At 65.9% G+C, this 57,671-nt stretch carries 46 protein-coding genes, 3 tRNA genes and 1 pseudogene (1 of these 50 only partly in view); 39 read left to right on the forward strand and 11 right to left on the reverse strand.

The features are described from left to right. Positions 1–112 precede the first annotated feature (112 nt). Positions 113–334 carry a hypothetical protein gene (locus ASE96_RS04190; RefSeq protein ID WP_200912978.1) on the reverse strand — a complete coding sequence of 74 codons (222 nt, stop codon included), beginning with the start codon at positions 332–334 and terminating at the stop codon, positions 113–115. Next, positions 315–833, reverse strand: a complete 519-nt coding sequence (locus ASE96_RS19065) for a hypothetical protein (protein ID WP_156367485.1) — start codon at positions 831–833, stop codon at positions 315–317. Before ASE96_RS19065 ends, ASE96_RS04190 begins: the two co-directional genes overlap by 20 nt. 476 nt (positions 834–1,309) lie before the next feature. On the opposite strand from ASE96_RS19065, the gene ASE96_RS04195 reads away from it, so the two are divergent. Further along, on the forward strand, positions 1,310–1,909 hold the full coding sequence (locus tag ASE96_RS04195; protein WP_156367486.1) for a hypothetical protein: 600 nt from the start codon (positions 1,310–1,312) through the stop codon (positions 1,907–1,909). 231 nt (positions 1,910–2,140) lie between these two features. Here the strand turns inward: ASE96_RS04195 and ASE96_RS04200 are convergent. The 3 genes from ASE96_RS04200 to ASE96_RS04210 form a co-directional block, all read right to left on the reverse strand. Next, positions 2,141–2,216, reverse strand: a tRNA-Lys gene (locus ASE96_RS04200). A 117-nt stretch (positions 2,217–2,333) separates the two neighbouring features. Continuing rightward, positions 2,334–3,428 (reverse strand): PQQ-dependent sugar dehydrogenase, encoded by a 1,095-nt coding sequence (locus ASE96_RS04205; RefSeq protein WP_156367505.1) that lies wholly within the window; start codon positions 3,426–3,428, stop codon positions 2,334–2,336. Positions 3,429–3,608: 180 nt separating this feature from the next. Beyond that, the gene (locus ASE96_RS04210) at positions 3,609–4,730 is read right to left on the reverse strand and encodes a sunset domain-containing protein (RefSeq protein WP_056426324.1); all 1,122 of its coding nucleotides are present in this window, start codon (positions 4,728–4,730) and stop codon (positions 3,609–3,611) included. A gap of 105 nt (positions 4,731–4,835) precedes the next feature. Here ASE96_RS04210 and ASE96_RS04215 point away from each other — a divergent pair, with 105 nt between their 5' ends. The 17 genes from ASE96_RS04215 (at position 4,836) to ASE96_RS04295 (ending at position 25,875) form a co-directional block, all read left to right on the forward strand. Further along, entirely contained in the window at positions 4,836–5,774 is a 939-nt protein-coding gene (locus tag ASE96_RS04215) for a LysR family transcriptional regulator (RefSeq protein WP_056426327.1), read from the forward strand. 160 nt (positions 5,775–5,934) lie between these two features. Further along, on the forward strand, positions 5,935–7,656 hold the full coding sequence (ilvD, locus tag ASE96_RS04220; protein WP_056426330.1) for a dihydroxy-acid dehydratase: 1,722 nt from the start codon (positions 5,935–5,937) through the stop codon (positions 7,654–7,656). A gap of 400 nt (positions 7,657–8,056) precedes the next feature. After that, positions 8,057–9,955, forward strand: coding sequence for an acetolactate synthase large subunit (locus ASE96_RS04225; protein ID WP_056426334.1), 1,899 nt, complete (start codon positions 8,057–8,059; stop codon positions 9,953–9,955). 2 nt (positions 9,956–9,957) lie between these two features. After that, positions 9,958–10,470: an acetolactate synthase small subunit gene (ilvN, locus tag ASE96_RS04230; protein ID WP_056426337.1), complete on the forward strand. Its 513-nt coding sequence runs from the start codon at positions 9,958–9,960 to the stop codon at positions 10,468–10,470. A 100-nt stretch (positions 10,471–10,570) separates the two neighbouring features. After that, entirely contained in the window at positions 10,571–11,596 is a 1,026-nt protein-coding gene (ilvC, locus tag ASE96_RS04235) for a ketol-acid reductoisomerase (RefSeq protein WP_082492560.1), read from the forward strand. A gap of 126 nt (positions 11,597–11,722) precedes the next feature. Beyond that, positions 11,723–13,318, forward strand: a complete 1,596-nt coding sequence (gene serA / locus ASE96_RS04240; RefSeq protein ID WP_056426343.1) for a phosphoglycerate dehydrogenase — start codon at positions 11,723–11,725, stop codon at positions 13,316–13,318. 205 nt (positions 13,319–13,523) lie between these two features. Next, positions 13,524–16,313 (forward strand): ABC transporter permease, encoded by a 2,790-nt coding sequence (locus ASE96_RS04245; protein ID WP_056426346.1) that lies wholly within the window; start codon positions 13,524–13,526, stop codon positions 16,311–16,313. Next, positions 16,310–17,077 (forward strand): ABC transporter ATP-binding protein, encoded by a 768-nt coding sequence (locus ASE96_RS04250; RefSeq protein WP_442853878.1) that lies wholly within the window; start codon positions 16,310–16,312, stop codon positions 17,075–17,077. The genes ASE96_RS04245 and ASE96_RS04250 overlap by 4 nt, the downstream gene beginning before the upstream one ends. Before the next feature lie 9 nt (positions 17,078–17,086). Beyond that, positions 17,087–18,646 carry a methionine--tRNA ligase gene (gene metG / locus ASE96_RS04255; RefSeq protein WP_056426349.1) on the forward strand — a complete coding sequence of 520 codons (1,560 nt, stop codon included), beginning with the start codon at positions 17,087–17,089 and terminating at the stop codon, positions 18,644–18,646. 176 nt (positions 18,647–18,822) lie between these two features. After that, on the forward strand, positions 18,823–19,890 hold the full coding sequence (locus ASE96_RS04260; protein ID WP_056426352.1) for a 3-isopropylmalate dehydrogenase: 1,068 nt from the start codon (positions 18,823–18,825) through the stop codon (positions 19,888–19,890). 125 nt (positions 19,891–20,015) lie between these two features. Next, positions 20,016–21,128 carry a branched-chain amino acid aminotransferase gene (locus ASE96_RS04265; protein WP_056426355.1) on the forward strand — a complete coding sequence of 371 codons (1,113 nt, stop codon included), beginning with the start codon at positions 20,016–20,018 and terminating at the stop codon, positions 21,126–21,128. A gap of 152 nt (positions 21,129–21,280) precedes the next feature. Beyond that, positions 21,281–21,655, forward strand: coding sequence for a DUF1304 family protein (locus ASE96_RS04270; RefSeq protein ID WP_056426357.1), 375 nt, complete (start codon positions 21,281–21,283; stop codon positions 21,653–21,655). A 40-nt stretch (positions 21,656–21,695) separates the two neighbouring features. Continuing rightward, on the forward strand, positions 21,696–22,496 hold the full coding sequence (locus ASE96_RS04275) for an MBL fold metallo-hydrolase (protein WP_056426360.1): 801 nt from the start codon (positions 21,696–21,698) through the stop codon (positions 22,494–22,496). A 27-nt stretch (positions 22,497–22,523) separates the two neighbouring features. Continuing rightward, a complete protein-coding gene (locus ASE96_RS04280; protein WP_056426363.1) occupies positions 22,524–23,300 on the forward strand; it encodes a fumarylacetoacetate hydrolase family protein in 777 nt (258 codons plus the stop codon). Positions 23,301–23,324: 24 nt separating this feature from the next. After that, positions 23,325–23,558 (forward strand): hypothetical protein, encoded by a 234-nt coding sequence (locus ASE96_RS04285; protein ID WP_056426367.1) that lies wholly within the window; start codon positions 23,325–23,327, stop codon positions 23,556–23,558. 35 nt (positions 23,559–23,593) lie between these two features. Next, complete coding sequence (gltX, locus tag ASE96_RS04290; RefSeq protein WP_056426370.1) at positions 23,594–25,126, forward strand: glutamate--tRNA ligase; 1,533 nt, start codon at positions 23,594–23,596, stop codon at positions 25,124–25,126. A 2-nt stretch (positions 25,127–25,128) separates the two neighbouring features. After that, positions 25,129–25,875: an HAD family hydrolase gene (locus ASE96_RS04295; RefSeq protein ID WP_056426373.1), complete on the forward strand. Its 747-nt coding sequence runs from the start codon at positions 25,129–25,131 to the stop codon at positions 25,873–25,875. Here the strand turns inward: ASE96_RS04295 and ASE96_RS04300 are convergent. Then, positions 25,872–27,275: a hypothetical protein gene (locus ASE96_RS04300; RefSeq protein WP_056426376.1), complete on the reverse strand. Its 1,404-nt coding sequence runs from the start codon at positions 27,273–27,275 to the stop codon at positions 25,872–25,874. The genes ASE96_RS04295 and ASE96_RS04300 overlap by 4 nt on opposite strands. A 330-nt stretch (positions 27,276–27,605) precedes the next feature. Here ASE96_RS04300 and ASE96_RS04305 point away from each other — a divergent pair. The 5 genes from ASE96_RS04305 (at position 27,606) to ASE96_RS04325 (ending at position 34,599) form a co-directional block, all read left to right on the forward strand. Then, a tRNA-Gln gene (locus tag ASE96_RS04305) sits at positions 27,606–27,677 on the forward strand. A 130-nt stretch (positions 27,678–27,807) separates the two neighbouring features. After that, positions 27,808–27,880, forward strand: a tRNA-Glu gene (locus tag ASE96_RS04310). Positions 27,881–28,377: 497 nt separating this feature from the next. Continuing rightward, entirely contained in the window at positions 28,378–31,110 is a 2,733-nt protein-coding gene (locus tag ASE96_RS04315) for a discoidin domain-containing protein (protein ID WP_200912979.1), read from the forward strand. Positions 31,111–31,219: 109 nt separating this feature from the next. Next, on the forward strand, positions 31,220–32,986 hold the full coding sequence (locus tag ASE96_RS04320; protein WP_056426379.1) for a dynamin family protein: 1,767 nt from the start codon (positions 31,220–31,222) through the stop codon (positions 32,984–32,986). Beyond that, positions 32,983–34,599 carry a GTPase gene (locus ASE96_RS04325; protein ID WP_056426381.1) on the forward strand — a complete coding sequence of 539 codons (1,617 nt, stop codon included), beginning with the start codon at positions 32,983–32,985 and terminating at the stop codon, positions 34,597–34,599. Before ASE96_RS04320 ends, ASE96_RS04325 begins: the two co-directional genes overlap by 4 nt. Before the next feature lie 60 nt (positions 34,600–34,659). Here ASE96_RS04325 and ASE96_RS04330 read toward each other — a convergent pair whose 3' ends face one another. Next, positions 34,660–35,196, reverse strand: a complete 537-nt coding sequence (locus tag ASE96_RS04330) for a DUF1697 domain-containing protein (RefSeq protein ID WP_056426384.1) — start codon at positions 35,194–35,196, stop codon at positions 34,660–34,662. Positions 35,197–35,213: 17 nt separating this feature from the next. Beyond that, positions 35,214–35,933 carry an IclR family transcriptional regulator gene (locus ASE96_RS04335; RefSeq protein WP_056426387.1) on the reverse strand — a complete coding sequence of 240 codons (720 nt, stop codon included), beginning with the start codon at positions 35,931–35,933 and terminating at the stop codon, positions 35,214–35,216. A gap of 124 nt (positions 35,934–36,057) precedes the next feature. Here ASE96_RS04335 and leuC point away from each other — a divergent pair, with 124 nt between their 5' ends. Further along, entirely contained in the window at positions 36,058–37,512 is a 1,455-nt protein-coding gene (gene leuC, locus ASE96_RS04340; RefSeq protein ID WP_056426390.1) for a 3-isopropylmalate dehydratase large subunit, read from the forward strand. Between the two features lie 58 nt (positions 37,513–37,570). After that, complete coding sequence (leuD, locus tag ASE96_RS04345; RefSeq protein ID WP_056426394.1) at positions 37,571–38,173, forward strand: 3-isopropylmalate dehydratase small subunit; 603 nt, start codon at positions 37,571–37,573, stop codon at positions 38,171–38,173. Between the two features lie 98 nt (positions 38,174–38,271). Here leuD and ASE96_RS04350 read toward each other — a convergent pair whose 3' ends face one another. Beyond that, positions 38,272–39,840, reverse strand: a complete 1,569-nt coding sequence (locus ASE96_RS04350) for a hypothetical protein (protein WP_056426398.1) — start codon at positions 39,838–39,840, stop codon at positions 38,272–38,274. A gap of 369 nt (positions 39,841–40,209) precedes the next feature. Here ASE96_RS04350 and murA point away from each other — a divergent pair, with 369 nt between their 5' ends. From murA to ASE96_RS04370, 4 genes are read left to right on the forward strand one after another with little or no spacing between them, the layout of a single operon-like run. Then, on the forward strand, positions 40,210–41,535 hold the full coding sequence (murA, locus tag ASE96_RS04355; protein ID WP_056426400.1) for a UDP-N-acetylglucosamine 1-carboxyvinyltransferase: 1,326 nt from the start codon (positions 40,210–40,212) through the stop codon (positions 41,533–41,535). Positions 41,536–41,545: 10 nt separating this feature from the next. Continuing rightward, complete coding sequence (locus ASE96_RS04360) at positions 41,546–42,370, forward strand: lysophospholipid acyltransferase family protein (RefSeq protein WP_082492562.1); 825 nt, start codon at positions 41,546–41,548, stop codon at positions 42,368–42,370. Then, positions 42,367–43,419: an NAD(P)H-dependent glycerol-3-phosphate dehydrogenase gene (locus ASE96_RS04365; RefSeq protein WP_056426404.1), complete on the forward strand. Its 1,053-nt coding sequence runs from the start codon at positions 42,367–42,369 to the stop codon at positions 43,417–43,419. Before ASE96_RS04360 ends, ASE96_RS04365 begins: the two co-directional genes overlap by 4 nt. Next, entirely contained in the window at positions 43,416–44,561 is a 1,146-nt protein-coding gene (locus ASE96_RS04370) for a D-alanine--D-alanine ligase family protein (RefSeq protein ID WP_200912991.1), read from the forward strand. The genes ASE96_RS04365 and ASE96_RS04370 overlap by 4 nt, the downstream gene beginning before the upstream one ends. Positions 44,562–44,564: 3 nt before the next feature. On the opposite strand, the gene ASE96_RS04375 is transcribed toward ASE96_RS04370, so the two are convergent. Beyond that, entirely contained in the window at positions 44,565–45,068 is a 504-nt protein-coding gene (locus ASE96_RS04375) for a DUF3515 family protein (protein ID WP_056426411.1), read from the reverse strand. A 734-nt stretch (positions 45,069–45,802) separates the two neighbouring features. On the opposite strand from ASE96_RS04375, the gene ASE96_RS19070 reads away from it, so the two are divergent. From ASE96_RS19070 to ASE96_RS04405, 9 genes are all read left to right on the forward strand, one after another. Beyond that, positions 45,803–45,964: a hypothetical protein gene (locus ASE96_RS19070; RefSeq protein ID WP_156367487.1), complete on the forward strand. Its 162-nt coding sequence runs from the start codon at positions 45,803–45,805 to the stop codon at positions 45,962–45,964. Between the two features lie 83 nt (positions 45,965–46,047). Next, positions 46,048–47,790, forward strand: coding sequence for a glycosyltransferase family 4 protein (locus tag ASE96_RS04380; RefSeq protein ID WP_056426413.1), 1,743 nt, complete (start codon positions 46,048–46,050; stop codon positions 47,788–47,790). 89 nt (positions 47,791–47,879) lie between these two features. Further along, complete coding sequence (locus tag ASE96_RS04385; RefSeq protein ID WP_235500099.1) at positions 47,880–48,668, forward strand: ABC transporter permease; 789 nt, start codon at positions 47,880–47,882, stop codon at positions 48,666–48,668. After that, complete coding sequence (locus ASE96_RS04390; protein WP_235500100.1) at positions 48,661–49,536, forward strand: ABC transporter ATP-binding protein; 876 nt, start codon at positions 48,661–48,663, stop codon at positions 49,534–49,536. The genes ASE96_RS04385 and ASE96_RS04390 overlap by 8 nt, the downstream gene beginning before the upstream one ends. A gap of 77 nt (positions 49,537–49,613) precedes the next feature. Continuing rightward, on the forward strand, positions 49,614–51,443 hold the full coding sequence (locus ASE96_RS04395; RefSeq protein WP_082492578.1) for a glycosyltransferase family protein: 1,830 nt from the start codon (positions 49,614–49,616) through the stop codon (positions 51,441–51,443). A gap of 69 nt (positions 51,444–51,512) precedes the next feature. Continuing rightward, positions 51,513–52,802: a UDP-N-acetyl-D-mannosamine dehydrogenase gene (gene wecC, locus ASE96_RS04400; protein ID WP_056426425.1), complete on the forward strand. Its 1,290-nt coding sequence runs from the start codon at positions 51,513–51,515 to the stop codon at positions 52,800–52,802. Position 52,803: 1 nt separating this feature from the next. Next, positions 52,804–53,544, forward strand: a complete 741-nt coding sequence (locus tag ASE96_RS19075) for a DUF6270 domain-containing protein (protein WP_235500101.1) — start codon at positions 52,804–52,806, stop codon at positions 53,542–53,544. Between the two features lie 293 nt (positions 53,545–53,837). Further along, the gene (locus tag ASE96_RS19080) at positions 53,838–54,482 is read left to right on the forward strand and encodes a hypothetical protein (RefSeq protein WP_156367489.1); all 645 of its coding nucleotides are present in this window, start codon (positions 53,838–53,840) and stop codon (positions 54,480–54,482) included. A 545-nt stretch (positions 54,483–55,027) separates the two neighbouring features. Further along, positions 55,028–56,362, forward strand: coding sequence for a DUF6395 domain-containing protein (locus ASE96_RS04405; RefSeq protein WP_056426428.1), 1,335 nt, complete (start codon positions 55,028–55,030; stop codon positions 56,360–56,362). A 65-nt stretch (positions 56,363–56,427) separates the two neighbouring features. Here the strand turns inward: ASE96_RS04405 and ASE96_RS04410 are convergent. Beyond that, a pseudogene (locus ASE96_RS04410) lies at positions 56,428–56,880 on the reverse strand (IS30 family transposase); the annotation flags it as partial. A gap of 237 nt (positions 56,881–57,117) precedes the next feature. Here ASE96_RS04410 and ASE96_RS04415 point away from each other — a divergent pair. Beyond that, positions 57,118–57,671: the 5' portion of an IS110 family transposase gene (locus tag ASE96_RS04415; protein WP_056426431.1), read on the forward strand. The gene runs 649 nt beyond the window's last position; 554 of the gene's 1,203 nt are visible here — the first part of the coding sequence; the start codon lies at positions 57,118–57,120; its stop codon lies beyond the right edge, outside the window.

The raw sequence follows: 57,671 nt of genomic DNA on the forward strand, positions 1-57,671 counted from the left end.
CTCGTGGGTAGTAAGCGGCCGCACCGCGCGCTCGAACAGCTCCACACCGGCGCCCCAGCTATCACAGCTGATGACCCGAAAACCGGTTCTAACCTGCGCAAAACCCCACCCCCTAAGAGTCGATGACCACGGCCGGATGCAGCCCGCCGCCGGGCAGGAACTGGAACCCCGGACAGAAAGTCCCGTCTCCGACTAAGACGCGCACCAGGCGGCGCATTACCGGTTCGGGATCCGCCGTGAGCAGCTCAATTCTGGCGCGGACCTGCTCCAGGGACGGCAGGGTGAACTCAGCCTCCAGTCCGGCCCAGAACTCCTCAGGAATCTCTTCGTACACCGGATGACCGTGCCCCGGGCATGAGAAAGGGCCAATTGCGCAACAGGCCGTTGCACAATTGGCCCTTTCCGGACGGGTCAGCGGATGAAGACCCCCGGCCGGGCATCTCCGTCGGCCAGGAAGAGCCGGGGACCTTCACCTTCGCGACGGCCATGATCACCGACCCCTTGTCTGCGGCCGTCAGCTTGTAGGTCGCCGCGGTCGCTCCCCTGATGGGCATGTAATTGCGGAACCAGGTGTACGTTGCCGCCTTGGGGGCCGCCTTCCAGGTCGCGGTCAGAACTGACCCGACCACGGCGTTGCCGGTGACGACCGGCATGGAGGCTGCGGGCCGGGTGGGCAGAACGGCCGCGCCTGAGGTTTGGGCCTCCATGATGGTGTCGGCGTAGCCCTTCAGTGAACCGGTGAGAATTACCGTCACCCGGGAGCCGAGGTCTGCCGGCGTGAGCGTGTAGATCCCAGTAAGCCAGTCCGGTGAAGGCGTCCACGTGTTCGTCAAGGCTCCCGAAGGGCCTGGCCGAAAGATCCGCGACGGCGAGCGTTGCATTGAGTTCTATTCGTCCGGCCGCTACATCTCGGTGACGGGAAACAACGTGAACCTTTAGGAGCTTCATGCACTGCTTGCCTGGCAGTGCTTTTGACCGTCAAAGCATTTTCCGTCGCCATCGTGGCTGGTTGGGTCCCCATTTAGGAGTCCAGTGCTGCTTGCGAGAGTTTCGTGTCCGAGAAAGCTCTTGACGACGCTCTTGGCGCGGACAGTTAATCAATAACCTTTACAACGGTCTCAGTCTTGCAGTAGCAGGAGGCTGGACCGTGTTCATCATTCGACGCATCATCGTGGGTATGTTGGCGGTTGTTCTCACGCTCGCGCCCATGGTCACCGCATCAGCGGCTGGCAATTCAACCTACGGGCCCATGACCGCACCAAACCGCGTGGGTCAGCCCGCGTGGTACACATCCTCGCAGTGGAACGGAATGAGGCCCGCGCAGTACGGGACGACCGACTGGTGGATCACCGGCGCACCCGCTGACGCGACGCCTGACCTCAAGCGCCGCAGTGAGATCAAGGTCGGAGCGTCGCAGGCGGCTGCGACGCTGTCTGCGCCCGGGAAGAAGACGCAGTGGAAGGGCTGGCTCAAGCCGGTCCTTGGCCCTGCGAAGAACGACGGGAGGTCATGGCACTCCCTGGTCCAGCTGCACGGTCCCGACAAGGATGGTGGTTGGCGCTACGCCCAGGTCGCGCTCCGCGTGGAGAACGGATACTGGCGCCTGTGGGGCGACGACGGCTCCAATGTCAAAGCATGGAGCATTCCGCTCATGCCGTACGTGGACGGCTACGCAACGTACGCGATGGTGACGTACCGTGCTGGCCCAGTGCAGTCCCTTGCGTGCGTCAGCCTCGACCCTGCGGGCGTTGAGGTCGGCAAGCAGACGTGGTGTCACGACGCCGAAGCGTGGGACTCCCAGTGGGTCGTCTGGCACAGCGGGCTCTACCGCGGATCGGGTAGCAGCACGCTCCAGCCGACGTACGAGCAGCGCGTCTATATCAAGGAACCGGTGGTTACCATCTACTGACCTCAGTCCGAGGCGGCCAGGGCATCGTCCGCCGGCGTAGGTCTCGGCTTCGTCCCGGGTGACGGTATCGGCTGCATCGGCCAGTTGAACCAGCGCGTCATCCTGGTCCAATAATGCCCACGTTGGGCAATCGTTCATACGGCGACTAAACGACGAGTAGGCCTGTTCTTAGGCAAACAAAAAACCGCTCCAACACCCGACTTTCGCCGGTGGTGGAGCGGTTTTTCTTGGTGGTGCACCCCCCGGGACTCGAACCCGGAACCCATTGATTAAGAGTCAATTGCTCTGCCAGTTGAGCTAGAGGTGCATCTGTTGTTTTCGTTCTTCGCGGTCTTTTTGTTCCCGCGTTGTTCTCCGCAACGACATGAAACTCTACACGAGTTTGGGCGGAGTGTGAAATCGGGCCGGGCGCCCGCCCTGGGGGCTACTCCGGCAGCTCCAAAACCAGCACGAAATCAGGGTTTTTGTTGTTGCTGAGCACCCAGAGGCGGCCGTCCGGGGCCAGTGAAACGTTCCTAATCCTCCCGTACTCCCGTGTGAAATAGCTCACGGGATCCCCGGCGAATTCGCCGTTCAAGCGAATCGCCCACACTCTCTGGCCGCGCAGCGCCCCCAGGTAGGCCGTGTCGCCGACAATTTCCAGCCCGCTGGGGGAAGACTCCGCCGTCGACGGCCACACCACCTTCGCGTCCCGGAAGCCTTCACGGCGCGGGGCGCCCGTGACCGCCGGCCAGCCGTAGTTGCCGCCGGGGACGATGAGGTTCAGCTCGTCGTCGACGTCGGGCCCGAATTCACTTGCCCACAGCCGGCCGGCGCTGTCCCACGCGAGGCCCTGCACGTTGCGGTGGCCCAAGCTGTACACCGGGTTGTCTCCGAAGGGGTTGCCCGGCGCGGGGCGCCCCTCCGGCGTGATGCGCAGGATCTTGCCGCCGAGGGTGTTTACGTCCTGCGGCTGCTCCGTGCGCCGGGAATCGCCGGTGCCGACATAAAGGAGTCCGTCCGGTCCGAACCGGATCCGCCCGCCGTTGTGCGTGGCGGCCTTGGGAATTCCGGAGAAGATGACCTCCGAGGGGCCCAGCACCAGCGTCCCGCCCCGCTCCTCCAGTCGCATCCGCGCGATCCGGTTGTCACGCGCAGCGGTGAAGTAGGCGTACAGGTAGCGGTCGTTCGCGAAATCCGGGGACAGTGCCAGCCCCAGCAGTCCGCCTTCTCCGCCGGGTACGACGTCGGGCACCGTGCCGATCGTGCCGGCCCGTCCGTTGCGCGCTCCCGGCGCGATGGTCCGGAGCCGCGTGCTGTCGCGTTCGGAGATCACGGCGGTGCCGTCGGGCAGGAAGACCGTGGACCAGGGCAGCTGCAACTCGGCGTCGATCTTTTCGGCAAGCGTGGGCCGGTCCACGCCCGTCCGGGTCACTGCCGGCGTCGGCCCTTCCAGGCCCGGGGTGGCGGTGCCGCCGCTGGGCGGGGGAGCGGTGCCGGCGGGCACATCGGTGCCGCCCGCCGTGCAGCCGCTGAGCATGATCGCGACGGCGGCCGCCAGGCCCACCCAGACTTGTGCGCCCGCGGGCCGGCCGGCCGCGGACTGTCCGGCCGGCGGCGCGGGGTGCCGCGGATCAGCTGATTCCCGGCGCCCTGCCGGTGTCCCGGTCATCGCTGGTCCGGTGCCGGCCGGTGATTTTTCGGTTTCCCGCGCCACGGATTACTGCCGCGTCCGGCGCGGGGGCCGGAAGCCCGCGGCCTCGGCGTGTGCCGCGGACAGGAACCAGACCTCGGCGCGGGTTTCCTCGTAGGCGGGGCTGGTCTCCTCGTGGTAGATCATCGAGGAGGCGTTGCCCTTGACGGTGAAGCCCTCGGGGCCGCTGCCGTCGGCTGACGCTGCCGCCGACCCCTCGCCGTACGGCTGGTCGGCTGCGAGATGGCCGGCGGGCTCGGCCTCATGGCTGGCAGCGGTTTCGGACGCGGCGGACGACACTGCGGTTTGCCGGGCCTCAGCCTCTGCCAAAGGGGACTCGGCCGCCGTTTGCGGCGCCTGGGTTGCCTGTCCGGCATTCCCTTGGTCTCTTGCTTCCGCCATGAATCCGGCGTCCGTGGTGGAGGCGGGCTCCGAGTCGAGGACTGCCTCCGCCGCGGCCGATTCGGCACCGGGGAGGGTCGGTGCATGAGGCTCCGTGTATTCAGGGTGATGCACGGGGGCGCTTGCCGGTGCTGCTGCGGCACCGGTCGCGGCAGCAGCACCGGCGGCACCCGCAGCGGCGCCCGCGACGTGCGCACCGGCGCCGTGGACAGACTCTGGGTGAACGGCCGTATGCGGTTCGGCCGGCGGGGTCTCGGACCACTGGGTTTCCCATTCCGGGTTTTCGGCCGGCGCCTCTTCGGCAGCGGGTGTGGACGCAACGTCAGCGCCCGATGCAGTCGCACCCGACGCCTCGGTGCCCGACACCTCCGCTGCCGCTGCCGCCGCCCGGGCCTTCAAGTGGGCCTCGACGGCCGCCCGGTCCTCAGCCTCGGCAACGGGGTCGGGGGCCGGTTCGGGTTCGGCGCCGGGTTCCGCGTGGTTAAAGCCCGCGGACGCAGGCATCCAGGCGAGTCCGGCTGCCGCCGCTGACGGGGAGGAGCCGCCGCCGGACAGGGCGCCGCGGTGACTGGGGCCGTGGTCGGCGTCGTGCAGGTGGGGAGGTGTGGAATCGTCGGTGGCGGCGGCCCCGGCCCCGGTCTTTGGACCGGCGGAGCCGGAACGGGCGCGGGAGCTGTTGCGGTTCAGCAACCACCAGACGACGGCGACAATCACCGCGATAACGACGAGCCAGATGATCCAATCCATAGCAGAGCCCTTCTGTCCATAAGGCAAGGTTGCCATTGCTTGACGGTACGTCCGCCTCAAGGGGGCTGTCCACCCTTCAAGCCGCCCGCCCTGTAGCCTCTGTTCATGGATTTCAAGAGACTGCGGATTCTCCGGGAACTGGCCGACCGCGGCACGGTCGGGGCCACGGCCGAGGCCATGAGGGTGACGCCCTCGGCGGTCTCGCAGCAGCTCAAGACCCTGCAGGACGAACTGGGGGTGGTCCTGGTGGAGAAGTCGGGCCGGGGCGTGCGCCTCACCGAGGCCGGACTCGCGATGGCGGGGGCAGCCGCCGAGGTGTCCACGGCCATGGCCCGTGCGGAGGCCACCATCGATACCTACCGGCGCGGCTGGCAGACCCACGTCAAGGCCGCATTCTTCCCGAGCGCCGCCGAGATGTTCCTACCCGGCCTCCTGCACCGCGTGAAGGCCATCGACGGCCTGCGCTTCCAAGCGCACTTCGAGGATCCCAACGTGGCCGGCTTCGCGGGCTTGACGGCCGACTACGACATTGTGCTGGCCCACAGTGTCGACGGACCCGATGTCTTTGCCCGGCTGGGGCTGACGGTGGTGCCGCTCCTGGACGAACCCCTCGACGTCGCCATCCCCGAAGGCCACGTGCTGGCCGGCAAGGAGACGCTGCGGGCGGAAGACGTGACCGGGTACCCCTGGATGGGGGTGCCCGAGGGGTTCCCGTTCGACACGGTGCTCCGTCAGATCGAAGTGCAGGCCGATTCCCCGGCCCTCCGCGCCCAGCTGTTCCCGGACCTGCGGGTCCTCGAGGCGCTCGTCAGCGCCGGGCACGGGCTCAGCCTGCTGCCGCGGTACACGGCCCTGAAGAACCAGGGGAGGGGCTTCGTGCTGCGCCCGCTGGCCGGGGTCAAGGCCAGCCGCAGCATCGTTGCCCTCGCGCGCCCGGACGTCGCGGCCCGGACCACCATCCAGCAGGTCCTCACCCTGCTCAAGGCCGAGGCGCAGTCCGTCGCCGAGGCGCCGGAACTGCGTGACGCCGCTCACCTCAACTGAGACATGAGCAGGCCTCACCCGGGCTCAGTCGGAGATTTGAGCCGCAGGAGTCCATCAGGTGAGACGCAAGTCCACTATTTGGTCGCAACATTCCCGGTTTTCCGCTTAATGCGCGAATCCGGGTCGTTGCGCCCTGCGGCGGAGCCCTAGACTTTGACCCATGAGTGAGGACACCCAAACAGCGACAGTCACCCAACCGGACATCAAGCCCCGCAGCCGGGTCGTCACCGATGGAATTCACGCCGCGCCCGCGCGCGGGATGTTCCGGGCGGTCGGCATGGGCGACGACGACTTCGCCAAGCCGCAGATCGGCGTCGCGAGCTCCTGGAATGAAATCACTCCCTGCAACCTCTCCCTGAACCGGCTCGCCCAGGGCGCCAAGGAAGGCGTGCACGCCGGCGGCGGATTCCCTATGCAGTTCGGCACCATCTCCGTCTCGGACGGCATCTCCATGGGCCACGAGGGCATGCACTTTTCCCTGGTGTCCCGCGAAGTCATCGCCGACTCCGTTGAAACCGTGATGCAGGCAGAGCGCATCGACGGCTCCGTGCTCCTGGCCGGCTGCGACAAGTCGCTGCCGGGCATGCTGATGGCCGCCGCCCGCCTCGACCTGGCGAGCGTCTTCCTCTACGCCGGCTCCATCATGCCCGGCTGGGTCAAGCTGGAGGACGGCTCCGAAAAGGAAGTCACCCTCATCGACGCCTTCGAGGCGGTGGGTGCCTGCGCCGCCGGCAAGATGAGCATGGAGGACCTGACCCGCATCGAAAAGGCGATCTGCCCGGGCGAAGGCGCCTGCGGCGGCATGTACACCGCCAACACGATGGCCTGCATCGGCGAGGCGCTGGGCATGTCCCTGCCCGGCTCGGCCGCGCCGCCCTCGGCCGACCGCCGCCGCGACGACTTCGCCCGCAAGTCCGGCGAGGCCGTGGTCAACCTCCTGCGTAAGGGCATCACCGCCCGCGACATCATGACCAAGAAAGCGTTCGAAAACGCGATCGCCGTGACCATGGCCTTCGGCGGCTCGACGAACGCCGTGCTGCACCTGCTCGCCATCGCCCGCGAGGCGGAGGTGGAGCTCACCCTGGACGACTTCAACCGCATCGGCGACAAGATCCCGCACCTGGGTGACCTCAAGCCGTTCGGCCGCTACGTCATGACCGACGTCGACAAGATCGGCGGCGTTCCGGTCATCATGCGGGCACTGCTCGACGCCGGCCTGCTGCACGGCGACTGCCTCACCGTCACCGGCAAGACCGTCGCGGAGAACCTCGCAGCGATCAACCCGCCGGACCTGGACGGCAAGATCCTCCGCGCCATGGACAACCCGATCCACAAGACCGGCGGCATCACCATCCTGCACGGCACCATGGCTCCCGAGGGGGCCGTCGTGAAGAGCGCCGGCTTCGACGCCGACGTTTTCGAGGGCACCGCCCGCGTCTTCGAGCGCGAGCAGGGAGCCCTGGACGCCCTCGACAACGGCCGGATCAAGGCCGGTGACGTCGTCGTCATCCGTTACGAAGGCCCCAAGGGCGGACCGGGCATGCGCGAAATGCTCGCCATCACCGGCGCCATCAAGGGTGCGGGACTGGGCAAGGACGTGCTGCTGCTGACCGACGGCCGCTTCTCCGGCGGAACCACCGGCCTCTGCATCGGCCACGTCGCCCCGGAAGCCGTCGACGGCGGCCCCATCGCTTTCGTCAAGGACGGCGACCGGATCCGCGTGGACATCGCCGCCCGCACCTTCGACCTCCTGGTCGACGAGGCGGAGCTCGAAGCCCGCAAGGTCGGCTGGGAGCCGCTGCCGGCCAAGTTCACCAAGGGTGTCCTCGCAAAATACGCCAAGCTCGTCCACAGCGCCTCCACGGGCGCTTATTGCGGGTGATGCGCGCTGAACCCAACTAGCTAGCAGCTAAGGCCGTTTTGAGCGGTCAAGACGGCCTTAGCTGCGAGCCGGTTGGGAAGGCGTTCAACCAGTGGACAACGAAGTCCATATAGTGAGACAGGGCGGAGGCTCGTTGACACGTGTCTTACTAAGAGGGAAAACTGAACGCATGATCGCATTCGTTACCGCTGGCGTCACTGCAGGCGTCTCCGTCGTACTTACCAAGCGCGTGGCTCCATAGCCGCAACCGGTAACGAACCGTCACGCGGAAACCCCTCGAAGAGCCGTCAGGCTGAGGGGTTTTTTTATTTCCGCACCACCGGTAACACCAGCATCATGCAGCACCAGCAGTTCCACGATCACCGAAGATCCAACCGTAGATCCACAAAGGAAGAGTCCGATGAGCAAAGGATCGCCGATCAGCCCCTCGCTGATGGCCACTAAGTCCGCTGGAGCCCACAAGGCTTCTGAACGCGTCGAACGCCCGGCCGACGCCGGCGTCGACACTGCTGCCGTCTCTCCTGTCCTTGGACCGAACAACGTCGTACCCCCGACGGTGATGACCGGTTCACAAGCAATTGTCCGCTCGCTCGAAGAACTCGGCGTGGACGATATTTTTGGTTTGCCCGGTGGCGCGATCCTGCCCACCTATGACCCCTTGATGGCTTCCCGAATGAACCACATTCTGGTCCGTCACGAACAGGGAGCCGGCCACGCCGCGCAAGGCTACGCCATGGTCACCGGACGGGTGGGCGTCTGCATCGCCACATCCGGCCCGGGTGCCACCAACCTCGTTACAGCCATCATGGATGCCCACATGGACTCCGTGCCGATGGTCGCCATCACCGGCCAGGTCTCCAGCGGAGTCATCGGCACCGATGCCTTCCAGGAAGCGGACATCGTCGGCATCACCATGCCGATCACCAAGCACTCCTTCCTGGTGACCGACCCCAACGACATCCCGCACGTGATGGCCGAGGCATTCCACCTGGCCTCGACCGGGCGCCCGGGTCCGGTCCTGGTGGACGTCGCCAAGGACGCCCAGCAGGGTCAGATGACCTTCTCCTGGCCGCCCAAGATCGACCTGCCCGGCTACCACCCGGTGCTCCGCGGCCACAACAAGCAGGTCCGCGAAGCGGCCCGGCTCATCGCGGCGGCCAGCAAGCCCGTGCTCTACGTGGGCGGCGGCGTGGTCAAGGCGCACGCCTCCGCGGAACTGCTGGAGCTCGCGGAACTCTCCGGCGCCCCCGTGGTCACCACCCTGATGGCCCGCGGCGTCTTCCCGGACTCGCACCCGCAGCACGTCGGCATGCCGGGCATGCACGGCACCGTCTCCGCCGTGACCGCCCTGCAGCAGTCCGACCTGCTCATCACGCTGGGCGCCCGCTTCGATGACCGGGTGACCGGCGTTCTGAAGACCTTCGCGCCGAACGCCAAGGTCATCCACGCGGACATCGACCCGGCCGAAATCTCCAAGAACCGCACCGCCGACGTCCCGATCGTGGGCTCGGTCAAGGAGATCATTCCGGAACTCAGCGAGGCCCTGCGCACCCTGTTCGCCGTCTCCGGCACCCCGGACTACACCAACTGGTGGGCCTTCCTGAACAACCTCAAGGAAACCTACCCGCTGGGCTGGACCGAACCGGACGATGGGCTCAGCGCCCCGCAGCGTGTGATCGAACGCATCGGCGCCCTCACCGGCCCCGAAGGCGTGTACGTCGCCGGCGTGGGACAGCACCAGATGTGGGCCTCACAGTTCATCAAGTACGAACGCCCGCACGCCTGGCTGAACTCCGGCGGCGCCGGCACCATGGGCTACGCCGTGCCGGCCGCGATGGGCGCCAAGGTGGGCAACCCGGACCGCGTGGTGTGGGCCATCGACGGCGACGGCTGCTTCCAGATGACCAACCAGGAACTGGCCACCTGCGCCATCAACAACATCCCGATCAAGGTCGCCATCATCAACAACTCCTCGCTGGGCATGGTGCGGCAGTGGCAGACCCTCTTCTACGAGGGCCGCTACTCAAACACCGACCTCAACACCGGCCACGACACCGTCCGGATCCCGGACTTCGTGAAGCTGGCGGACGCCTACGGCTGCGCGTCCTTCCGCTGCGACCGCGACGAGGACATCGACGCCACCATCCAGAAGGCCCTGGAAATCAACGACCGCCCCGTGGTCATTGACTTCGTCGTGAGCCCCAACTCCATGGTGTGGCCGATGGTCCCCGCCGGAGTGAGCAACGACCAGATCCAGGTTGCCCGCAACATGACCCCGGAATGGGAAGAGGAGGACTGAACATGACCCGCCACACACTGTCCGTTCTGGTCGAAGACAAGCCCGGTGTGCTGACCCGCGTCGCCAGCCTCTTCGCCCGCCGGGCCTTCAACATCAACTCCCTGGCCGTCGGCCCCACCGAGGTCCCGGGCATGTCCCGGATGACCGTCGTCGTCGACGCCGACGGTGAGCTCATCGAACAGATCACCAAGCAGCTGAACAAGCTGGTCAACGTGATCAAGATCGTTGAACTTACCTCCGAATCTTCCGTACAGCGCGACCACATCCTGGTCAAGGTACGTGCGGATGCCGCTACACGGCTGCAGGTTACCCAGGCTGCAGACCTGTTCCGCGCAGCAGTGGTCGACGTCTCCACAGAGTCGGTGGTCATTGAGGCAACGGGCCACCCGGAAAAGCTCACGGCACTGCTCTCAGTGCTGGAGCCTTTCGGCATCCGCGAAATCGTGCAGTCCGGCACCTTGGCCGTTGGGCGGGGATCCCGCTCCATGAGCGACAGGGCTCTGCGCAGCGCTTAGGCATAGTCCCTGAGCATCAAGCAGCTCCTGCCGCAGCACCACACCACAAAGTTTCACAGACAAGCACCACCCAAGAATCCACTCAAAAGGAGACACCCCAGTGACTGAAATGTTCTACGACGACGACGCCGACCTGTCGATCATCCAGGGCCGCACTGTCGCCGTCATCGGTTACGGCTCCCAGGGCCACGCCCACGCCCTCAGCCTGCGCGATTCCGGTGTTGACGTCCGCGTCGGCCTGAAGGCCGACTCGAAGTCCCGCGCCAAGGCCGAAGCCGAGGGCCTGCGCGTCGTCGACGTCGCCGCCGCAGTCGCCGAAGCCGACCTGATCATGGTCCTCACCCCGGACCAGGTCCAGCGCCACGTGTACGCCGAGGACATCGCCCCGAACCTGCAGGCCGGCGACGCCCTGTTCTTCGGCCACGGCTTCAACATCCGCTATGGCTACATCCAGCCGCCGGCAGATGTTGACGTCGCCCTCGTTGCCCCGAAGGGCCCGGGCCACATCGTCCGCCGCGAGTTCGAGGCCGGCCGCGGTGTGCCGGACCTGATCGCCGTCGAGCAGAACCCGTCCGGCAAGGCCCGGGAACTGGCACTGTCCTACGCCAAGGCGATCGGCGGCACCCGTGCGGGCGTCATCGAGACCACCTTCACCGAAGAGACCGAAACGGACCTCTTCGGCGAGCAGGCTGTCCTCTGCGGCGGCGCCTCCCAGCTGATCCAGTACGGCTTCGAGGTCCTCACCGAAGCCGGCTACAAGCCCGAGGTGGCCTACTTCGAGGTGCTGCACGAGCTCAAGCTCATCGTGGACCTGATGGTTGAAGGCGGCATCGCCAAGCAGCGCTGGAGCGTCTCTGACACCGCGGAATACGGCGACTACGTCTCCGGCCCGCGCGTGATCACCCCGGACGTGAAGGAAAACATGAAGGCCGTCCTGGCGGACATCCAGGACGGTACCTTCGCCAAGCGCTTCATCGACGACCAGGACGCCGGCGCCCCCGAGTTCAAGGCGCTGCGCAAGAAGGGTGAAGACCACCCGATCGAGGCCACCGGCCGCGAACTGCGCAAGCTGTTCTCCTGGATCAAGAACGAAGACGACTACACCGAAGGCTCAGTGGCCCGCTAGGCACTGACCGGCAGGGGAGCCGGACACCAACTCTGGGGTCCGGCTTCCCTGCTGTGAAGCACCACCCGCACCACCCGTTTCACCAAAATCCCCACCTGATATACAAGAGAGCTAAAGAGGTCACCGGTGACAAGCACCAAACCTGTAGTACTCCTCGCTGAGGAACTTTCGCCCGCCACGATCGACGCCCTTGGCCCGGACTTTGAAGTCCGGCAGACCGACGGCGCGGACCGTTCCCAGCTGCTCTCTGCGATCGCCGACGTCGACGCGATCCTGGTCCGTTCCGCCACCCAGGTGGACGCCGAAGCCATCGCCGCCGCCAAGAAGCTCAAGGTGATCGCCCGCGCAGGCGTCGGCCTCGACAACGTCGACATCAAGGCCGCCACGCAGGCCGGTGTCATGGTGGTGAACGCCCCGACGTCGAACATCGTCTCCGCCGCCGAACTCACCGTCGGCCACATCCTCAGCCTCGCCCGCCACATCCCGCAGGCATCCGCCGCGCTCAAGGACGGCGAGTGGAAGCGCTCCAAGTACACCGGCATCGAACTCTTCGAGAAGAAGATCGGCATCATCGGCCTGGGCCGGATCGGCGCCCTCGTCGCCGCCCGCCTGAAGGGCTTCGACACCAAGATCCTCGCCTACGATCCCTACATCACCTCGGCCCGCGCCGCCCAGCTCGGTGTGCAGCTGGTGACCTTTGACGAGCTGCTGGCGCAGTCGGACTTCATCAGCATCCACATGCCCAAAACGCCGGAGACCGTCGGCATGCTGGGCGCCGAGTCCTTCAAGAAGATGAAGAGCACCGCGTACGTCGTGAACGTCGCCCGCGGCGGCCTGGTCGACGAGGAGGCCCTCTACGCGGCGCTCGAGGCCGGCGAAATCGCCGGAGCCGGCGTGGACGTCTTCGTCAAGGAACCCAGCACCGACCTGCCGTTCTTCAAGATGGACAACGTGGTGGTCACCCCGCACCTGGGCGCGTCCACGGACGAAGCGCAGGAAAAGGCCGGTGTCTCCGTGGCCAGGTCCGTCCGCCTCGCCCTCGCCGGGGAACTGGTTCCCGACGCCGTCAACGTGGCCGGCGGCGTGATCGCCCCGGACGTCCGGCCCGGCATCGCGCTCGTGGAAAAGCTGGGCCGCATCTTCACCGCGATGACGCACGCCTCGCTCACCCAGTTCGACGTCGAGGTCGCCGGCGAAATCTCCTCGCTGGACGTCAAGGTGCTCGAACTCGCGGCCCTCAAGGGGATCTTCGCCGACGTCGTGACCGAGCAGGTCTCCTACGTCAACGCGCCCGTGATCGCCGAGCAGCGCGGCATCAACGTCCGCCTGATCACGACGCCGGACACCGAGTCGTACCGCAACGTCCTGACCCTGCGCGGCGCCCTCAGTGACGGTTCGCAGATCTCCGTGGCCGGAACCCTGACCGGACCCAAGCAGGTCCAGAAGCTCGTCGGGATCAACGGCTTCGAGGTGGAGATCCCCATCAGCGAACACCTCGTGGTGGTCGCCTACGCGGACCGCCCCGGCGTGATCGGCACCATCGGCCACATCCTGGGCATGAACAACATCAACATCGCCGGCATGCAGGTTGCGCGGCAGGACGAGGGCGGCCAGGTGCTCGCCCTGCTGACCATCGACAGCTCCGTTCCGCAGCAGGTCCTGGAGGCCATCAAGGCCGGAATCGGCGCTGACATGGTGCGCGAGGTGGATCTCGAGGACTGATGTCTTCACCGTGGATGCCGGCGGCGGCTCGGGCCGCCGCCGGTGTCCGCGAACACATGGCTGGTCTGCGTACAATGGCTACGTCCGATTTTCGGATCCGGCCGGCAGCCCGGCCTTTACTTTTGCACACCCGGCAGGGGACGCCTTCACTTCCGCTTTGGAATGAACAGCGGTGTGCGCACGCAATCCAGCTTTCAGGAGCCCAATGAACGCCGTCCAGAGGTTCATCAGAAGCCGAGTGCTTTTGCTGACCGCGTCCATTTTGATCGTGGCCATGTGCCTTTCGGTCCTCGTTCAGGGTCAGTCACAGGCCGCCCTGAACCGGACCGTTGACCAGAATTCGCGGGGGCTCTACGACGTCCTTGTCCAGGCCAAGACCGACGACAACGGCGGGCTCATGCAGCCGGAAATCGCCGCCGGCCAGGGCGGCATCAGCTTCGAGCAGCTGGACGCCCTCCGGAAACTCTCCGGAACCTCCGTGGCGGCGCCCATCAGCCTCGTCTCCCGCGTCACCCAGGACCTCGAGTCCCCCCGCCTGGAGGCCACCGACTACCTCGGCTACCAGGCCGGACTCGCCGGCACCGCCGGGGACCCCACCGCCACGGACCCGAGCAAATGGCCTGCCGCCGAGTCGGTCCTGTCCGACACACCGAAGACCTACCGGCTGACCGCCAGCGCCGTCAGCTCCGACGGACACTCCGAGCAGACCCTGTTCAAGACCACGGCCGAAGGATCACTCGGCAAGGCCCGCATCATCGAAGAGGAGGTGGCCGGCGGCAAGAACGTCCGCATCGCGGGCCCCGAGGGGGAGACCGGCATCAAGTTCCCGGCCCCCGCCGGCGGCTCCGAGCACAACCTCTTCAACCTCTCCGTCTCCCTGCCCCTCGCCCCGCAGGTGACGGAATCCGTCGTCGCCGTCGACCCCGTCTCCGAGCGCGCCCTCCTCGGCAGCGCCGGCGACTTCCTCGCCCCGCTCGAAAAAGCGCCGCCCGCCGACGCCCGCAACGCCGGAGCGATCGGCCGCCACTTCGAAAGCCTCTTCACCACCGGCATCAGCATGGACGAACTGAAGGAAGGCCCCGATTTCCTCGGCGTCAAGCTCAAGTACTGGGCGCCGCTGATGAGCCAGTACCAGCAGGCCAAGCGCAACGGCCAGCTGACCGAGGACTCCCAGGCGATTCCGCTGATTGTCCGCTCCGGCACATCCCTTGACCTCAAGTACTCGGTCAAGATCGAGGAAATCGACGCCTCCGGCAACGTCACCAAGGAAGTCGGCACCGCAACGCGGTCGCTGGACAAGGACTATCTCCCGTTCGTCTCCAAGTCCCCGTTCTCCCTGGCCTGGCCCGGGTCCAAGGACCTCACGCCGCTGCTGGGCGACACCGCCAGCTTCGGCCAGGGCCTCTACAACCCCGCGACGTGGAGCACCGACTTCGCGTCCGCCCCGAAGTACACCGACGGCGAGACCGCAGGCAACGGCGCCGTGGACAAGAGCGCCACCCCCGGCGACTGGGTCACCGTGAACCGCCTCCCGGAGAAATCCGCCAGCGGCGACCCCGTGGACCAGACCCAGCGCAAGCCCGTCGACGAGCGCTCCTACCGCACTGACCTCGAGACCGGCAAGAAGCTCGCCACGCCGCTCGCCATGGTCTACGGCACGTTCGACGCCGAGAAGGTCAAGGAAGCGGCCGGCGACGTCAACCGCCTGCCCCTGGGCGGCTACGACCCCACCCCGTTCACGCTCACCAAGGACGCCTCCGGCAAGGACGTCGAGAACACCGAGCTCAAGCCCTCGCTCAGCGCCACGGGCCTGGCCAGCCAGTCCGCCGGCGCCATCACCGACTTCTACGGCCTCGCCGCAGCCCGCGGCTACGAGGACAACGCCGCCGTGATCGACGCCGTGCGCATCCGTGCCAAGGCGCCCGGCAGCTGGAAAGAAGCCCAGCCCGAGGTGGAGAAGCTAGCCAACGAGATCCGCGACATGGGCCTGGAAGCGACCATTGTTGCCGGCTCCGCCCGTGAGGACGCCAGCATCTTCGTCCCCGGCTATTCCAAGGACGACGCCGGCAAGGAAACCCCGCTCGGCACCGTCCAGCAGTCGTGGGTCCGCCAGGACGCCGCTGACGCCGTTTCCGGCTCCCTCACCTCCACCAACCTGACCCTGCTCTTCCTCACCCTCATCGGTGCGGCCCTGCTGACCGGCGCCTCGACCGTGAGCTACGTCCGGAAACGCCGCACCGAGGCCGGTACCCTGCGCGCCATGGGTTGGACCCAGCGCCGCATCCGGTCCTGGGTGCTCGCCGAATTCGGCGTCGGCGCCGCCCTGCTGGCCGTCGCCGGAATTGTCCTGAGCCTTGTCAGTTGGAACCCGGCGACGGCGATCGTGTCCGCCTCCGTGCTGGTGCTCTACGCCGCGGCGGCCTTCTTCGCCGCCCAGCAGCTGCGCCACCGCGAGGTAGTGGACCAGGAACCTCAGCACGATGAGCGCCTCATCGCGGTGGACTCCCCGCTGACCTTCGCCAACCGGCAGTTGAGCACCAACAAGTTCAACACCATCTCCCTGGCGGTCGCCGTCGGCGTCTTCGCCGCAGCGGTCGGCGGCATGGTCGCACTCCTGATCGACATTCCCCGGGCCGCCGGCGCCAGCGCGCTCAGCGGGCTGGCAGCGAGCAGCATCGCGCTGCCGAGCATCATCCTCGGACTGTCCGGCGTCGCCGTCGGCCTCCTGCTGACCATGGTCACCGGCCGCTTCGAGCTGCAGGCCAAGCGCCAGTACCTCGGCACGCTGCAGGCCATGGGCTGGAACCCGGACATGCTGGGCCAGGTCCGCCTCTTCGAAAATGCCATGGTGGGGACGGTCGCGCTGCCGCTGGGTATCCTCGGCGCCCTCGGCGTTGGCCTCCTCCTCGCCCCCTATGCCGCGCTCTGGGCCGCTATCGCCGGGCTCGTGGCTGTACTTTGCTGGATTCCGATTGCAACGAAAGTGGTCCGATGAACAACGACCTGAACCTTGACCGTGAGGCTCACGAGGGGATGACGGCAAGCACCCGCCGCGGTGCCCACCAGACCCGCGCCAACACGATCGTGAAGGCCGCCGACCACGCCACGCCGCTGGAGCTCAGCAACATCACCATCCACTACGGCGGCGGAAAGGGCGGCGCAGAAGCCGTCAACGTCGTCGACGACTTCAACATGACCCTGCACGCCGGCGAGATGCACTGCGTCGCCGGCCGCTCCGGCTCGGGCAAGACCAGCATCCTGACGGTCGGCGCGGGCCTGACCCTGCCGACGTCGGGCCGGGTGTTCTGGGAGGGCGATTCCCTCGAGACCATGGGCGACGACGAAATCGCCGACCGCCGCCGGGCCCTGATCGGCTACGTTGACCAGGGCGGCGCCCTGATCGACGGGATGAGCGCTCTGGAGAACGTGCTGCTTCCCGCCGTGCCCGACGGCGAGGTGGACAAGCGCCGCGACATGGCCAAGGACCTCCTGGACCTCGTGGGCCTGGGCCGGCGCATGCGCCACCGCCCGGCCCAGCTCTCCGGCGGTGAACGCCAGCGCGTGGCCATCGCCCGGGCCCTGATCCTGGGCACCCGCGTGCTGGTGGTGGACGAGCCCACCGCCAGCCTGGACCGGTCCTCGGCCAACCGCATCATCAGCATCCTCAAGGACACCACCTCGGACGGAATCGCCGTCCTGGTGGCGTCACATGACCACGAACTGGTCCGCCAGAGCGATACCCTCACCGAACTGATCTAGGTTAAAACTGTGACCGCTTCCGAAAAAACCCCGTTCTACATCACCACGGCCATCAGCTACCCCAACGGCGTGCCGCACATCGGCCACGCCTACGAGGTCATCGCCACGGACGCGATGGCGCGCTTCAAGCGCCTGGACGGCTACGACGTGTTCTTTATGACCGGCACGGACGAGCACGGCCTGAAGATGCAGCAGACAGCGGAAAAGGAAGGCATCCCGGTCAAGGAACTCGCCGACCGTAACTCGGCCGCCTTCCGGCAGATGAGCGATGACCTCGGCATCTCCCTGAGCCGCTTCATCCGCACGACGGACCCGGACCACTACGAGGCCGCCAAGGCTCTCTGGCAGCGGATGGAAGCCAACGGGGACATCTACCTTTCCAAGTACGCCGGCTGGTACTCGGTCCGCGACGAGCGCTATTTCGTCGAGGACGAGACCGAGGTGCAGGCCGACGGCCTCCGCTACGCGTCGGAGACCGGCACCGAGGTGACCTGGACCGAGGAGGAGAGCTACTTCTTCAAGCTTTCTTCCTACCAGGACCGGCTGCTGGCCCTCTACGCGGACCACCCGTCCTTCGGCGCCCCGCACAACCGCTTCAACGAGGTGGTCAGCTTCGTCAAGGGCGGCCTCGAGGACCTGTCGATCAGCCGCACCTCCTTCGACTGGGGCGTTCCCGTCCCGGGCAACCCGGAGCACGTCATGTACGTCTGGGTGGATGCGTTGACCAACTACCTGACCGGCGTCGGCTTCCCCCACACCGACTCCGAGCTGTTCCGGAAGTATTGGCCCGCGGACGTCCACGTGATCGGCAAGGACATCTCCCGCTTCCACGCCGTCTACTGGCCCGCGTTCCTGATGTCCGCCGGGCTGGAACTGCCCAAGCGCGTCATGATCCACGGCTTCCTGCACAACCAGGGCGTCAAGATGTCCAAATCGTTGGGCAACGTGGTGGCCCCGGCCGACTGGGTGGCCCAGTACGGCCTGGACCAGGTGCGTTTCTTCCTGCTCCGCGAAGTCCCGTTCGGCGCGGATGGCTCCTACAGCCACGACGCCGTCGTGGGCCGGATGAACGCCGACCTCGCCAACAACTTCGGCAACCTGGCCCAGCGTTCGCTGTCCATGGTGGCGAAGAACTGCGACGGCGCCGTACCCGTCCCCGGAGGTTTCACCGCCGAGGACGCCGCGCTGCTGGGTCAGGCCAACGGATTGCTGGACATTTCCCGGGCCGCGTTCGAAAAGCAGGAGTTCAGCCGTGCCCTCGAGGCCATCTGGAATGTCCTGGGCGACACCAACGCCTACTTCGCCGAGCAGGCCCCGTGGGTGCTGCGGAAGACCGACGTCGAACGCATGAACACCGTTCTCTACGTGACCCTCGAGGTGCTCCGCATCGTCGCCATCCTCGCCCAGCCGGTCATGCCGGCGGCGACGGCGGCCATCCTGGACACGCTGGGCCAGCCGGAGGGGGAGGCCCGCGAGTTCGCCGCCCTGGGCACGCCGATCGTGGCCGGAACCCCGCTGCCCGCCCCGTCCCCGGTCTTCCCGAAGTACGAGGAGCCTGCCGAGGCCTGACCGCCGCCAGACGCTCCCGCAGATCCCGCGGCCTTTCGAGTGACGCTCCCGCACCTCCGACTTGAAGGAGCGGGAGCGTTTCGCTTTTGCCCGTCTGAAGTGCGGCAGCGTCGGAGTGGTGTTCGAATAGTGAGACAACTTGACCAGCATGTGGATCACTTGGCTACGCTGAAAACATGAGCGCATCCACCATTGATCTGGCCGTCATTCCCGGCGACGGCATCGGCCCCGAGGTCACCGCCGAGGCTGTGAAGGTCCTCGAGAAGGCCGCCGCCGCCGAGGGCATTGTGCTGCAGCAGACCCACTACAAGCTGGGCGCGCAGCACTGGCTCGAAACGGGGGAGACCCTGCCGGAGGAGACCCTCGCCGATCTCCGCACCCGCGACGCCATCCTGTTCGGCGCCGTCGGCGCGGCCCCGGGCGACACCCGCATCCCCTCCGGCATCATCGAGCGTGAGCTGCTGCTCAAGCTGCGCTTCAGCCTGGACCACTTCGTCAACCTGCGCCCGTCCCGGCTGTACCCGGGCGTCGCCAGCCCGCTCGCCAACCCCGGCGACATCGATTTCATCGTGGTCCGCGAGGGCACCGAGGGCCCCTACGTCGGCAACGGCGGGACGCTGCGCCCCGGCACCCCGCACGAGGTCGCCACCGAAGTCTCGCTCAACACCGCCCACGGCGTGGAGCGCGTGGTCCGCGACGCCTTCCGCCGGGCCAACGACCGCCCGCGCAAGAAGCTGACCCTCGTCCACAAACACAACGTCCTGGTCTTCGCCGGCCACCTCTGGAAGCGGACCGTGGAGGCCGTGGCCCAGGAGTTCCCGGACGTCACCCATGACTACCTGCACATCGACGCCGCCACGATCTTTATGGTCACGGACCCGGCGCGCTTCGACGTGATCGTCACGGACAACCTCTTCGGCGACATCATCACCGACCTCGCCGCGGCCGTCACCGGCGGCATCGGCCTGGCCGCCTCGGGAAACATCAACATGGAACGCACCGCGCCGTCCATGTTCGAACCCGTCCACGGTTCGGCTCCGGACATTGCCGGTCAGCAAAAGGCTGACCCGACGGCGGCCATCCTCTCCGCAGCCCTGCTGCTGGACCACTTGGGCTACGGCGCCGCCGCACGCAAGATTGAGGCGGCCGTCGTCGCCGACATCGCGGCCCGCGGCACGGCAGCTCCGGACGCCGCAGCCCGCAGCACCAGCGCGATCGGTGACGCCATCGCCGCCGCCCTGTAAGCGCCACGAGGCACCGGGCCGGCGGCCCCGCCAACGGGCGTAAGCTTGTTTCGAATCACCAATATGCTGCCGTGGTCCGACGATGAACCACGTTCACACACCAGGCAGCCGACCGTGGAGGAACCATGACTCAGACTGCCCATGGCGTCGAATTCACCCAGCAGCCCTCGGCAACCCCGAAGTCCGCTGAAGAACGTGCTGCCATCCTGGCGAACCCGGGTTTCGGCAACTATTTCACCGACCACACCGCGATCGTCGACTACAGCGTCAACGCCGAGGGCAAGGGCGGCTGGCACGATGCACGGGTGGAGGCCTACGGCCCCATCTCCCTGGACCCCTCCGCCGCCGTGCTGCACTACGGCCAGGAAATCTTCGAGGGGCTCAAGGCCTACCGCCACGCCGACGGCTCCATCTGGACCTTCAGGCCGGAGGCCAACGCCGCCCGCCTGAACAAGTCGGCCCGCCGCCTGGCCCTCCCCGAACTCCCCGAAGAGTACTTCCTGGGCGCCATCCGCGAGCTCGTTTCCGCGGACAAGGAATGGGTCCCCTCCGGCGACGGCGAAGCCCTCTACCTGCGGCCGTTCATGATCGCTACCGAGGCCTTCCTCGGCGTCCGCGCCGCCCGTGAAGTGTCCTTCCGCGTCATCGCCTCCCCGGCCGGCAACTACTTCGGCGGCGAGCTCAAGCCCGTCTCCATCTGGATCTCGCGCGAATACGCCCGCGCCGGCCGCGGCGGCACCGGCGCCGCGAAGTGCGGCGGCAACTACGCCGCGTCCCTGATCGCGCAGCAGGAAGCCGAGGCCCACGGCTGCAAGCAGGTCCTCTTCCTGGACCAGTTCAATGACAACGCCGTGGAAGAGCTCGGCGGCATGAACGTGTTCTTCGTGATGAAGGACGGCTCCCTGGTCACCCCCGCGCTGAGCGGCACCATCCTGGAGGGCATCACCCGGATGTCCGTCATCCAGGTGGCCAAGGACATGGGCCGCGAGGTCACCGAACGCAAGATCACGCTGGATGAATGGCGCGACGGTGTGGCCTCCGGCGAGATCGCCGAGGTCTTCGCCTGCGGCACCGCCGCCGTGATCACCCCCATCGGTGTGCTCAAGGACGACACCGAATTCATCGGCTCCGAGGACGCAAAAGCGGGGGAGACCACCATGGCCATACGCGAACAGCTCCTGGGCATCCAGACCGGCGCCGTCGAGGACACCCACGGCTGGCTGACCCGCCTCGCCTGAGCGGTAGCGCCTCACCTGTAGGCAGCGTTCGACGGCGGCCCCCACCTTCCGGTGCGGGGCCGCCGTCGTCGTTAACCGACAGGCCACTGGCCCGGCGGCGCCCGGCCGGAAGCCCCTAGCCACGTCCCGGACGCGGGGGCACAATATGGCGCATGACTGGACTTATTCAGGTTCTGGGTGTCATTTTCGGAATCTTGCTGATCCTCGTGGGGATCCTTGAGTCCTTCTTCTTTCGGGACCAGCGCTTCCACCGGCTGTTCCTCATTAAGCCGGAGGACACGGAAACCGTTCGGATGTGGGTCTTCAACCTGGGGTTCTACAACATGACCTGGGGCGTGGGCGCGATCGTGGGTGCCGTCATGCTGACGGGCGATCAACCCGCAGCCGGCGAGGCGCTGCTGCTGTTCACGTGTCTGGGCCACGTCCTGCTGGGCATCATCTTGGTCCTGTCCGAGCGGCGGCTGTGGGCGAGCGCCATCGCAGAGGCGCTGCTGCCGGCCGTCATTGCTGTGATGCTGCTTGTATGACGCGGGCACTGCATCCCGTCCGGTTCGGTGGGAAGATGGAATGGTGATCCCGGATGACCCCCGCGCCATGGTGCGCAGCACAGAGCTGACCCGCTTCAGGCTGGCCCCCAACCCGGGGCCGATGAGCCTGCATGGGACCAACTCCTACGTCATCGCCGCCCCCGGCGCGGCCGGCACCGTCGTGGTCGATCCCGGACCGCTGGACGAGCCGCACCTGCAGGAGCTGGCCGGGGCCGGGACTGTTGAACTCATCCTGATCACGCACCGGCACGCGGACCACACGGCCGCCGCCGCCAGGTTCGCTGAGCTCACCGGCGCACCCGTGCGCGCCAAGGACCCGGCCCATTGCCACGGCGGAGCACCCCTCGCCGACGGCGAAGTCATCCACGCCGCCGGCACGGAAATCAGGGTCGTGGCCACCCCGGGCCACACCTCGGACTCGGTCTGCTTCCACCTGCCCGACGACGGCGCCCGCGGCTCGGTCCTCACCGGCGACACCATCCTGGGGCTCGGCACCACGGTCCTGGACTACCCCGACGGCACGCTGGGGGACTACCTCGCCTCACTGGACCGGCTGGAACAGCTGGGCGCCGCCACCGTCCTCCCGGCCCACGGGCCCATGCTGCCCGCTCTGGACACGATCGTCCGCGCCTACCGGGACCACCGCGAGGACCGCCTCGCGCAGATCCGCGCCGCCCTCGACGGCCTGGGTGCCGGCGCCGAGGTGACCGAAGTGGCCGACGCCGTGTACGCCGCCGTCGACCCCGCCGTCCGGCCCGCGGCGGAACTGTCCGTCGCCGCCCAGCTGCACTACCTGCGCACGGACAGCGGCACCGCCTAACCGTTCGGAGACGGTACGCTTGGAGCCATGCGTATCGCCCGGTTTGTAGTCGATTCTGATCCCCTCTACGGCATTGTTGAAGGTGAGCCCGGCAGTGAGATAGTCACTGTCATCAACGGCGACCCCTTCTTCCAAGGCGTGGAACGAACCGCCGTGCGGCACAAGCTCGAGGACGTGCGCCTGCTCGCCCCGATCATCCCGCGCAGCAAGGTCATCGGCGTCGGCCGCAACTTCGTGGAACACGCCAAGGAACTCGGCAACGACGTCCCGGCCCAGCCGCTGCTGTTCCTGAAGCCCAACACGTCCGTGATTGGGCCCAATGATCCGATCATCCTGCCGGAGTTCTCCGAGGAAGTGTCCTTCGAGGCCGAGCTCTGCGTCGTGATCGGCCGGATCTGCAAGGACGTCCCGGAGGAGCGCGTCGACGACGTCGTCTTCGGCTACACCTGCGGCAACGACCTCACCGCCCGCGACGTCCAGAAGACCGACCTGCAGTGGGCCCGGGCCAAGGGCTTCGACACCTCCGCGCCGCTGGGGCCGTGGATCGAGACCGAGCTGAACACCGAGGACCTGCAGATCCGGGGCCGCCTCAACGGCGAACTGCGCCAGGACGGCAGCACCAGCCAGATGATCCGCGGCGTCCGGGAACTCGTCTCGATCGTCTCGCAGGCCTTCACCCTCCTGCCCGGCGACGTCATCATGACCGGCACCCCGGCCGGCGTCGGACTCGTTGAGGCCGGCGACCGCTTCGAGGTGGAGATCGAGGGCATCGGCCGGCTCTCCAACCCGGTGGTCCGCCGCTAGCGGGGCCGGGCGGGGGAGCGGGACATGAGCGGTGGCGGATGGCGCGGCGCCCTGCGCGGTTCACGCCGGCGCCGTTCCTTCCTGCTCTTTGCCCTGGGGTCCATCGGCACGTTCACCATGGCGGCACGCGCCGTCGGCTGGCTGGACGGGCCGTCCTGGCTGGCGCTGGCCTTCCTCGCCGCGGGCCTCGTGCTGGCCGGATACTACCTGGTGAAGGCGCTGTCCCGCCCGCAAACCGCGCGGAGCCGCAAGCGCTAAAGCGCGTGGCAGCACGCGGTAAAGTTGGAGTCACTATGACTACTCCTTCTGCGCCCGACGCCGTCTCCAGCTCCGCCCCCAGCGTGACCAGCGAAGTCACCGCTGACACCCCGGTCCGTGTCCGGTTCTGCCCGTCGCCCACCGGCACCCCGCACGTTGGCCTGATCCGTACCGCCCTGTTCAACTGGGCCCACGCCCGCCACACCAAGGGCACCTTCGTGTTCCGCATCGAGGACACGGACGCGGCGCGCGACTCGGAGGAGAGCTACCAGCAGCTGCTCGAGGCCCTGAAGTGGCTTGGCATCACCTGGGAGGAAGGCGTGGAGGTGGGCGGACCGCACGAGCCGTACCGCCAGTCCCAGCGTCTGGACCTGTACAAGGACGTCGTCGCCAAGCTGATCGACGCCGGCTACGCCTACGAGTGCTACTCCTCCCCGGAGGAGGTCGAGGCGCGCCACCGCGCCGCCGGCCGCGACCCCAAGCTGGGTTATGACAACTTCGACCGCGAGCTCACCGAGGAGCAGCTGGCCGCGTTCAGGGCCGAAGGCCGCCAGCCCGTGCTCCGCGTCCGGATGCCGGATTCGGATGTCACCTTCACCGACATGGTCCGCGGCGAGATCACCTTCAAGGCCGGCAGCATCCCGGACTACGTGATCGTCCGCGCCGACGGCTCCCCGCTCTACACCCTGGTCAACCCGGTGGACGACGCGCTGATGGGCATCACCCACGTGCTTCGCGGCGAGGACCTGCTCTCCTCGACGCCCCGCCAGGTGGTGCTGATCAACGCATTGATGGACATCGGCGTCGCCAGCTACCTGCCGGTCTTCGGCCACCTGCCCTACGTCATGGGCGAGGGCAACAAGAAGCTCTCCAAGCGCGACCCGCAGTCCAACCTGTTCCTGCTCCGGGACCGTGGCTTCATCCCGGAAGGCCTGCTCAACTACCTGTCGCTGCTGGGCTGGAGCCTCTCCGCCGATGAGGACATCTTCACGGTGGAGCAGCTGATCGAGCACTTCGACGTCAACGACGTGCTGGCAAACCCGGCCCGCTTCGACATCAAAAAGGCCGAGGCCATCAACGGCACGCACATCCGGATGCTCGATGCCGAGGACTTCCGCGGCCGGCTGGTCCCGTACCTGCGCACGGCCGGGTTCCTCGGCGACACGCTCACTGCCCGCCAGGAGGAGATCCTCGCCGAGGCGGCCCCGCTGATCCAGGAGCGCATCTCCCTGCTGGGCGAGGCTCCCGAGATGCTCGCCTTCCTGTTTAAGAACGACGACGCGATCGACGTCGCGGACGACGCCCGCAAGGGGCTTCCGGAGAACCTCACCGAGGTGCTCGACGCCGCCCTGGCCGCCCTGGAGCCCATCGCGGACTGGAACGCCGAGAACATCCAGTCCGCGCTCAAGGAGGCCCTCGTGGAGGGACTCGGCGTCAAGCCGCGGCTGGCCTTCGGCCCGGTCCGCACCGCGATTTCCGGCCGCCGGATTTCGCCGCCACTGTTCGAATCCATGGTGATCCTGGGCAAGGACTCGTCCCTGGCCCGGCTCCGCGCGTTCCGCGGCTGACGATGAGCACGCCTGCGGCCCGAACCGATGCCCGGCCCAGCGCCCTCGCCGTGGGCCTGGGCGGCATCCGCGGTGTGCTGTTCGACATCGACGACACCCTGGTGGATCTCGAGTTCTCCATGACGGCGGCCCTGCGCGACGTCAGCGAACACCTCCTGCCCGGCCTGGACCAGACCGGGTGGGAGAAGTTCGGGCGGATCTTCACCCGCGAGACCACCCACTTCTATGACCGCTACCTCGCCGGGGAGCTGACCTTCAACGAACAGCGCCTCCTCCGCGGCCGGGCAGCACTGGGGCATTTCGGGGTTGAGCTGGAGGAGGGGGAGCAGGCCCAGCACTGGGTCAGCTCCTACGCCAGCCGGCAGCACGGCTACATCCGCGCCTTCGACGACGTCACCCCGATCCTGGACGCGCTCGATGCCGCCGGCATCCCCTACGGCGCAGTCAGCAACAACGTCCACGACTACCAGCGGGTCAAGCTGGACGCCGCAGGCCTGGCGCGAATCAGCGTGCTGGTGGGCACGGACACGGTGGGTGCGGCGAAGCCGGATCCGGCCATCTACCTGGAGGGCGTCCGCCGGCTTGGCACCGGCGCCGGCGAGACGCTCTACGTGGGGGACAACCGCCTCCTCGACGCTGACGGCTCGACGGCGGCCGGCCTGCTGGGTGTCTGGCTGAACCGCGGCGGGGAACCGGCCCCGGACTTCGCCGGCCGCGAGATCGGTTCCCTGCTGGAGCTGTTGGCCTAACCGTCCGCCGGGGCTCTGGAGGCTCCGGTCCGGCGGTTCCGCAGCACAAGGAACGTGCCGGCCGAGCCCAGGCCCAGGACGCCGACGATCCCGAGGGCCATGGCCGCGTCGGACCGCCCGGCCATGTCTGACGGCGAGACAGCCGCAGCGCTCGAATGCAGCGTGCCCGTTCCCTCGGCAATCCGGGCGTTCCCAGCAGCGAGCTTGTCCGCGCCGGTGGAAAGCTGCGACGAGCCCGATGCCAGTTTGGTGCTGCCCGCCGAGAGCTGCGAGGCGCCCGCGGCCAAGGCCTGGGATCCGTTGAGCAGACCGGGGTTGGCGGGGTCCGTAGGGTCGCCCTTAATGCCGGCGTTCATGGCCGCCGTTCCGTCGGCCAGCCGGGAACTGCCTTCCGTCATCTTTGCGGCGGCTTTGATGAGCCCCGGGCGTGCGGGATTCCCGGGAACGCCGTCCATACCCGTCCGGATCTTTGACGTGCCGTCGGCCAGGAGTTCAGTGCCGAGTACCACGCCCGGGGTGTCGGGGTTCCGGCTGTTGAGCTTGCCGGCCAGCGTCACGAAACCGGCCGTTAGCCGACCCGTGCCCGCGTGCAGCTGGCCCGCGCCGGTCTCCAAGCGCCCGGCGCCTGCCTGCAGCTGTGCCGCTCCGGCGTCAAGCTTCTGGGCGCCGGCGCGGATTTTGGCGATTTTGTCCTTGACCACGGACAGCGGCACCAGGCCCTGGACCGGATCCGATGCCGCGGCCTCGAGGAGTTCGAGAGCCTGCGCGAGGGCGGCCGTTCCGGTGCCGGCTGCGGGGTCGTTGCCGGCGCCCCGGTAGCCCTTGAGCCGGTCCGTTCCGGCCGCAAGATCACCGGATCCAGCCGCAAGCCGGGCCGCGCCGGCGTCAAGCTGCGTGGCGCCGTCGGCCAGGTTGTTGTCCGCGTTGCCGGCAGCCGTGGGGGTGAGGGCGGCGGAGAGCTGTTTGGCTCCAGCCGCTAGCTTCCGGGCGCCGTCGTCCACCTTGTATACCCCGGGGGCGAGTTTGTTGTTGACATCGGTTTCGATCTTTGCGGCGCCCGTGGCCAACTGGTCGGCACCGGCCTGGAGCTTCTGGGCCCCGGGAGCGAGCTTCTGGCTGATCCCCGCGTGGACCTTGTCAGCGCCCGCCGAGAGTTGGCCGGCGCCGGTGTCCGCCTGACCGGCCCCTGTGGCAAGTTTGCCGGCCCCGTCTTTTAGCTTGGATGCCCCGGCGGAGGCCTGGCCTGCTCCCTCGTTGAGCCGGGCAGAGCCATCTGCGATCCGGCCGGTAACGAGGGTGTAGAACCCCAGGAGGGCAATCAGCAGCAAAGCGAGGACGGCGATGGCGATCTGTTGGGTGCGGGAAGGGGTCTTGCCGGAAGCGGCACGGCGCTGTGTCACAGATGGTTCCTCTCGACGGTGTTACCGGCGGCAGCTTGCCGCCGGTCCCCGGCTGTGATGCAGCTAACATTCGAAAATGCCCGTAGAACTGCCCGCAGCGGAGTGGGGGAGGGGTTGTTACTCACTGGTAACTTACCGAGCGTAAACTTGTCAGCCCCGGATTGGCAAGGGTTTCGCTGAGCAGGAGACGGTTCCAGCGGCCGCCCAAGGGTAGTGCCGCCCACTGCGCCGCCGATTTGTGCAGACGAAAACTCTCGGGTAAAGTAATTACTCGTGCTGAGGCGCCGGGAGCGAGGGTTTAGGCCCACGGATCCGGCCCGAAAGTTCCATTGGGATATGGTGTAATTGGCAACACTACGGTTTCTGGTACCGTCATTCTAGGTTCGAGTCCTGGTATCCCAGCTCTGATAATTCCGCGGATTTCCGCGGCTGATCAGGGGTTTTGGATCGGTTCGCCGATTTGAAACACTTGCTGAGTGTATGAAACAATCGCTTAGCGCGAATGGCAGAAATGCTGTTCTGGAGAGTACGCGGCCCCATCGTATAGCGGCCTAGTACGCTGCCCTCTCACGGCGGTAACGCGGGTTCGAATCCCGCTGGGGTCACAGATGAAACGGTCCCGGGCATTAGCCCGGGGCCGTTTTTCGTTGTGCCCCGATCCGTGCCCAGGGTTGGCCCTGCCCCGCCGTTCGCCACCTGGACACCCCACCCTTCCCGCACCGTAAGTTTTCCTGCTGGTCACCCAAGGTTTTCACAAGTCCTCCTCCCTAGGGTCAGTCCTATTACGACGGGTCGTGCCACGAGGGGGGCGCAGATGCATCGGTTGACTGGCACGGCGGTCAGATTCCACGCGAGGCGGGAAGCGGCTAAGGCCGTGCCAGCCGTGGTGCATCGCCTTCGGCTTCGTCGTTGGGTGGCTTTCCTGGTTGGGTTCCTGCTGATCGCGGGATATGGGGCGGTGGCTCTGCCGAATTCTTTGGGGCCCGGTCTGCACGCGCATAATTCGGGGCCAGCCGCCGGGCAGGACTCCTCGTCGTTGGTCGGACCGCACATTCATAACGCGGCGCAGCCCGCCGCGGCGACGGAGGCTGTTCCCATTCTCTTGTCGCGGACCGGGTGGACGGCCACGGCCAGCGACGCCGAGACCGCCCGTATCAACGGCCGGGCCAGCAACGTGCTGGACGGTAAATCTTCCACGATGTGGCACAGCCGGTGGTCGCCGGCACCGGCGGCACCGCTGCCGCACAGCATCACGATCGACACCAAGGCCACGCGCAGCATCGGGGGTTTCCGTCTTCTCCCGCGGACGGACGGCGCGAACGGTCGCGTGGGCACCTTCGAAATTCGGGTGAGCACTACCGGCACTGACTGGACCGTCGTCTCAACCGGAACCATGCCGGACACCGCCTCGGAGAAGACGGTGTCCTTCACCGCGGTGAACGCCCGCTACGTCCGGCTGACCGCGAGGTCCGAGGCGGGCAACCGCGGCCCGTGGAGCAGCGCCGCCGAGATCAACCTGCTCGCCGGGCAATCGGCATCCCCGTCGGGCGTGCTGCCGCGCGCCGGATGGACGGCCACGGCCAGCGACGCGGAGACCTCCCGCATCAACGGCCGGGCCGGCAATGTGCTTGACGGCAGTACCGCCACGATCTGGCACAGCAGGTGGTCCCCGGCCCCCGCGGCACCGCTGCCGCACACCATCACCATCGACACCAAGGCCACGCGCAGCATCGGGGGTGTCCGTTACCTTCCGCGTGCGGATGGCACGAACGGGCGCGTCGGAAACTACTCGATCAGGGTCAGCGCCGATGGCGCCAGCTGGAGCGACGTCGCCAGCGGCACCTGGCCGGACACCAGCGCGGAGAAGACGGTGTCATTCACGGCCGTGACTGCACGCTACGTCCGGCTGACCGCGAGCTCCGAGGCGGGGAAACGCGGTCCGTGGAGCAGCGCCGCCGAGATCAATCTGCTGGTAGGGCAAACTGTGTCCGCCTCGGGTGCATTGCCCCGCGTAGGGTGGACCGCGACGGCCAGCGACGCGGAGACCTCCCGCATCAACGGCAGGGCCAGCAATGTGCTCGACGGCAGTACCTCCACCATCTGGCACAGCAGGTGGTCCCCCGCCCCGGCCGCACCGCTGCCGCACACCATCACCATCGACACCAAGGCGGCGCGAACCATCGCGGGGCTCCGCTATCTCCCGCGAACGGACGGCACGAACGGGCGGGTCGGCACTTTCAAGATCGCGGTCAGCGACGACGGCACCACATGGAGCGACGCCGCGAGCGGCACCTGGCCGGACACCGGTGCGGAGAAGACGGTGAACTTCACCGCGGTCAGCGCCCGCTACGTCCGGCTGACCGCGACCACTGAGGCCGGCAACCGCGGTCCGTGGAGCAGCGCCGCCGAGATCAACCTCCTCGGCCCGTCCATTGGTTCCTGGGGTCCGACGATCAACTTCCCGCTGGTCCCGGCCGCGGCCGCGCTATTGCCGGGCAACCGGATGCTGACCTGGTCCGCGTATTCTCCCACCGCTTTTGGCGGCAGCAGGGGCTACACGCAGGCGTCCATCCTGAACCTGTCTACCGGTGTCGTGAGCCCGGCCCAGGTGGTCAACACCGGTCACGACATGTTCTGCCCCGGGACCTCGATGCTGCCGGACGGGAAAATCCTGATCAGCGGCGGCAGCAACAGCTCGAAAACCACTCTCTACAACCCTGCGACGAACGCCTGGTCCGCCGGGCCGGACATGATGATCCCCCGCGGCTACCAGAGCAATGTCACCACGTCCACCGGAGAGGTCTTTACCATCGGCGGTTCGTGGTCGGGCGGGTCGGGCAGCAAACACGGCGAGGTCTGGTCTGCGGAGGGCGGCTGGCGCCTCCTGCCGGACGTGCCGGTTGACAGCACCATGACCGCCGATCCCCGCGGCGCGTACCGGGCCGACAACCACACCTGGCTGTTTGCCGCCTCTGGCGGCCGGGTGTTCCAGGCCGGGCCCAGCCGCCAGATGAACTGGATCTCCACCACCGGCAACGGCAGCATCACCTCGGCCGGCAACCGCTCGGACAGCGCCGACGCCATGAACGGCGACGCCGTGATGTACGACGTCGGAAAGATCCTCACCGTGGGCGGGGCGCCGGCCTACGACGACTCTCCTGCCACGGCACGCGCCTACACCATCGACATCAACAACGGGGTCACCGCGGCCCGGACCGGCGACATGGCCGTCAGTCGGTCCTTCGCGAGCGGTGTCGCTCTGCCCGATGGGCAGGTTTTCGTCGCCGGCGGTCAGCCCATTCCGGTTCCGTTCAGCGATACCGACGCCAGGATGTCCCCGGAAATCTGGAACCCGGCCACGGGGGAGTGGACCACCCTGGCCCCCATGGCCATTCCCCGGACTTACCACAGCGTCGCACTGCTGCTCCCTGATGCCCGGATTTTCGTCGGCGGCGGCGGGCTCTGCGGCAACTGCACCACCAATCATCTGGACGGCGAGATTTTCACACCGCCCTACCTTCTGAACGACGACGGCAGCGAACGCTCCCGGCCGACGATCGTGACAGCACCGGCCACCGCGCCGGCCGGCAGCACGATTGCGGTGACCACCGGGGCGCCGGTCAGCAAGTTCTCCCTGATGCGGATGGGCACCGTCACCCACACCGTCAACACAGACCAGCGGCGGATCCCGGTCACCGCAACCGCTGTGTCCGGAAATACCGCAACGCTGAAACTGCCCGCTGATCGCGGGGTGCTGGTGCCGGGCACCTATCTCCTCTTCGCCATGGACTCAAAAGGCGTTCCCAGCGTCGCATCGACGATCACCATCAGCTGACGGCAGTGACATACCTGGAGACGGTCAGTCCGGCCTCCCCGCGGCTGCACAAGGACCCCGCCGCCCAGCATGCGGGGACCTTTTGTATTGCCCGGCGCTTGGCACCGCCATGAAATGGCATGATGATGCGGTGAGCTCCGAAGAAAACCACGGCACGGCCGTTGACCTGCTGGAAGCCGTCCATCGCGACCTTGCGACGACCGCGCTGCCGCTGGCCCTGCCCGGCTCGGACGAGGCACGGCTGGACATCCGCAACGCCCTGGCCCAGCTGGAGGACTACATCCTGCCGCGCTACCGGAGCCTGGACGCGCCGCTCCTCGCCGTCGTGGGCGGATCCACCGGCGCCGGGAAATCGACCCTGGTCAACGGCCTCGTGGGGCACGCCGTCACCCGCGCCGGCGCCATCCGGCCCACAACGCGCCAGCCCATACTGCTGCACCACCCCGCCGACGGCCGGTGGTTCGAGGACCAGAGAGTCCTGCCGAGCCTGAGCCGGATCCGCGGAACGGTGAACCATGAACCCCGGCCCGCCAGCCAGGCCGGGCCCACGCCGGACGCCGCCGCGATCACCTCGCTGGTGCTGGTCGCCGATCCGGCCGTACCGCAGGGGATCGCCCTGCTGGACGCTCCCGACGTCGACTCGGTGTCCGCTGACAACCGCCAGCTCGCCGGGCAGCTGCTGGCCGCCGCCGATTTGTGGGTGTTCGTCACCACCGCCAACCGCTATGCCGACGCCGTCCCCTGGCGCCTGCTGCTGGACGCCGCCTCCCGGGACATCATGGTGGCCGTGGTCCTGGACCGGGTCCCGCCGGCCGCCGAGGCCGAGGTCAGTGCCGACCTGCAGTCCATGCTCAGCAGGGAAGGCCTGGGCACCGCCCGCCTCTTCGTCGTCCCCGAGACGGCCTTGGACGGGATGGGGATGCTTCCGCCCGAAGCCGTGGATCCGTTGCGCGTCTGGGTGCAGGAACTCGCCGCAGATGCTGCCGGCCGGGCAGACATCGCCCGGCGGACGCTCAACGGGACCGTCAAAGCCTTGGGAAGCCGGGTCGAGGCAGTGGCCAAGGCCGCCGGGGACCAGGAACACGCCGCCGACGTCCTCGCCGGGGACGCCCGGGACGCCTACCGGGACGCTGTGGCACGGATCCTTGAGGCCACCCGGGACGGCGCCCTCCTGCGGGGCGAGGTCCTGGCCCGCTGGCAGGACTTCGTGGGCACCGGCGAGTTCTTCCGGGCGATGGAGCAGAACATCGGCCGGTTCCGGGACCGGCTGGGTGCCTTCTTCCGCGGCGAACCGGCACCGGCGGTGCGGGTGGAGACGGCGATCGAGACCGGACTGCAGGCCGTCATCATCGATGAGGCCGCCAACGCGGCCGAAGACACGGACCGGCGCTGGCGTTCCGATCCGGCCGGCCGCCAACTGCTGGGCGGCGACGACCTCTCCGGGACCTCCGACGGCTTCGCCGAAAAGGCTGCCGCCGAGATCCGGGCCTGGCAGGGGAGCCTCATGGAATTGATCCGGACCGAGGGCCAGGGCAAGCGCACGCAGGCCCGCTGGCTGTCCTTCGGCATCAACGGACTCGGCGCCGCCCTGATGATTGTCGTGTTCTCCATGACGGCCGGGCTGACCGGCCTGGAGGTGGGCGTCGCCGGCGGAACCGCCGTCGTCGGACAGCGGCTGCTGGAAGCGGTGTTTGGCGAGGACGCCGTCCGCCGGCTCGCCAAGACCGCCCGCGAGGACCTCCACGCCCGCTGCCAGCGGCTGCTCGAGGCGGAACAGGAGCGCTTCCTGGCCCGGCTTGAGTTCTCCGACGGGGTCGCTCCGGCGGTGCTCGCCGGCCACGCTGTGGCCCTGCGCCGGCTGGCGGCCTCCGCATGAGCCGCCACGGCGCCGCCGCACAGGCGTCCCGGCTGGACCGCCGGCTGGAGGCACTGAATGAGGCACGCGAACTGGCCGCGGGGGCGCTCCCGGAGGACGTTCTGGACAGCGTGCTCCAGGTGCTGGACCGGGCCAGTTCCCGACGTTCCCTCTCCGGTGACCACACCGTTGTCGGCTTCTTCGGGGCCACCGGCAGCGGAAAATCCTCCCTCTTCAACGCCGTCAGCGGCGAGGAAATCGCGACGGCGGCCGCCCGGCGGCCCACCACCTCCGAGCCGCTCGCCGGCATCTGGGGCGCCGAGGGCAGCGAGGCGCTGCTGGACTGGCTGGACGTCCGGAACCGGCACCATGCCGCGCCCATGCCCGGATTCGCCGATGAAGGCACTGGCCTGATCCTCCTGGACCTTCCCGACTTCGACTCCACCCGCGCCGCCAACCGGGAGATCGTGGAGCGGATGGTGGGGCTGGTGGACGTCCTGGTCTGGGTGCTCGATCCGCAGAAATACGCCGACGCCGCGGTCCACAACGACTTCCTCACCCCGCTGGCCTCCCACGGCGCCGTCACCCTGGTGGTGCTGAACCAGGTGGACCGGCTCCCGGAGCGGGACGTGCCCCCGGTCCTGGAGTCACTCAAGGGCATCCTGGCCCGGGACGGGCTGGGCAAGGTGCAGGTCCTTGGCGCCTCCGCCGTTGCAGGGACCGGCGTGGACAAGGTCCGCGCCGCCATCCGCCAGGTGGCCACGCAGCGCCAGGCCCAGTCCCAGCGGCTGGGGGCGGACGTCACGGCGGCCTCGGCCCGGCTGGCCGAGGCGTCCGGCAGCGGTGAGGCGGCCGGGGTCAGCGCAGCGTCGAAGGCCCGGCTGGCGGAGGAGCTGGCGGTCGCCGCCAACGTTCCGGTGGTGGTGGACGCCGTGGTCCGGTCGTACCGGCTGGAGGCGACCCGCCGCACCGGATGGCCTGTGACGCGCTGGCTGGTCCGGTTCCGGCCCGATCCGCTGCGGCGCCTCAACCTGCGCCGGGAAGGCGCCAACCCCGAACTGAACCGCACCTCACTGCCGCCGGCCGGCGCCCCGGAGCGGGCCCGCGCGGACGCCGCCGTCCGTGAATTTGCCGACGCCACGTCCGACGGCGCCCCGGGGCCCTGGCGAGCCGTCATCCGCGGTGCCGCCCGCGAGGGCCGCGAGCAGCTTCCCGATGCCCTGGACCAGGCCATCGCGTCCACAGAGCTGAAGGCGGGCGGCACATCCTGGTGGTGGACGCCGTTCAACATCGTCCAGTGGTTTGCCCTGCTGACAGCCTTCGGCGGTTTCGCCTGGCTGGGAGTTCTTGCCGCGCTGGGCTATTTGCAGCTGCCCGTGCCGGAGGTTCCGCTGGTGGAGGGCTGGCCGGTGCCGACCGTCATGATCGCCGGCGGAGCGCTGCTGGGGATTGTGCTGGCCGTCCTGGCGAAGTTCATCGCCGGCGCAGCCGCCCGGGCACGCGGCGCGACGGCCCGGAAACGGCTCAAGGGGTCCGTCGCGGCCGTGGCGGAGGACTATGTTGTGGAGCCGGTGGCGCTTGAGGTGAGCCGGCTGGCGTCCTTTAACAAGGCACTGCAGACGGCGGCGCGCTGACTGATCCAGCGGCGGCGGCGTTGGGCTGCTGCACCGTTCTGGTAAAAAGTGCTGCTGCGCCTACAACAACGCTGCGGCGTCCCGGACTTTGATCATGGTGCGCAGGTTGCGCGTGGTGGTGGACGCCTTGTACTTGGGTTTCGAGGACAGCTTGCTGAACGGGCTGTCCAGGGTTCCGCCGGCCGGCGCCAGCCAGGCCAGGGCTTCCGGGCCGAGCCGGGTCAGCTCGGTGCCGTCCAACGCGGAGCCGGCCGTATAGAGCTCACCCAGCACTCCGGCGTCCGAGCCGAGGGTGAGGTAGGTGTGGGTGGAGGTGTCGTCCGCGGGGTAGGGGCACGCCGCCACGAGTTCACTCACCCGGTCCGCCGACAGGACCACCACCCAGGCGTCATATCCGAAGGCCTCCCGGAGGCACGCTTCGAATTGCTCCTTGACTCCGGCGGGGGACAGCTCGCTCGAAAGCACAACGTTCCCGCTGGCCAGGAGCGTCTTCACGCCCGTAAACGGACGGGACTTCAGGACTTCCTTCAGGTCGCCCATCTTGATGGTGATGCCGCCGACATTGACTCCGCGCAGGAACACCGCATAGCTGCTCATGCGGACAGCCTATGCCGTCAGTCGTTGGTTTTGCGCAGCGCCTCGGTCAGTACGCGGGCCGCGTTGCAGACCACTTCGGCGTGCAGCCGGCCGGGCTGGCGGGTCAGGCGTTCGATGGGGCCGGAGATCGATACGGCGGCGATCACCCGGCCGGACGGGCCGCGCACAGGCGCCGAGACGGAGGCGACTCCCGGCTCGCGTTCGCCGAGGCTCTGGCCCCAGCCCCGGCGTCGTACTCCGGCCAGGACGGTGGGGGTGAAGCGGGCGGCCTGCAGGCCTTCCAGGAGGCGGTCGTGGTCCTCCCACGCGAGCAGCACCTGGGCGGCAGAGCCGGCCTTCATGGACAACTGGGTGCCGACGGGAATGGTGTCGCGCAGGCCGATGGGCCGTTCGGCGGAGGCCACGCAGACGCGCCAGTCGCCCTGCCGGCGGAAGATCTGGGCGCTTTCGCCGGTGGCGTCGCGGAGCTGCATCAGGACGGGGCCGGCGGAGGCGATCAAGCGGTCCTCGCCGGCTGCCGAGGCGAGCTCCACGAGGCGGCTGCCCAGGACAAAGCGGCCCTGGATGTCACGGCTGACCAGCCGGTGATGGACCAGCGCCAGTGCCAGCCGGTGCACGGTGGGCCTCGCCAGTCCCGTGGCTGCAACAAGCTGCGCCAGGGTGGTGGGGCCGGCCTCAAGTGCGTCAAGCACATGGGCCGCTTTATCGATGACACCGACTCCACTAGAATTGTCCATGTAATGATATTGCCGTCTCATTATCTGAGATGCAAGTCAACGCGCTGGCGTATTACGCGGGAGTGCTGATTCAGTGGAGACAGCAAGCTGGCAAGTACGTAGACCGCAGTGAAGGGAGCAGGCCGTGGCAAAGACACTGGCCGAGAAAGTCTGGGACGCGCACGTGGTGCGAAAGGGCGACGGCGAAGGAGCCAACGCCCAGCCCGACCTTCTTTTCATCGACCTCCACCTGGTGCACGAGGTGACGTCGCCGCAGGCCTTTGAGGGCCTCCGCCTGGCCGGGCGCCCGCTGCGCCGGCCCGACCTCACCATCGCCACCGAGGACCACAACACTCCCACGCTGGACATCGACAAGCCAATCGCCGATCTCACCAGCCGCACGCAGATCCAGACCCTGCGCAACAACTGCCAGGAATTCGGCGTCCGCCTGCACTCCCTGGGCGACGCCGAGCAGGGCATCGTCCACGTCGTCGGCCCGCAGCTCGGCCTCACCCAGCCCGGCATGACTGTGGTTTGCGGCGACTCGCACACCTCCACCCATGGGGCGTTCGGCGCCCTGGCGATGGGCATCGGCACGTCCGAGGTGGAGCACGTGATGGCCACCCAGACGCTGTCCCTGAAGCCGTTCAAGACCATGGCCATCAACGTCGAGGGCACCCTGCGCCCCGGCGTGTCCGCCAAGGACATCATCCTGGCCGTCATTGCCAAGATCGGCACCGGCGGGGGACAGGGCTACGTGCTCGAATACCGTGGCTCCGCGATCCGGGCACTGTCCATGGAAGCCCGGATGACCATCTGCAACATGTCCATCGAAGCCGGCGCCCGCGCCGGACTCGTCGCCCCGGACCAGACCACCTACGACTACATGTTCGGCCGCCCGCACGCTCCGCAGGGCGCCGAGTGGGCCGCCGCCGTCGAGTACTGGAACACCCTGCGCTCCGAGGACGACGCAACGTTCGACGTCGAAGTGGACCTCGACGCCGACACCCTGGAACCGTTTGTAACGTGGGGGACCAACCCCGGCCAGGGCGTGTCCCTGTCCGCCAAGGTGCCGTCCCCCGAGGACTTCGGCGACGAGAACGCCAAGGCCGCGGCGGAACGAGCGCTGCAGTACATGGGTTTGGAGGCCGGCACCCCGATGAAGGACATCCGGGTGGACACCGTCTTCCTGGGGTCCTGCACCAACTCCCGGATGGAGGACCTCCGCGCCGCGGCGGACATCATCCGCGGCCGCACCAAGGACCCCAACATCCGGATGCTCGTGGTCCCGGGATCCGCCCGCGTCCGCCTCGAAGCCGAAGCCGAGGGCCTGGACAAGGTCTTCAAGGACTTCGGCGCCGAGTGGCGCTTCGCCGGCTGTTCCATGTGCCTGGGCATGAACCCGGACCAGCTGGAACCGGGGGAGCGCTGCGCCTCCACCTCCAACCGCAACTTCGAGGGCCGCCAGGGCAAGGGCGGCCGCACCCATCTGGTCTCCCCGGTGGTGGCGGCGGCGACGGCGGTTCGCGGCACCCTGAGTTCTCCCTCGGACCTGGACCCCGCTCCGGAATCCGCTGCGCTCAGCACCGACGCCGCGTAGCGTCCCACAGTCCCTGATCCGCACAGCACCCGATCCACCCAGCACCGAAGGATCCGCCATGGAAAAGTTCACCACCCACACCGGCGTCGGCGTCCCGCTGCGCCAGAGCAACGTCGACACGGACCAGATCATCCCGGCCGTCTACCTCAAGCGCATCACCCGCACCGGCTTTGAGGATGCCTTGTTCGCGGCCTGGCGCAAGGACCCCGCGTTCATCCTGAACCAGGAACCGTTCAACGCCGGCTCCGTACTGGTGGCCGGCCCGGACTTCGGCACTGGATCCTCCCGTGAGCATGCCGTCTGGGCGCTTAAGGACTACGGCTTCAAGACCGTGCTGTCCTCGCGCTTCGCGGACATCTTCCGCGGCAACTCCGGAAAGCAGGGACTGCTCGCCGCCGAGCTGGCCCAGGATGACATTGAACTCATCTGGAAGGAACTGGAGAACGCCCCCGGCACCGCGGTCACCGTGGACCTCGTCTCCAAGACCGTCCGGTGCAGCAACATCGTGGCGCCGTTCGAAATCGACGACTACACCCGCTGGCGCCTCCTCGAAGGCCTGGACGATATCGGCCTGACCCTCCAGCACGAGGAAGACATCACCGCGTTCGAGGCCACCCGGCCCAGCTTCAAGCCGAAGACGCTGCCCGCCAAGCTGTCCTGAGGCTTCAGGGCCAGTTCGGTCCTTCACAACAGAGTGCCGCCGTCGAGATATTCGACGGCGGCACTCTGTTCTTGAATCGTGTGAGGTACCCCCCGGAGCTACCGGCTGACACCTGCAGTTGCTGCGGACATCCTTGAGGCAGTGGTGTAGCCGGTTTTTCGTCCGGTGACTCGGACGGTGAGTGTCTTACCCGCGTCCGTGGCGGTGAGTTTGTGGGTGGAGGCGGTGGCGCCKGTGAYGGCGATGCCGGAGCGGTACCACTGGTACGTCAGGGTTACAGGGGCCGGGGACCAGGTTCCCGGCGTCGCGGTCAGTGTGTATCCGACCTTGGACGTGCCTGTGATATTTGGTGCGGCAGGAGACAGTGTGCCCGCTGTGATGGCCGGTGTTGCTGCGGACGTCCGTGAGGCAGTGGTGTAGCCGGTTTTTCGTCCGGTGACTCGGACGGTGAGTGTCTTACCCGCGTCCGTGKCGGTGAGTTTGTGGGTGGAGGCGGTGGCGCCGGTGAYGGCGATGCCGGAGCGGTACCACTGGTACGTSAGGGTTACAGGGGCCGGGGACCAGGTTCCCGGCGTCGCGGTCAGTGTGTATCCGACCTTGGACGTGCCTGCGATCTTGGGTGCAGTAGCTGCCGTCAGCGACGGGTTGATCGCCACTGCGGTGACGTTGAGGGTGGCGAGGTCTTGGAAGCTGGTGGATGAGTTTCCCAGGGTGTCGCGAAGTGGGTAGAGCGTGACGTTCCAGGTGCCGGAGGCGGCGCCTTGGGGAATCGTCATGGAGCGTTCCCAGATTCCGTCTTTCGTGGTGCCGGAGGTCAGCGTCATGCTGCCGAAGCCGTGGGTTTGGCCGGTGGCGTCGTGGCCGAGGAGCACGACCGGTGCGGTGACGCCGGTGGCATCCGTCAGCCGAAGGCGTACTTTTACGGTTGCCGGCCCGGTGGCGATGCTCAGTGACGTTGGTGAAACGGTCGGGCTATGGAGCACCGGCCCTGTCACATCCGAGGCTAGACCGGTGACGTTGAGGGTGGCGAGGTCTTGGAAGCTGGTGGATGAGTTTCCGAGGGTGTCGCTAAGTGGGTAGAGCGTGACGTTCCAGGTGCCGGTTGCGGCGCCTTGGGGAATCGTCATGGAGCGTTCCCAGATTCCGTCTTTGGTGGTGCCGGAGATCAGCGTCATGCTGCCGAAGCCGTGGCTTTGGCCGGTGGCGTCGTGGCCGAGGAGCACGAACGGTGCGCTGACGCCGGTGGCATCCGTCAGCCGGAGCTTTACTTTTACGGTTGCCGGCCCGGTGGCGATGCTGAGTGACGTTGGCGACACGGTCGGGCTATGGAGCACCGGACCTGTCACGTCCGCGGCTAGACCGGTGACGTTGAGGGTGGCGAGGTCCTGGAAGCTGGTGGATGAGTTTCCGAGGGTGTCGCGCAGCGGGTAGAGCGTGACGTTCCAGGTGCCGGTTGCGGCGCCTTGGGGAATCGTCATGGAGCGTTCCCAGATTCCGTCTTTGGTGGTGCCGGAGATCAGCGTCATGCTGCCGAAGCCGTGGCTTTGGCCGGTGGCGTCGTGGCCGAGGAGCACGAACGGTGCGCTGACGCCGGTGGCATCAGTCAGCCGGAGGGTTACCTTCACGGTGGCCGGCCCGGTGGCGATGCTCAGTGAAGTTGGTGACACGGTAGGGCCATGGAGCACTGGCCCTGACACATCCGAGGCGGCGGAAACTGTCGGCGCCGCTACCAGTGAAAGAATCGTTGCTAAGGCAAGCGACATCGCAATCGAAGCGAGAGATGAAGTGGATCTAGAGTTCACGAAGATCAAGGGCCCCCAGTTAAGTGCGGTCCAGGATGACCGCCAAAGTATGTATCCGCGACGGCGGACTTCGTGATATTAGCGGATCGCTAAGCTGAACCTGTCCAGGGCGCACGCGTGCCGTCGGCAGGGCTGCGAAACTGTGCCGTATTTCAGATCGGTAACGCTAGCTCCTATGCTTAGCAAGTGCCTTTGTAAGGATTTGGGGGCGAGTAGTCGTGAGGAAACCGGTATATGAGTAGTGTTCTGACAATCCGCGGAGGCGTCCCGCTGACTGGCCGCGTCACCGTGCGTGGGGCCAAGAATCTTGTCCCCAAGGCCATGGTGGCTGCCCTGCTGGGCAACGAGCCGTCCGTGCTGCGCAACGTCCCAGAGATCAAGGACGTCGAGGTTGTCACCAGCCTGCTCCAGCTCCACGGAGTCACCGTCGAGAAGGACCCCATCACGGGGGACCTCACCCTCGATCCGACCAACGCGAAGACGGCCTCCCATACGGCCATCGACGCGCACGCCGGCGACTCCCGCATCCCGATCCTGCTGTGCGGTCCCTTGATCCACGCGATCGGCGAGGCCTTCATCCCCGATCTGGGCGGCTGCAAGATCGGCGATCGCCCCATCGACTACCACCTGAACGTGCTGCGGCAGTTCGGCGCCGTGGTGGAGAAGCGCCCCGGCGGCATCCACATCTCCGCGCCCGGCGGCCTTAAAGGCGCCAAGATTTCGCTGCCGTACCCGTCCGTCGGCGCCACCGAGCAGGTCCTGCTGAGCGCCACGCGGGCCGAGGGCATCACGGAGCTCTCCGGCGCGGCCACCGAGCCGGAGATCGTAGACCTCATCGCGGTGCTGCAGAAGATGGGCGCCATCATCAGCGTCCAGACGGACCGCACCATCCGCATCGAGGGTGTCCCGGACCTCGGCGGCTACAACCACCGCGCCCTCTCGGACCGCAACGAGTCGGCGTCCTGGGCCTCCGCGGCGCTGGTCACCCGGGGCGACATCTTCGTTGAGGGCGCCACCCAGCGCGACATGATGACCTTCCTCAACACCTACCGCAAGGTGGGCGGCGGAATGGACATCGGCGATGACGGCATCCGCTTTTATCACAAGGGCGGCAAGCTCAACCCGCTGGTCCTCGAGACGGACGTGCACCCCGGGTTCATGACCGACTGGCAGCAGCCGCTGATCGTTGCCCTGACGCAGGCCGAGGGCGTGTCGATTGTCCACGAAACCGTGTACGAAAACCGGTTCGGCTTCACGGATGCCCTCATCCGGATGGGCGCCAACATCCAGGTGCACCGCGAATGCCTGGGCAGCGTCCCGTGCCGTTTCGGCCAGCGCAACTTCCTGCATTCAGCCGTGATTTCCGGACCCGCCCAGCTGACCGGCACGGACATCGACGTTCCGGATCTGCGCGGCGGTTTCAGCCACCTGATCGCGGCACTGGCCGCCAGCGGCACGTCACGGGTCACCGGAATCGACATCATCAACCGCGGCTACGAGCGCTTTACGGAGAAGCTCGCCGGCCTGGGCGCCGATTTCGACATCACCTCGGCCGAGTAGCGGGAACCCGGTGAAGGAATCGGCCAAGAGCCACACCACGTTTGTCGTCGTTGCCGGGATCGTCCGGCCGATCATGAACCTCCTGATGCGCAAGCAATGGATGGGCCTGGAGAAGCTGCCTGCCGGCGGCTTCATCGCAGCACCCAACCACTGCACCGAAATCGATCCCCTGGTGGTGGGGCACATGCTCTACAACCAGAAGCGGATGCCGCGCTTCCTGGCTAAGGCGGGACTCTTCAAGGTGCCAGTGCTGGGCTTCGTGCTCCGCGCCACCAAGCAGGTCCCGGTGGAACGCTCGACGTCGGGAGCCAACCGCTCGTTGCAGATCGCCAAGGAAGTGGTGGACGAGGGCGGCGCCATCATCATCTACCCCGAGGGCACACTGACCCGGGACCCTGAGCTGTGGCCGATGAAGGGCCACACCGGTGCCGCGCGCATGGCGCTTGAAGGCGGGATCCCCGTGGTGCCGATTGCGCACTGGGGTGCCCACGAGGTCCTTCCGCGCTATGCCAAGCGGATGTATATCTTCCCGCGGAAGACTTCGCGCCTGGTGGTGGGCGACCCGGTGGACCTGAGCGCGTTCGCCGGACGTCCGCTGGACAAGGCCACCCTCACTGAGGCAACCAACGTGATCATGGAGGCCATCACCGAGCTCCTGGCGACCCTCCGCGGCGGACAGCCTCCGCTGGTCCGCTGGGACCCCACGGCCCACAACCAGTCCACGCACGGCCGCTTCATCGAACAGGGCGGCAAAGCCGGGGGAACCGCAAGCGGCACGCCCGACGACGGAACGTCCGACGCCGGGACGGCTACCGGCGCGGACGGAGCCAAATGACGGCGGACTTCGGCGGGACAGGCACCGCCACTACGGTGGCCGTCCTCGGGGCAGGGTCCTGGGGGACCACCTTCGCAAAGATCCTGGCTGACGCCGCCACGGCCTCCGGCGTCGAGCGCGACATCCGGCTCTGGGGCCGGCGCGGCGAAGTTGTTGACCAGGTCAACCTGAAGCACCGCAACGAGCAGTACCTCAAGGACATCGCACTTCCGCCGAGCATCACCGCGTCCACCGACGTCGCGGAAGTGCTCGCGGGCGCCCAGCTGGTGGTCCTGGCCGTTCCGGCCCAGACCCTGAGGCCGCAACTGCGGGCATGGAAGAATCTGGTGGAACCGGGAGCCCTGGTGGTTTCCCTGATGAAGGGCCTCGAGCTGCACTCCGACGCCCGGATGAGCGAAGTTATCTCCGAGGAACTCGGCGTCCCCGCCAGCCGGATCGCCGTGGTCTCCGGACCCAACCTGGCCATGGAAATCGCCCGGGAGGAGCCCACCGCGTCCGTGGTGGCCTGCTCTGACCCGATTGCTGCCGGCTGGATCGCGCGCAGCTGCACCGCACCCTACTTCCGCCCGTACACCACGGGCGACGTCGTCGGCGTCGAGATCGGCGGGATCGTCAAGAACATCATCGCGCTGGCCGTTGGCATCTGCGAGGGCAAACGGATGGGCGACAACACCAAGGCGTCGGTCATCACGCGCGGCCTCGCGGAAACCTCGAGGCTCTCGCTCGCCCTGGGCGGCGAAGTGCAGACGATGGCCGGCCTGGCCGGCCTCGGCGACCTCGTGGCGACGTGTTCCTCGCCGCTGTCCCGGAACCACACGGCCGGACGGCTGCTGGGCAGGGGCCTGACCCTGGATGAGGTGACGGCCGAAATGACGCAGACCGCCGAGGGAATCAAGTCCGCGCAGGCTGTCCATGAGCTGGCCGGCAAGCTCGGCGTCGAGATGCCCATCACCGCGGCGGTGGTCGCCGTGCTGACCGGAAAGCTGTCCGTCGACGAACTGGGACCGCTGCTGCTGTCCCGGGACCTGAAACCCGAAGGCGATTACTGAGCGTGACTAAACAAAACGTGAACCCAGAAGGCCAGGCTTCCCGGCCCCGCGTGGCAGTGCTCTTCGGCGGCCGTTCCAGCGAACACGCGGTCAGCTGCGTGACGGCGGCCGGGGTCCTCGGCGCCATCGACCAGACGAAGTATGAGGTCATCCCGATCGGGATCGCCAAGACCGGCCAGTGGGTGCTGGCCTCCGGCGACACCCACGACTGGTCACTCTCGGCCTCGTCCCTGCCCGAGGTTGCTGCCTCGGCCAAGACCGTGGCGCTGACCGAAATCGGTGGCGCACACCAGCTGATCGTGGCAGCCCCGAACGAGGTTCCGCAGGAACTCGGCGCCGTGGACGTTGTGTTCCCGCTGCTGCACGGCCCGTTCGGCGAGGACGGCACCATCCAGGGCTTCCTGGAGCTGTCCGACACCCGTTACGTGGGCGCCGGTGTGCTGGCCTCCGCTGTCGGCATGGACAAGCACTTCATGAAGGTGGTGTTTGAATCCGCCGGACTCCGCGTGGGGCCGTACATCGCCGTCACGGACCGGCAGTGGCGCAATGATCCCGAGACGGTCCGTAAGCGCGTGGACCAGCTCGGCTTCCCGGTCTTCGTCAAGCCCGCACGCGCCGGCTCGTCCATGGGCATCTCCAAGGTGGACTCCCTCGGGGGCCTGGACGCCGCGATCGAGGCCGCCCGCGAACATGATCCCAAGCTTGTTATCGAGGCCGGCATCGTGGGCCGTGAAATCGAATGCGCCGTGCTGGAGGGACGGGGGACCGACGCTCCCCGCACGTCCATGCCCGGCGAAATTTCCGTGGCCGGCGGCGGGCACGAGTTCTACGACTTCAACGCCAAATACGTGGACGACGCCGCGGCCCTCAGCTGCCCGGCCGACCTCCCGGACGAAGCCATCGCCCGGGTCCGTGAGCTGGCCGCCGTCGCGTTCGACGCCGTCGGAGCCGAGGGCCTGAGCCGGGTGGACTTCTTCTACACACCCGAGGGCGAACTCATCGTCAACGAGATCAACACCATGCCCGGGTTCACGCCGAAGAGCATGTACCCGCAAATGTGGAAGGCCTCCGGCCTGGGCTACGCCGAGCTGATCGACGAACTGATCCACTTGGCGCTGCACCGCAGAACCGGTCTGCGGTAGGGCCTACTGGCTGGGCGGCAGATTCTGCAGGTCCGCCTGGCCCACGCAGTTCCGCTCCGCGGGCACCTTCGCGGCCGCGGCGGCGAGGTCTGCAAGGACGGTGGCGGAGCTGATCTTGTCCGGGTCCATAAGGATCTCCGTTGCGGGTTCGCGTCCGAAGGTGGTCAGGGTCCACACCGGGTTGCCTTCCTTGATGACCCAGTCCACGCCGTTCACGCTGACGCAGCGGTCCGTCGTCGGCCCCGGAACGTTTACACCGCAGCGCAGGATGACCAGGGACGGATCGCCCCAGGCGGCGGTGGCCTGGCTGTTGGTCTTGCGCAGCTTGGCCTCGCCGATCGCATCCGGGAGCGCCACCATCATGGGGGCACAGGCTGCGTTCGCCGCGTCCTTGGCCGGAGTGACGTCCACCACCGGGGAGCAGGCGCTGAGCATGATCGCTGCGGCTGCCGCCGTGGCCAGAATGCGGAGCGGACGTGCGGAAGCCGGGAGAGGGAAGAGCTGCATTGATTAAGCCTATCCCTGCCAAACATCCGCTGCTGCCAGCCCGGCCGCCCCGGGCAGGGGGTTGACTATCTGGCGCCGTACCGTCGAGTACACTTGGGTCGAACCGTGCAACTCTGGGGCGCTGCCGACAACGACGTTAGGTCTGGCCACAACCGCGCACATTGAATTCAATCTCGGACGTGGGGGAGGGCCTGTCGATGACGTCGCGCAGCCAAAAAATGAGATCAGTACGCGCCGGCGCGTGCGCACTCCTGCTTGCCCTCTGCGTGGGTGCGGCGGCCCCGGCGGCATACGCCGACGATGCCGCTCTTACGGATCCGTTCACGGTCATTTCGCCTCCCGCGCCGGTTGAGCCCGCGCCGGTTGAGCCCGCCCCTGTGGAGCCCGCGCCGGTTGAGCCTGCGCCGGTGGAGCCCGCGCCCGTGGAGCCTGCGCCCGTCCAGCCTCCTGTTGTCCTGCCCCCTGTTTTCACCCCGGCTCCGGTGGTAACCCCGCCGGTGGCCTTCACGCCTCCGCCTGCTTTCGTGGCGCCTGGGGCGCCTCTCCCCGCTCCACAGGCTCCCGGTGCCGTGGTTGCGCCGCGGCCGGGCTCTCTGCCTGCCGTACAGCCGCCCGCAGAGATTCCCTCCCAGGAAGCAGGTGCAACCGCAACGGCGACACCCTCAGCTTCGCCGACGCCCAAACCCGCACGAACAACAGAACCTGCTGTAGCGGCCGCTCCGGCTGAGCCTCCGGTGATCGTCACGGCCGAAATTCAGGCGGCCGTGGCCACCGCCACCGGCAGCCCCCTGTCGATTCAGATCATCACTGTTCTTATTTTGCTGGGGCTGGGCTTTGCCTACTTCCGGTTTCTTGGCGGAAAGAGCCGCGGCCTGGCCGCCAGAGCAGGAAAGTAATTGATCGTGGTGCAAGAAGCAGCCGTTGGGCCGGCCCTGACTGGCCAGCCGGCGCCCGGTGGGCTGCGGTCTGCAGTATCCCTATGATCCAGCTTTTGACCAATGCGCGGCTCGCCGCGCATACCGTGCTGCAGCACCTGACGGACGATCCCATGGTGCTGTCCCTCCAGCTGTCCCGGCGTCTGCCTGCGTCAATCGTCCACCCGGCGGCACGGCTGGTGTGCGCAATCGCCCCGAAGAACTCCCTGTCAGTTCCGGTCTTGCTCTCCTCACTCACACTGGGTGACGAGGGCGACGTCACCCGGCGGCTCCGACTCGGCGCTGACCATAAGGTCGCGGGCGTGCACGCAAGAAGACTCGCCGACATCGCAACCGCCGCGAATCTACCGGCGCTTTCGGATGCGCTGCTGGCCGGTGCACAAGATTCACGGGGTTATCAGTCTGCACAAGCGCGGAGGCACTGGCATGACGGCGCCATGACCGCCGCCGTGGCTGCCCTCGAAGGCTCCGGTGCGTCCGGACGGCGCCTGCAGGCCCGTTTGGCGGGCGAACTGGCGGTATTCCAAGGGACTGCGCCAGCACTGGCCCGGCGAGACTACACGCCGGTTCGCAACAGAGTTCTTCATTTGCTGACCAATTCCCTGCCCCACACGGCCAGCGGCTACGCCCAGCGGTCCCACTCGACCATGGCGGCACAGCAGCAGGAGGGCTGGGACGTCCTCGCGGTAACACGGCTCGGCTATCCCGTGCAGGTAGGAAAGCTGCGCGCCCGCTCCAGCGACGTGGTGGACGGCGTGCGCTACCGGCGGCTCCTCCCCACTCACCTGGCCGCGACGCTGGATGCGCGTCTCCAGCGGCAGGCCGAGGAACTGCTGAACGTGGCTTTGGAGTTCCGGCCGAGCGTTCTCCATACCACCACGCACTTCGTCAACGGCATGGTGGTCCGGGCCGTGGCAGAGGCACTGGACATCCCTTGGGTGTACGAAGTTCGTGGTCAGTTGGCGGACACCTGGGCCTCCACCCGTGGTCCGGCCGCCCTCGCCAGCGAAAAGTATCAGCTGTTTCAGCAGCGCGAGGCGGACGTCATGGCCGCGGCCGACCTGGTGGTGACACTCGGGGAGGCCATGAAGGCCTCCATAGTTGCCGCCGGAGTCCATGCTGACAAGATCCTGATTGCGCCCAACGCCGTTGGCGGGCGGTTCCTGCTGGAGCCGATGGAACCTTCCTTGGCCCGGCGTGAGCTTGGTCTCGATGAAGACGGGCAGTACATCGGAACTGTGAGTAGCTTGGTAGCCTATGAGGGCATCGATGACCTCATAGCAGCCTTCGCAAAGTTGGCCGGCCGCCACCCGGACCTGCGGTTGCTCATCGTGGGAGACGGCGTGTCGCTCCCGTCGTTGCGGGAGCAAGCCAAGCAGTGCGGCTTTGCGGACCGTGTCATCTTCACAGGGCGCGTGTCGAAGGACGACGCAGTCCGCTACCATCAGGCGCTGGACATCTTTGTTGTTCCGCGTAAAGACTTCGAAGTCACCCGTTCGGTGACGCCACTCAAACCGGTAGAAGCTTTGGCGTGCGCGCGGCCGGTCGTTGCTAGCGACCTGCCCGCACTCCACGAAATAGTCACCACTGGAATGACGGGTGTTTTTGCCACACCCGGCGATCCTAGTGACCTGGCGGAAAAATTGAATTGGTTGCTCGGTTCGAAACCGATGAGGGCAAAGTTTGGAACTACAGGACGGTCGGAAGTGCTTCGGGATAGAACATGGGCATCTAATGCTAAGAGATTCGCCGGCGAATACGACCGCCTCACCAGAGAGCAAGCCTAATGAGTCAGTATGATCCACTTGTGCCGGCACCCACTCCAACTCCGGTAAACATACGACTGCTACAGCGCGTGGGCTCCCGACCCAAGTTCTTGGACTACCTCGTCACCCTCTGGGACTATCGCCACTTCGTCTACTACGACTCGCGCGCACGCGTCATGAGCGGCAATTCGCAGGATCGGCTGGGCGGGGCATGGTTGCTGTTGACGCCGCTGCTAAATGGGGCAGTTTATTACTTGATATTCGGTATCCTACTTGGCACCGGCCGCGGAATCGAAAACTTCATTTCTTACCTTATTATTGGACTCTTTCTGTTTCAGTACAGTACACGGTCTATTTCGACTTCTGCGCGGTCGATGATCTCAAATCGCAACGTACTGCAGGCTTTTAGATTTCCACGGGCGACGCTGCCCATCGCCGTCAATGTTCGAGAGGCGCTGTCGTCAGTTCCCACTCTGATCGTCATGTTGCTTTTGATAATCTTGATTCCACCGGTCGAAGTCATTTCCGTCAAATGGCTGTTTTTGATACTCGTCGTTGGGCTTCAATCGCTATTTCATCTGGGCATTTCGCTGATCATGGCAAGGGTGGTTGGTTTCGTTCCAGATGTCGCTCATTTGCTTGGTTTTGGACTGCGCGCCTGGCTCTACTTTTCGGCTGTGTTTTTTTCCGTTGACAGATTTGCGGACAATCCTTGGATTATGGCGATGATGAATGCTAATCCGATGTTTATAGTCCTGGACATTGCCAGGGACTGCCTAATTTATGACACGTGGCCCAGTATGGTGCGGTGGCTTACGTTATGCACGTGGGCTTTGGCGAGTCTTTCTGTCGGGATTGTCTTCTTTTGGCGAGCGGAGGAGCGCTATGGACGTGGCTGAACTTCTGGTCTCATCGCCTGCCGTAGTTGTCGATGACGTGAGTATGACCTACAGCGTCATAAGCTCTGAGCAGAGGGCCGATATTCCGAAGGACATTTTCGGACGAGCGCTGACGCGAATACGACATCGTCGCCCAACAGTAGCGGTCGATGCGCTGCATAGAATGTCGCTGATCGCGCAGCATGGAGAATGCATCGGTGTCATTGGCCGAAACGGCTCCGGCAAGAGCACGCTAATGAGGCTCATCAGCGGACAGGAGAGCCCAACAACCGGTAGCGTTCTGGCCACGAGCACCCCAATCGCGCTGGGCGTTAGCGCAGCACTAGTTCCAGATATGTCGGGCGAAGCAAACGTTATGCTCGGCTGCCTGGCGATGGGTCTTGGGCGGGCTGAAATCGATGCAAAGTTCTCGTCCATCGTAGAACTTTCGGCTCTGGGCAAAGCAATTCACCTTCCTATGAAGTCCTATTCTTCAGGTATGGCCTCGCGGCTTCGGTTTGCGATTGCGGCCGCGGTGGACCCGGAGATCCTAATTTTGGACGAAGCGTTGAATACCGGCGATGCTGAGTTCGGCGAACGCACCCGAGCCCGTATGACGGAGTTGAGGGAGCAGGCTGGCTGTGTCTTCCTGGTCAGTCACAGCATGTCGTCCATCAGGGACCTTGCCACCAGGGTCATCTGGCTGGATAAGGGTGAGATGCTTCACGATGGCGACACTGAGCGAGTGGTTACTCTCTACGAAAAGTTCATCTGGTACCTCCGGCGCGACGACCAAGCTTCCGCTGAGAAGATTCGGCGAGCGGCCCGCCGCGAAATGACCCGGGTTGAGGTTACCGAGCGTGCCGCCGGACGGAGGAGGTGGAAGTGAGCGAGAAGCGGTTGGCTCGCCTGCGAACGGGCCTCTGGCACTTACGCCGTGGGGGAGTGGACGGCCTCAGGACTTGGATGAACCGCCACAGCACTGTGATGGCAAGTTCTGCTTCCGCTCGCCCCCGGGATGTTGGACGTTTCAGACGAATGCGGAGCGCCAAAGGCTTGTCGTTTACGCCTGCAGTTCTAGCCGGCGTAGATCAGCCCAATTACAATATTCGGGCGGCCGTGATACTGGATGAGTTTTCGTCCATGTGTTTTGACTTCGAGTGGAACAGTGTTGCCGTGACACCGGAGGACTGGCGGTCGCAGATCACTGAGAATCCAGTCGACATCCTCTTCGTCGAGTCGGCCTGGGCTGGAAACTCGGGAGCGTGGAAATATCACCTCACGGGATCCAAGGGACCGTCGGATGACCTAATAATGCTGGTCGACTGGTGCCGCGAACGGGGTATTCCGACCGTATTTTGGAATAAGGAAGACCCTCCTCACTACACTGATTTCCTCGAAACTGCCCGGTTGTTCGATTCCGTATTTACAAGTGACGCAACACGAATTCCGCATTACCTTCGAGATCTTGGACACGACCGAGTTTGTGTTTTGCCTTTTGCCGCCCAGCCGAAGGTTCATAACCCTATTCGCCCTAAATACGGATGGCACTCACGAGACATCGCCTTCGCAGGAATGTATTTCCGTCACAAGTTTCCCGAACGACGTGAACAAATGGAGTTTCTACTCAGCGGGGCGATGGCTGGCAGTACTGGTATGGACTTTGGACTGGAGATTTTCTCCAGAATGCTTGGCGGTGATGAGAGATACCAGTTTCCTGAACCCTTTGCTAGCAAGGTGGTCGGCCAGCTTCCCTATCCGGAAATGTTGACGGCGTATAAAGCCTACAAGGTTTTCCTTAATGTTAATTCAGTAATTGAGTCTCCAAGTATGTGTGCGCGAAGAATATTTGAGATATCGGCGTCGGGGACGCCTGTTGTGAGCGCACCCAGCCTGGCTATTCGGGAGTTCTTCCCCCCTGAAGAGGTATTTGTGGCCTCCGATGTAGAGGAGACACGCGGAATCATCAGGGCGCTGGTGAGGAATAGCAGCGTTGGCGAGCGGGCTGTCCATTTGGCGCAGCGGCGGGTTTGGAGTGCTCACACCTATTCACACAGGGTGCAGTCGGTCTTGGATAACGTGGGAATTTCGGTCCCAGAGTCAGACCTGAATACTGAAATATCGTGCATGATTTCGACTAACCGACCGAGTCAGTTGGACCATATTTTCAAACAGTTTTCGCAGCAGATCTATGCGCATAAACAGTTGGTACTCCTCACTCATGGTTTCGCGCCGGACGCCAAGTCGCTAAAGGCTGTTGCCTCGCGGCACGGCATCGAAAGCTTCGTCCATTTGAACCGCGACGCGTCGCACTCCTTGGGCGCTTGTTTGAATGCGATTGTTTCCTCCGCAGACGGCACGCTTGTGACGAAAATGGATGATGATGATTTGTACGGGCATCACTACCTTAGCGATTTGGTGTATGCGCGGGCTTTTAGCGGTGCAGAAGTTGTCGGTAAGTCCGCGCACTACATGCATTTGCAGGAGTCGGGGATCCTGCTTCGAAGGTTCCGTGACAACGAACACCGGTTCGTTAGCCAAGTCATGGGCCCGACGATAACAGGGTCGCGGGATTTGTTCTCAGAGATACCGTTTGGCGACCTAGCACGAGGGGAAGACACTGATTTCTTGTCCCGCGTGAGGGCAGCTGGAGGCAAGATCTATGCGGCAGATCGTTATAATTTCGTCCAGGTGCGGGGGCCTCACACGCATACGTGGAGATTAAGCGACATGGATGCCATATCTACCGGCGACGTGGAACTTTATGGCGACTTTAGCGGTCACGTTTTCTTGTGACCGTGGATGCGCCGCGTCGTCGCAAGACGTCGTTCGTGCGCAGTCCTCTACTCTAGATTAAGGAAATCGATGGAAAACAAGACCGTAGCCGTTGTAGGACTCGGATATATAGGGTTGCCAACGGCCGCCGTTCTCGCGAGCCACGGCTTCCAAGTTATAGGTGTGGACACTAATCCCGATGTTGTGGCCGCAGTCAATGCTGGGCAGGTGCCATTTGTGGAGCCGGACCTCGACGTTGCCGTGGCGGGTGCTGTCAGCCGATCTTGGCTGTCAGCACAGGCTGAGATGCCCCGTGCCGATATCTTTGTTGTCGCTGTGCCAACGCCATTCCGGGCTGGCCGCCAGCCGGATCTGTCCTTCGTGGAGGCAGCGGCAAGAGCAATCGCTCCTGTACTGACGGGGGCCGAGCTCGTCATCTTGGAATCGACGTCTCCGCCTGGCACAACGCAACGGTTGGCTCGCGCTATAGGAGACCTGCGTCAGGACCTGGAAATGGCTCTAGACGACGAGCATGGTCCATCCGCCGTGCACTTCGCGCACTGTCCGGAAAGAGTTCTGCCTGGTCGAATCATGACGGAGATGATCGAAAACGATCGAATAGTTGGCGGTTTGTCTGCTGCCTCGACTCAGATGGCTTCAGCCATGTACCGAACTTTCTGTAAAGGTGAGGTGCTGACCACAACGGCCGAAACAGCGGAGACAGCCAAGCTAGTTGAAAACGCCTATCGGGACGTGAACATCGCACTGGCCAACGAGATCTCCAACGTCGCCGATGTTCTTGACATTGATGTCTGGGAAGTAATCGAGTTGGCCAACCGCCACCCGCGCGTCAACATTCTTAGGCCTGGCCCCGGCGTGGGCGGCCACTGCATCGCAGTAGACCCATGGTTCCTCATTAGTGCAGCGCCGGACGAGACACCTCTCATGCGTCAGGCAAGGAACACAAACGATGCAAAGCCTACTCAAGTCGTAGCCAACATAGAGGCCGCGGTACGAGAATCTGGAGCCTTGTCCGTCACGTTGCTTGGGTTGTCGTACAAGGCGGATATCGACGATCTTCGGGAGTCTCCTTCCGTACAAATCGCACGCGACGTGGCTCTCGCATTCCCAGACGTTCAGGTCAATGTGGTCGAGCCCCACATTTCACTTCTCCCTACCGGTCTGGACCAGTTGGAGAATGTTCGGCTTGCGGGTTGGACTGCAGCAGGGGCCGAACAAGGAGTGTTGGCGGTCTTAGTGGATCACAGCGTATTCAAGGGATTGATACGTGAGGAAATGGGGGCCGCGGAGGTTGTAGATGTGTGTGGTCTTTGGTCCCGGCCTGCGGTTGTGGCACCGCTGGTGTTGGACGTGATTTAGAGTGCGCGTATTGATCTATGGGAGCTGCATTTCCAGGGACAGCCTCGAACTCGCTCCAAGACAGGGCATCCAGCTGGCTGGCTATTCGGCGCGTTCGTCAGTGGTCTCGGCCTTTGCGCGTCGGCCCACGGATCTGTCAGGGGCGTCTTCTCAAGTTCGCTCGAGCTTTCAGCGTCGCATGCTCGAGGCAGATGCCGGGAAGAGTCTCCCCAAGGTTCTGCGTTCATCGCCTTACGATCTTTTACTGGTCGACATTGTCGATGAGCGGTTCAACGTGCTTGCTAAGGGGGAGGAGAGGCTGACGGACTCTCCGGCGCTACGCGAGTCCAAATTCTTGGCAAATAGGGCCGCGGGTTGGCGGCGCATCGATAGTGGCACAGATGAGCACTTTGACGCGTGGGCAGATGCGCTGGACAGGATGCTGAATGTCGTTAGCGGTCTGCCAACGCGCGTTCCGGTGGCCTTCTTGGATGCGGGCTGGGCTACTAGCATTGCAAGACCCGGAGCGGATCATGGGCAACTATCGCATGCAGGGCGATCACCTGAGGCGGCAAACGAACTATTCGCGAGGTATCGCGAGTACTTTTGCTCCAAGATTCCCCAAGGCCAAGTCATCCGACCTCCTGCGCAAGTGACCGTCAGCGACCCGGACCACAAATGGGGATTGGCGCCTTTTCACTATGTTCAGGCCTTCTACGATTTCGTCGGCAATCGACTCGCGGAGATAGCCAAGGGCATGTGAACGGTCGCCCACCCCGGATAGTTCAAACGACCCTACGGTGCGGTTAACGGGACTAGACCTGGGTAAGGGCGGTACCTGAGCCACTGCCGTGTCGGGTGATGCCTGAATGCCAGCATTCGACTGTGTGGCGTGCTCTCGACGCATTCAACGATGACAGGACAACGAAACCTGAACACGGAGAGCCCGTTTTGGAGGCGGCTCACGCCTCTTCTCTTTCCTGGGCGTAGTGACCTAGAGCCTTGGTATGCACATCAACGGCACCGCCGGGGCGAAGTAAAATCCGCAACACGGGCATGAAGGAACAACGGAATGCGGCTTGGGCCGAGGCTGCCAAGTCCGACGCCCGCGCCGACCGGGAGGCGCGCAACCGGCCGCCGACCGAGGAGTGCGCTTTCGGCCTGCGCCCGGACCTGCTTGACCGCGGCGTCCCCGAGTACAAGGTGCGCCCCTGGCCGGCACTCAAAAACCCCCGCCAGAACAGGCGACCCCATGGGGGTTTTCACGCTTCCCACGTCGCGGCGGATATAGCAGGCGTGGGGCGTAGCGTTCGACGACTAGGACGGCGGCGGCGGCGTCGATTACCCCGGTGGCATCTACACAACAACAGCAGCAGCCGGGACGGGCACAACGGCATCGACTACGGCCGCGGCCTCGTCAGGGCAGGCAAGACCGGTGCCGCGACCCTCCACCTCGGGATGCTGCCGTTGAAGGGCATCAACCTGAACAACCAGGCACGCGGCCGCATCGACCCCACCCCGTGGCACTACGGCAACCTCAACCCCGACTATGCCGGCTCCGCGGCCGTCGCCCCGCAAGGCACCACCACTGCCCCGCAAGAGATTCCTCATGGCACTCACCGACGAACAGCAGCAGGCCATCTACGATCGCGTCAAGTACCTCGACGCGCGGGTCTCGGCGGTCCCGAACAGCTGCTGTAGCCATATGGGCGGAGACCGTGTTCCGCGTTGGCAAAAACGTATCTGAGAAGCGGGAGGTTGCCGACACGAAGTCTGGGGCGCAGGTTCTCCGCGCCGCATTCGTCGCCCTCTCCAAAGCCCCGGAACTTGACGCCGTGCATATCACGGCTGGCCGTAAAGGCGGGGCTTACCGACGGCATCGTGACCGTCGACGTCAACGTGGCAGGAGGCAAGTGATGGACGACCACACAGCCACCAGCACCCGGACCCGCAACCGTGGCGGGCAACCGTCCGAACCGTGTTTGCGTTCATCGTGGGCCTTGCCGCCGCATGGGCCCTGTTCATCCAGGCCGCCGGCGTCGACTCTGGCCTCGAGCGGGCGGCGACACCTTGACCACCGCCGCCGGCATCACCCGCGTTATGGCGCTCCCCGCCGTCGACGGCCTGATCCGGCAGTTCGCCCCGTGACCCGCACCCGAGAGGAAGTAGCCCCCACGGGCAGTCATTTACGGATGGCGGGGGCCGTCTGTCACTTAGCGGGAAGCCCAAACAGTTACCATTGCCCAATGCGAATCGACGTAAATCAAGTCGGCAATGAGCTGACACTCACTGCCGAACTCCAAGAAGGCGACCGCGAACTCGCGGGCAAAGCCTCACTCGCAAGGAAAACAGCCACGCTCAAGCTCCCCGATGACTTCAGCATGGATGACACGCACCCTGACCTGCTGGCGCTCGCGGCGCTGATCACTTTCTACGTGTGGATCGGCAAGCGCCTGGAGCTACCCTTCCCGGTGAGCCAGGCATTCGCGGACACGGTCATGAAGGTCTCGAAGATCGACGTCACGAATTCCTCGAAGTGGATACCGAAGCGCACCGCAGGCGAGGGATCACATCCAGGATTGTCCTTCTCAGGCGGCGTGGACTCTATGGCTGCGTTGGCGCTGATGCCCAAGGACACGGTCTCTGTATTCACTTTGCGCACCCCGCCCCCGGAAGGCGCAGGCAGCCTCTACAAGCCAGACGTTGCGCTGCATGCCATAGCGGAGATGGGCAAGGCAGGAACGCAGGTACACGCGATAGAGACGGACCACGAATGGGTGCGCAATCCTGTCGGCTTCGCCATCGACCCAGCACCCGCCGTTCCACTGATCCTCCTGGCCGACAAGTTCAACCTTGACGCCATCACGTTCGGCACGATTGCGGAGTCTGCCTACCTCACAGGCAAGGGCTACTGGGCTGACTACAAAGACCGGGTGATCTTCACCCGGTGGGGCGCACTCTTTGAAGCTGTCGGGCTGGAGTCCTACAACGCCACCGCGGGCATCAGCGAAGTAGGATCCTCCACCATCGTGCGCACGTCCGAGTTCGGATATCTCGCGCAGTCCTGCATCAGGGGCGTGCCGGGCCGGCCGTGCCGGGCGTGCGTCAAGTGCTTCCGCAAGTCACTCATCACAGCCTCCCTTACCGGCGAGTGGCCGGACCGTGCGGAAGTCGGCGTCATGATGGCGAATAGGGCGATCAGGGGATTCCTTGACATGCATCCAATCAGGTTCGAGATCGTCCTCACCAATGCCATGGCATCCTACGACGGGGACGATCCGCTACTCCTTGCCCTGCAAACCAGACTGGCAGCCAAGGAGTTGGACGTGTCCTTCACGCAGGCTTGGTATGCCCCCGCTATGGACCTCATCCCGGAAAGGTACCGGGCGGCTACCATAAAAGCCGCCAGCCAGTACCTCCCCCAGATGACGCCAACCCAAGAAGAGGCGTTCCATACCTTCGACCTCGCCTCCGAGTTGGAATCGAAAAACGTCCGCGTTGAGGACTGGCTCGACACTCTAAGTGAGAACGCGAAAGGTGTTGCGGCCCGTCTGAAAGCTCAGCCGGCTGTAGCACATTAGATCGCGGCAAAAAGACCCCCTGCTCGCAACTGGCGGTTTCTAGGGGTCGTTGCAACACCTGTTGGTTAGGTGGTTAGTAGTAAATCACGCAGACGCTCGGCTGGGGTTTCCCAGCCGAGCGTTTTGCGTGGGCGCCCGTTGAGTTTCTGGGCGACGAGCTCGAGGTCTTCGGGTCCGTAGCCGGACAGGTCAGTGCCTTTGGGAAAGTACTGGCGCAGCAGGCCGTTGGTGTTTTCGTTGGAGCCGCGCTGCCAGGGGCTGGCAGGATCGCAGAAGTAGACGTCCATGTCCGTGGCGACGCTGAAAGACTTGTGGGCTGCCATTTCCGCTCCCTGGTCCCAGGTCAGGGATCCTCGCAGGTGCGCGGGAAGGTCCTTCATCGCGGCGACCAACCCGTCCCGGACCGCCTCGGCACCGTGGTCCGCGGTCAGGTGCACGAGCATCACATACCGGGTGGTGCGCTCGACCAAGGTGGCGATCGCGGACTGGTTCAGCGTCCCGGTGATCAGGTCTCCTTCCTTACGGTGTTGTTGTGGGTGATTTCGGAGCTGTCGTAGTGTTTCGATCACCCTCGGGTGGCGGGTATGGCCCAGGTCGCCCTGCCGCTTTGGACGGCTCACTGGGAATGGCCGCCCGCTGCCCGCCGATGACTCGACCGCTGATTGAGAATTACGACATTGATCGTTGGGTAAGGACGTGCCGGCGTGGTTATCGACAGGGCCAACGAGATTGGAGCTGATCGAAGGGGACTGAATATGCCGGCATTTTGGGTAGGAATCGACTCGGGCAAAAGAGCTCATCATTGCGTCGTGATCGATCAGACAGGGACGGTGCTGCTCTCGAAACGGGTCGAGAACGACGAAATTGTGCTGCTTGACCTGATAGCCACGATTGCGGAGATCGCAGCCGGCGGTGAGGTCTGTTGGGCTACGGATCTGAACGCCGGCGGCGCGGCGCTGTTGATCGAGTTGCTGTCCGCGCACACCCAGCAGGTGCTCTATATCCCCGGACGGATCGTGCATCACGCCGCGGCGACCTATCGCGGGGATGGCAAGACCGACGCGAAAGATGCCCGGATCATCGCAGACCAGGCACGCATGCGCACCGACCTCCAACCCGTTCGCGGTGCGGACCAGATCAGCGTGGACCTGCGGCTGCTGACCGCCCGCCGCACCGACCTGATCTGTGACCGTGTCCGGGCGATCAACCGGCTTCGTGCCACGTTGCTGGAATACTTCCCTGCGCTCGAGCGCGCGTTCGACTACTCCAAGAAGGCGCCCCTGATCCTCCTCGGCGGCTACCAGACCCC

The sequence above is a fragment of the Arthrobacter sp. Leaf69 genome (assembly GCF_001422645.1).
GTDB lineage: Bacteria > Actinomycetota > Actinomycetes > Actinomycetales > Micrococcaceae > Arthrobacter.

Bases quoted from the DNA above. Each gene is read 5' to 3' on its own strand.
- ASE96_RS04195 (WP_156367486.1), top strand. From the start codon at position 1,310: ATGAGGCCCGCGCAGTACGGGACGACCGACTGGTGGATCACCGGCGCA.
- ASE96_RS04205 (WP_156367505.1), bottom strand. From the start codon at position 3,428: ATGCTCAGCGGCTGCACGGCGGGCGGCACCGATGTGCCCGCCGGCACC.
- ASE96_RS04210 (WP_056426324.1), bottom strand. From the start codon at position 4,730: ATGGATTGGATCATCTGGCTCGTCGTTATCGCGGTGATTGTCGCCGTC.
- ASE96_RS04215 (WP_056426327.1), top strand. From the start codon at position 4,836: ATGGATTTCAAGAGACTGCGGATTCTCCGGGAACTGGCCGACCGCGGC.
- ilvD (WP_056426330.1), top strand. From the start codon at position 5,935: ATGAGTGAGGACACCCAAACAGCGACAGTCACCCAACCGGACATCAAG.
- ASE96_RS04225 (WP_056426334.1), top strand. From the start codon at position 8,057: ATGAGCAAAGGATCGCCGATCAGCCCCTCGCTGATGGCCACTAAGTCC.
- ilvN (WP_056426337.1), top strand. From the start codon at position 9,958: ATGACCCGCCACACACTGTCCGTTCTGGTCGAAGACAAGCCCGGTGTG.
- ASE96_RS04245 (WP_056426346.1), top strand. From the start codon at position 13,524: ATGAACGCCGTCCAGAGGTTCATCAGAAGCCGAGTGCTTTTGCTGACC.
- ASE96_RS04250 (WP_442853878.1), top strand. From the start codon at position 16,310: ATGAACAACGACCTGAACCTTGACCGTGAGGCTCACGAGGGGATGACG.
- ASE96_RS04260 (WP_056426352.1), top strand. From the start codon at position 18,823: ATGAGCGCATCCACCATTGATCTGGCCGTCATTCCCGGCGACGGCATC.
- ASE96_RS04265 (WP_056426355.1), top strand. From the start codon at position 20,016: ATGACTCAGACTGCCCATGGCGTCGAATTCACCCAGCAGCCCTCGGCA.
- ASE96_RS04270 (WP_056426357.1), top strand. From the start codon at position 21,281: ATGACTGGACTTATTCAGGTTCTGGGTGTCATTTTCGGAATCTTGCTG.
- ASE96_RS04275 (WP_056426360.1), top strand. From the start codon at position 21,696: ATGGTGATCCCGGATGACCCCCGCGCCATGGTGCGCAGCACAGAGCTG.
- ASE96_RS04280 (WP_056426363.1), top strand. From the start codon at position 22,524: ATGCGTATCGCCCGGTTTGTAGTCGATTCTGATCCCCTCTACGGCATT.
- ASE96_RS04285 (WP_056426367.1), top strand. From the start codon at position 23,325: ATGAGCGGTGGCGGATGGCGCGGCGCCCTGCGCGGTTCACGCCGGCGC.
- gltX (WP_056426370.1), top strand. From the start codon at position 23,594: ATGACTACTCCTTCTGCGCCCGACGCCGTCTCCAGCTCCGCCCCCAGC.
- ASE96_RS04295 (WP_056426373.1), top strand. From the start codon at position 25,129: ATGAGCACGCCTGCGGCCCGAACCGATGCCCGGCCCAGCGCCCTCGCC.
- ASE96_RS04320 (WP_056426379.1), top strand. From the start codon at position 31,220: ATGAAATGGCATGATGATGCGGTGAGCTCCGAAGAAAACCACGGCACG.
- ASE96_RS04325 (WP_056426381.1), top strand. From the start codon at position 32,983: ATGAGCCGCCACGGCGCCGCCGCACAGGCGTCCCGGCTGGACCGCCGG.
- ASE96_RS04330 (WP_056426384.1), bottom strand. From the start codon at position 35,196: ATGAGCAGCTATGCGGTGTTCCTGCGCGGAGTCAATGTCGGCGGCATC.
- ASE96_RS04335 (WP_056426387.1), bottom strand. From the start codon at position 35,933: ATGGACAATTCTAGTGGAGTCGGTGTCATCGATAAAGCGGCCCATGTG.
- leuD (WP_056426394.1), top strand. From the start codon at position 37,571: ATGGAAAAGTTCACCACCCACACCGGCGTCGGCGTCCCGCTGCGCCAG.
- murA (WP_056426400.1), top strand. From the start codon at position 40,210: ATGAGTAGTGTTCTGACAATCCGCGGAGGCGTCCCGCTGACTGGCCGC.
- ASE96_RS04365 (WP_056426404.1), top strand. From the start codon at position 42,367: ATGACGGCGGACTTCGGCGGGACAGGCACCGCCACTACGGTGGCCGTC.
- ASE96_RS04375 (WP_056426411.1), bottom strand. From the start codon at position 45,068: ATGCAGCTCTTCCCTCTCCCGGCTTCCGCACGTCCGCTCCGCATTCTG.
- ASE96_RS04380 (WP_056426413.1), top strand. From the start codon at position 46,048: ATGATCCAGCTTTTGACCAATGCGCGGCTCGCCGCGCATACCGTGCTG.
- ASE96_RS04395 (WP_082492578.1), top strand. From the start codon at position 49,614: ATGAACCGCCACAGCACTGTGATGGCAAGTTCTGCTTCCGCTCGCCCC.
- wecC (WP_056426425.1), top strand. From the start codon at position 51,513: ATGGAAAACAAGACCGTAGCCGTTGTAGGACTCGGATATATAGGGTTG.
- ASE96_RS19080 (WP_156367489.1), top strand. From the start codon at position 53,838: ATGAAGGAACAACGGAATGCGGCTTGGGCCGAGGCTGCCAAGTCCGAC.
- ASE96_RS04405 (WP_056426428.1), top strand. From the start codon at position 55,028: ATGCGAATCGACGTAAATCAAGTCGGCAATGAGCTGACACTCACTGCC.